The organism is Beijerinckia sp. L45 (assembly GCF_009765775.1).
In the GTDB taxonomy this organism is placed as follows: Bacteria; Pseudomonadota; Alphaproteobacteria; order Rhizobiales; family Beijerinckiaceae; genus RH-AL1.
The window spans coordinates 1-55,704 of record NZ_LMUU01000158.1; the positions used below are offsets into that span (position 1 = coordinate 1).

Consider the following 55,704-nt stretch of genomic DNA (forward strand, 5'->3'; position numbering starts at 1 on the left):
CTGGGGCTGGCAGCGTCCCTGGAAACGCGCTCGGAGCATCCGGTTGCAACAGCCATCATCAAGGCCGCTCAAGCCGAAGGCCTTGCGTTGCAGGCGGCGGAAGCCGTTGAAGCACGGCCCGGCCTCGGCCTCGCGGGGCGCGTCGCCGGACGCGCCGTTCTGATCGGCACGGGCCGCCTGATGCGCGACGCTGGCGTGAATTGCGCGGGGCTCGACGAGACGACCGGCCCCGACGCGCCGGTCTTTGTCGCGGTCGATGGCCGTCTGGCGGCCGTGATGACGATCGCCGACGGGATCAAGTCAGATGCTGCTGCGCTGGTCGCCACGCTGCGCGACAAAGGCATCGCTGCTGTCATGATAACGGGGGACGTGCAGGCGACCGCCGATGCGGTCGCAAACCTGTTGGGGATCGAGTCGATCGCCGCCGAGGTGCTGCCGCAGGACAAGGTCGCGGCGCTCCAGGTTTTGGCCGATGATCGGCGCGTCGCCTTCGTCGGCGACGGCATCAATGACGCACCGGTGCTGGCAGCAGCGGACGTCGGCATCGCTGTAGGCACGGGCACGGACGTCGCGATCGAGGCGGCGGACGTGGTGCTGATGGCGGATCGACTCGATGCGGTCGCCGTGGCTATCGATCTCAGCCGGGCGACGATGCGCAACATTCGTCAGAATCTGTTCTGGGCCTTCGCCTACAACATCGTTCTGATTCCGGTGGCGGCCGGTGCGCTCTACGCGCCCTTGGGGCTGCTGCTGTCGCCGATGCTCGGCGCCGGCGCGATGGCGCTGTCCTCGGTCTTCGTGGTGACCAACGCGCTGCGCCTTCGCAGCTTCGGTCGCAGCGCCGTCACGGGTTAGGCGCTCGGCGTTAGATCGCCGGCCGCTGCCGTGTCGCAGAACACGATAAGCCGCCCGGACGTCTCCACGTGAGAGGCCGGCAACGTGGGATCCTTGTCCAGCACGCGCGTCAGCATCGCGTGCTTCGCCGCGCCGGCGACGAGGAAAGCGACATTATGGCTCGAGTCGAGGCACGGGTATGTGAGCGAGATGCGGGGCTCCGGCTTGGCGCCGATCACCGCGGTGACCCAGGCGTCGCGCTCGTGCAGGGCCTGGGTACCGGGAAACAGCGACGCCGTATGGCCGTCATCGCCGAGACCGAGCAACGTTACGGCGAACAGTGGACGTCCGGAATCGAGCGCCGTTTTGCCGTAGAACGCCTGTAGCGTGCGTTGGTAGGCCGCCGCGGCCTCTTCCGGCGTGCCGCTCTCCGTTTCGACGGGATGCACGTTGTCCGCCGGGATCGGGACGTGCGAAATCATCGCCTCGTTGGCCATGCGGAAATTGCTGTCGGGGTGATCTTTCGGCACGAAGCGCTCGTCGCCGAAGAAGAGGTGCACGCGCGGCCAGTCGATTGCGGCCCGATATTTGTCGGTGGCGAGAAGCGTATAGAGCGCCTTCGGCGTCGAACCGCCCGATAGATTGAGGGCAAACGGTCCTGTGCTGCCGGTGATCTCGTCGACCAGCCAGTCGGCGATGCGCGCGGCGAGCGCGGCGGAGTCCGCGCTGACGTCTAAATCCGCTCTCGGCATCAGCGCGCTCCCTGATTGAGGATGAACTTCTCGACCGCTTCGGCGAAGCCCTCGTGGTCGCAATCCGCGGTGACCGCGTCGGCCTCGTCCTTCACGTCGTGCGACGCGTTGCCCATCGCGATGGCGAAACCGCTTTTCTTGAACATGTCGACGTCGTTCGGCATGTCGCCGATCGTGGCGATCTCGGAGGTCGGAATGTTCAAGTGCTTGGACAGGTATTCGACGACGCCGCCCTTATTGGCTTGCGGGTGCGTGACGTCGAGATAATAGGGCTGTGACAACGCGGCCGAGACCTTGGTGCCGAACCGCTCCCGTACCTTGCGCGCACATTCTTCGATGCGGTCGTGATCGTCGCTGACACCGACGATCTTGACGGCCTTGTCGATCTTGGCGCCGAAATCCTTCACCACGATCGGCTCGAACTGAACCGTCTTCTGTTCGCGGGCGACGTGGGGGGCGTCGCGCCAATGCACCAGCCACTCGTTGCCGGCGTAGAGCCAGGCGTCGAGCTTGTGATCGAGAATCATCGTCACGACATCGCGGGCAACGTCGCCGGGCAGCACACGCTCCTCGATCGGCGAGAGATCGGGATTGACGAAGAGACCGCCGTTGAAGCCGGCGATCGGCGTCGCGATGTGGAGCGGGTCGATGAGCATCGCCATGCCCTTCGGCGGCCTGCCGCTGGTCACGGCGAAGCGGACGCCGGCCTTTTCCATCGCGGCGACGGCGGCGACGGCGCGATCGGTGAGCACCTTCTCGTGGGTGACCAGCGTGCCGTCGACATCGGCGAGGAGCAGAGAAATCTTACCGGGTTTGCGTTTCATCGGGACTCACGCTCGTGTGGCGCGCGGCAGAACATAGCGCTCCATGGCAACGGCAAAGCCGTCATGTTCGTTCGACTCGGTGGTGAAATTGGCGATGCGTTTGAGATCGTCGATCGCATTGCCCATCGCGATCGTCATGCCGGCGACGGCAAACATCGGCATGTCGTTGGCGGCATCGCCGATCACCGCGACCTGGGTCAGCGGAATGTCGAGGAAGCTTGCGATACGTTTGACCGCGTAGCCCTTGGTGGCGATCTGCGGGGTCACATCGAGGTAATAGGCCTGCGAGCGCCTGGCGCTGGCGAGGGTGCCGAGGCGCTGCTGCAGCACGCTTTCGCAACGCGCCAGCAGCTCGGGATCCTTGGTCGAGCCGACGAGCTTGCCGACCTTGCCGAGGTACGGCTCGAACGTCTTTGCGACGACCGGCTCGGCCTGGATCGTGTGGCGTTCCTTGGGGACATAGGCCCCATCGGGATTGCTGACGTACCAGACGTCGTTGGTGAACAACCAGGCATCGACGCCAAGTTCGGCGAAAGTCGCGAGCGCGATGCGCGCGGCTTCGGCGGGCACCAGGATCTCTTCGATGATGCTGAGATCGGGCTTGAGCAGCGCGCCGCCGTTGAACGCACCGAACGCGCTGGCGATCTTGAGCGGTTCCCGCATCATCGCGAAGCCGGCAGGCGGCCGGCTCGACACCAGGGACAAGGCGATGCCGGCCTCCGCCAGAAGCCCGGCGGCGTGGATCACGCCATCGGTGAGGCGCTTGTCCGGCGTGACAAGCGTGCCATCGATGTCGGAGACGACGAGCCTGATCCGGTGCGCCGGTGCCGTCATAGGGCGAGCCACTTCCGGCCGTCGGCGGCGAGCATGTCGTCGGCTTCCTTCGGCCCGGCGCTGCCGGCCTCGTACCAATGGACGGCGTCGTTGCCGGCGGCCCAGGCGTCCAGCAGGGGCTGCACGACGGCCCAGCCGCCTTCGACGTTGTCGGCACGCTGGAACAGCGTGGCGTCGCCGATCAGGCAATCATAGATCAGCGTCTCATAGCCGGTCGACGGCGACGACTTGAAGTAGTCGGAGTAGCGGAAGTTCATGTTGACGTCGGACAGCCGCACCTTGCGGCCCGGCTCCTTCGCGGAAAACCGCATCTGGATGCCTTCGTCCGGCTGAATGCGGAAGATCATCCGCGAGGCCGAGAGCTGTCCGTCGTCGATGTCGCGGAATAGCACCCCCGGCGCCTTCTTGAACTGGATCGCGATTTCGGTCTTGCGCGCGGTCATGCCCTTGCCGGTGCGGATGTAGAATGGCACGTCGGCCCAGCGCCAATTGTCGATCCACAATTTAAGCGCGATGTAGGTTTCCGTCCGGCTCTTCGGATCGACATCCGGCGACTGGCGGTAGGCCTGCATCGGCTTGCCCTTGACCTCGCCGAACACGTACTGGCCGCGAACCGCGTTCTTCAGCGCCTCTTCCGGCGAGACGCGGCGGATCGCTTCGATTACCTTGGCTTTTTCCGCGCGGACGGCATCGGCATCGAACGAGTTCGGCGCCTCCATCGTCATCATCGCGAGCAGCTGGAACATGTGGTTCGGCATCATGTCGCGCAGTGCACCGGTCTTGTCGTAGAAGCCGCCGCGCGATTCGACGCCGACCGTTTCGGCAGCGGTGATCTGCACGTGATCAATGTGATCACGGTTCCAGATCGGCTCGAACATGAAGTTGGCGAAGCGCAGAACCATGATGTTCTGCACCGTCTCCTTGCCGAGGAAATGGTCGATACGAAAGATCTGATCCTCGTCGACGATGTTGAGGATCTTCTTGTCGAGCGCCCGCGCCGATTCCAGATCGGTGCCGAACGGCTTCTCGATGATGACGCGGCGAAAGCCGTTCTCTTCCTTTTTCAGCAGTCCGGCGTTGCCGAGGCCCTCGACGACGGGGCCGAAAAACTGCGGTGCGGTGGCGAGATAGAAGACGACGTTGCGGTGGCTTTTACCCTCGAGAAGTTCGTCGACCTTGCCCTTCAGGCCGTCGTACATCCCACCGTCGGTGATGTCGCCGCTGAAGTGATAGACGCGCTCCTGCAGCCAGGCGGTCGCCTGCGCGTCCATCTTCACCTGGCCGGCCTCGCCACTGCCGCCCTCGACGATCTCGCGCACCGACTGGATCAGCTCGACGCGGAACTTCTCCTCGTCCGGATCGCCGCGGTTGATGCCGACGATGGCGAAGTCCTGATTGAGCAGGCCCTCGTTCACCAGGTTGTAGATTGCCGGCATCAGCAGCCGCTTGGTCAGATCGCCCGAGGCGCCGAACACCACGAACACGCAGGGCGGGGCGACGGCTGTCCCTTTTTTCGAGTCCGGCTTGTTGAACGGCATCTCATTCATCGGTCAGCCCCTATTTGCGTTCGACGTGGCCGCCGAATTGGAAACGCATCGCCGAAAGAAGTTTTTCGCCGAACGTATGTTGCTGCCGCGAGCGGAAGCGCGCGAACAGCGAGGCGGAGAGGACTTCCGCCGGAACCGCCTCCTCGATCGCCGCCTCGATGGTCCAGCGGCCTTCGCCGGAATCTTCGACGGAGCCGGAGAACCCTGCCAAGGTCTCGTCTTTCGCCAGGGCGATCGAGGTCAAGTCCAGCAACCATGATGCCACGACACTGCCGCGACGCCAGACTTCGGCGATATCGGGCAGGTTGAGGGTGAAGCGCTGGTCTTCCGGCAGGCTTTCCGACGCCTTGTTCTTCAGGATGTCGAAGCCTTCCGCATAGGCCTGCATCATCCCGTATTCGATGCCGTTGTGGATCATCTTGACGAAGTGGCCGGCACCGGCGGGACCGGCATGGATGTAGCCGTGCTCGGCACGCTGATCATGCGCCTCGCGGCCGGGCGTCAATTCGATGCTGCCAATGCCGGGCGCCAGCGCCTTGAAGATCGGGTCGAGGTGGTCGACCGCCTCTTTGGTCCCGCCGATCATCATGCAGTAGCCGCGCTCGAGGCCCCAGACGCCGCCGGACGTACCGACGTCGACATAGGTGATCTTCTTTTCGCGAAGTTCCGCGGCACGGCGGATGTCGTCCTTGTAGAAGCTGTTGCCACCGTCGATGATGATGTCGCCGGGTTCGAGCGCGGCGGCGACGGTCTTGATCGTTTCCTCGGTGATCTTGCCGGCCGGCAGCATGATCCACAGCGCGCGCGGCGCTTTCAGTTTCTTGATGACGTCTTCGAGCCCCGTGGCGCCGGTCATCCCTTCGCCAGCGAGCTTGTCGACCGCCTTGGCGTCGACGTCGAAAACGACGATCTCGTGACCTGCATTCTTGAGACGTCGGGCGATGTTGCCCCCCATGCGTCCCAAACCGACAACACCAAGCTGCATGAACGATCTCCGTGTGGGCGGCGAGAGCCGCGAGAAAGCTCCTCTCCGCCTTGCGGGAAGAGGCTGGGAGTGGGGGTCGTCGTGTCCTTCACCAGCGGCGAAGAACACCAGGACCTCCATCCCTGACCCTTCCCCGCAGAGGGGAAGGGGACAGACGGCGGTTTGACTTTAGGACTGATGCAACGCGATCTGATGACGGGCAGCTTCCAGCACCTTCTCCGGCGTAAAGCCGAATTTCGTCAGCAGGTCCTTCAGCGGCGCGGACGAGCCGAACGTGTGCATACCGATGATCGAGCCCGAGGCGCCGGCATAGCGGTCCCAGCCCATCACGGCCGCCTGTTCGACGGTGACGCGGGCCTTGAGCTCTGGCGGCAGAACGGAGTCGCGATAGGCCTGATCCTGCTTCTCGAACAGTTCCCAGCACGGCATGCTGACGACGCGGGCGCCAATGCCCTCGGCCTTCAGCGTCTCGTAGGTCTGGACGCAGAGCCCGACCTCGCTGCCGGTGCCGATCAGGATCACCTGCGGCTTGCCATCCGCCGCGTCGGCCAGGACGTAAGCGCCTTTGGCGACGCCCTTGGCGGAGGCATAGACGGAACGGTCGACCGTCGGTAGCGCCTGCCGGCTGAACACCAGCGCCGCCGGATTGTGGGTGAGATTCATCACCACGCGGTAGGTTTCGGTGACCTCGTTGGCATCGGCGGGGCGGAAGGTGAAGAGGCCCGGGATCGAGCGCAGGCCGACGAGATGCTCGACCGGCTGATGCGTTGGGCCGTCCTCGCCGACGCCGATGGAATCGTGGGTGAAGACGTTGAAGTTGTGCAGCTCCATCAGCGCCGACAGCCGGATCGGCGGGCGCATGTAGTCGGAGAAGACGAGGAAGGTCGAGCCGAAGGCGCGCAGGCCGCCGAGCGCGAGGCCGTTCACCGCGGCGCCCATGCCGTGCTCGCGGATGCCGAAATGCATGTTGCGGCCGCCGGGCGTCTTGCCCTCGAGCGACAGGGCATCCTTGATCGTCGTCTTGGTCGAGGGCGCGAGATCGGCAGAGCCGCCGATGAACCAGGGGCAAGCCTTGGCGATGGCGTTGATCACCGTGCCGGAGGCGTCGCGCGACGCGACGCCTTTCGGGTCGGCCGGGAACACCGGCAGGTCCTTGTCCCAGCCTTCAGGCATCGTCCGGGCGATGATGTGGTCGATCTCGGTCGCCAAGTCCGCATGCGTCGTGCGGAAGTCGGCAAACGTCTTCTTCCACTCGGCGTTAAGCTTGGCGCCGCGGACGCCGATGCCCTCGTTAAAGTGCTGGTAGACGCCTTCCGGCACCAGGAACGAGGAGTCCTCCGGCCAGCCGTAAAATTTCTTCGCGCCCTTGATCTCGTCGACGCCGAGGGCGTCGCTGTGCGCCTTCTGCGTGCCCTGCTTGGTCGGCGCGCCGTAGCCGATGATGCTGTTGACGACGATCATCGTCGGTCTGTCGGTCGTCGCCTTGAAGGTCTCGAGCGCCGCGAGGAGCGCTGCCGTATCATTGGCGTCACGAACGTGCAGCACGTTCCACTGGTAGGCCTCGAAACGCTTGGCGACGTCTTCGCTGAAGGCGAGGTCGGTGTGGCCTTCGATGCTGATCGTGTTGGAATCATAGATCCAGCAGAGGTTCGACAGGCCGAGGTGACCGGCGAGCGAGGCGGCCTCGCTGGCGACGCCTTCCATCATGTCGCCGTCGCTGCAGATCGTATAGACGTTGTAATCGAAAAGGGTCGCGCCGTCCTTGTTGTAGCGGTCGGCCAGCCAGCGCGGGGCCATGGCCATGCCGACGCTGTTGCCGCAGCCGGCACCGAGCGGCCCGGTCGTGGTCTCGACGCCCACGGTGAAGCCGTATTCCGGATGGCCCGGCGTCTTGCTCGACAGCTGACGAAAGTTCTTGATGTCCTCGAGCGTCAGCGCCGGTTCGTTCTTGCCAGCCGCCACTTTGATGCCGGTGAGATGGATAAGTGTATAAAGCAGCAGCGAGGCATGGCCGCAGGACAGCACGAAGCGGTCGCGGTTCGGCCATTCCGGATCGGCGGGATCGTAGCGCAGCACGTCCTGCCAGAGCGTGTAGGCGACCGGCGCCATGGCCATCGGCGTCCCGGGATGGCCCGAGTTCGCCTTCTGCACGGCATCCATGGTCAGCGTACGGATCGTGTTGATCGCCAGCTGGTCCAGCGCGCCGCTATCGGACGTCGTATCGATCACGGATTGTGCTGCTGCATTCGACATACGTCATCTCCAACGCGGTTTGGCAAATCTGACGCCGACGAAAGGGCTCGAGTTCCGGGCGTCGACGACTGCGTTTCTATACCTAGCAAACGGCGACGTGTTAACGCCCTAGGCCATTTTCGGTCCCGCAATTCGCGAATTTGATGGCACCTTCGCGGAGAACGAGGATCAGACCCGTTCGATATCCAACGGAATTTCGGCAACCAGCGCAAATCCTTCCGCGGAATATTGCGCATCGACCTTGGCGCCGATCTGCTGCGCCAGGACACGGGTTAGGATCATCGAGCCGAACCCATGGCGCACCGGCGGCGAGACGATGGGGCCGCCGCTCTCCGTCCAGCGGCAGATCAGAATGCGCTTCTCCTTGGCGGGCAGAATCGTCCAGGTCACGGTGACGCGTCCCTCGCTCGTGCTCAAGGCACCGTGGCGAAAGGCGTTGGTCGTCAGCTCATGGATGGTCATGCCGAGCGGCACCGCCAACTGCGACGGCAGTTCGACATCCGGGCCCTCCAGCACGACCCGGCTGGTATCTCCTTCGGAATAGATGCCGACCTCCTGTTTGAGGAGGTTGGGGAAGGAGACAAACTGCTGGATTTCCTCGGTCAGCAGCGAGTGGGTCCGAGCCAACGACGAAATGCGGCCGCTGAACGCCCACTGGTAGTCTTCGATCGTCTCGGCGGTGCGAGCTGTCGAGTTCATCACGCCTTGCACCGTCGCCAGCGTGTTGCGCACGCGGTGGTGCAGCTCCCGCATCAGGAGCGCCTGAGACTTTTCGGCTTTCACATGGTCGGTGACGTCGTTGCCGTCGACGAAGATGCCGACCACGCGGCCGTCCGAGCCAAAAATCGGTTGATAGACGAAATTGAGGTAGGTTTCCTCAAGGCCCGCTCCGGGGACGCGCTCGAACTCGGCTTTCATCTGCTTGCCGACGAAGGGCTCGCCCGACTGATAGACGGTGTCGAGGAGGTCTATGTAGGCTTGGCCGACGCCCTCGGGAATCGCTTCGCGGATCGGCCGGCCGACGATGTCGCGCATTCCGACAAGGGCCATGAACGCGGAGTTCGCGAGTTCGAACTGGTAGTTCGGGCCTCGCAGCACGCACATGAAGCTCGGCGCCTGCATGAAGAGATTGTGGAGATGGGCGCTTTCCTGGAGGAGCGAGGCATTAAGTGCTTGAACCCGCTCTGCTCGCTGCAGCACGACGGTTCCCAACACGCTGCTGCGCGGTGTTTCTGCGCCACCTTCAGCCGCTTTCATCCGATGAAGCCGGGTAACGTCCAGCGAGTTCTGCAAGATGAAGCTTATGGCTCCATCGCCGTCGCGAACCGGGAGGTGCGTGCAGCTCCAGTACCGATCCTCGACTACGTCCCCGACAGGGATCGGGTAGTGCAGAAGTGCCAGGGCATCCGGCTCACCTGTGGCCCGCACGCGATCGAGCGAGTCCCCGAGCATACGCCGACCTTCGCCCTCGGACGGAAAGGCCTCGAACAGTTTCAGCCCGACAATCGCTTCCCGGCTGCGTCCGATGGCTTCGGCAAAAGCCTGGTTCATCTCGACGATTACGAGATCGACCGTCATCAGCATGAGTGGAGTCGGCGTGCTGTCGAAAACGGCTTGAAAATCAATGGTCCCCTTCGCCGCCACGCAACCGCTCCTAAGAGACCCGGGGGGAAATACCCCACACGTCGACTATGTAATTTTACATCTACCGCTATGCCATGCGAAAACAAGACGCATCGGGTGCCTAACATCGGCTGCCTGTCTGGGTTCATATGCAGGGCAAAATCGCTTGCTTGCCTGCGATACCTGTCGCATGGCTCAGACATCTCGCCGCGCGCGGCAACACGGGAACGTCGGTTTTGAACTTCTCTTCCAATCTTCTGCGATCGAGTATCGGGCTCGTCCTCCTGATCGCGGCGACGCCAAGTTTCGGCCAAGCGCCCGGCGGCGCGCCGTCGGTCGGCGTTGAGAAGGTGGAAAAGAAGCCCATTACCGAATCGACGGAATTCATCGGACGCATCGAGGCGATCAACCGCGTGGCCGTGGTCGCGCGCGTGACGGCCTTCGTCGACAAGGTGAACTTCGTCGACGGTACCGAGGTGAAAAAGGGCGATCTTCTCTATCAGCTGGAACGCGGGCCGTTTCAGGCCGATCTCGACGCCAAGAAGGCCGTCGCCGATCAATTTGAGGCGCAACTGGTCAATGCCAACGTTGCGCTCGAACGCTCGCAGGCTTTGCTGAAAAGCAACGCGGGTGCACAGGCCACGGTCGATGCCGCGCTGGCGACGCAGAAGGCTTTGGCCGCGCAGGTGCTCGGCGCCAAGGCAAGCGTGGCCCAGTCGCAGATCAACCTGGACTACACGACGATCGCGTCGCCGATCGACGGCAAGATCGGGCGTACCGCGATCACCCTCGGCAACGTCGTTTCGCCGAGCAGCGGCACACTGGTGACGATCATCGGGCAGGATCCGATGTACGTCACCTTCCCGGTCTCGGTCCGGACGCAGATGGATCTGCGCAAGCAATACGCCGCGAAGGGCGGTTTCGATGCGGTGAAGATCCGGGTCAAATTGCCGAATGGCGAGCTTTATGGATCTCCTGGCAAGCTCGATTTCATCGACAATACGGTGCAGGCCTCGACCGACACGATCATCCTGCGCGGCACGATCCCGAACCCGCTGCTCAAGATCCAGACATCGCGCGGCAATCTCCGCGAACTATCCGACAACGAGTTCGTCACCGTCTCGCTGGAAGGCGTGACGCCGGTCGAGATGCTGGTTGTCGCCCGCTCGGCGATCCTGATGGATCAGCAGAGCGACTACGTTTACGTCGTCGACGCCCAGAACAAGGCGCAGCGGCGTTCCGTCAAGCTTGGTCAATCGACCCCTGCGGTCGCTGCGGTCCTCAGCGGTCTGCAGCCGGGGGAAATGGTCGTCACGGAGGGCGTGCAGCGGGTTAAAGCTGGGGCGCCGGTCTCGCCATCGCCGGCAACACCGACTCCGGCAACGACCGCACCCGGTCAATAACGGGCGACGGCTTCGAGCGAAGCCGTCTCTCCTTCAATTCAGTCGTAGCGCGTGCCGATGAGGGCCTTGCTCGAAAAAACCTGACGAGGCGCCATTGTTCTCCGCGATATTCGTCGACCGCCCGCGCCTAGCTATCGTTATCGCGATCATCATCACGATTGCCGGCGCCCTCGCGCTGACCGCAATTCCGCTCTCCCAGTTCCCCGACATCGTGCCGCCGCAGGTGCAGGTCACCGCGAACTACCCCGGCGCGTCCGCCGCCGTCGTCGAGCAGTCCGTCGCGCAGCCCATTGAGGCGCAGATGGTCGGTGTCGACAAGATGCTTTACATGAAGTCGACGTCCGGGAACGACGGCAGCTACACGCTGACGGTCAGCTTCGCGCTCGGCACCAACCCCGACATCGACACCGTCAACGTCAACAACCGGGTACAAACCGCACAGTCGCAATTGCCGGCGCAGGTGACGCTGCAGGGTCTGACGATCCGCAAGCGCTCCTCGGCCGTGCTGCAGTTCATGATGCTCTATTCGGACAACGGGAAGCAGGACCCGCTGTTCATCACCAATTACGCCGTCATCAACGTGCTCGACGAAATCTCGCGCACGCCCGGCGTCGGACAGGCCATCCTGTTCGGCAAGCTCAACTATTCCATGAACATCTGGTTCGACACTCAGCGTCTGACCAGCCTCAATCTCGCGCCGTCCGACATCGTCAAGGCGATCCAGGCGCAGAACAATCAGGCGGCGATCGGGCGTATCGGGGCCCGGCCGATTTCCAGCGACCAGCAGTTCCAGCTCAACCTGCAGACGCAGGGACGCCTGACGACGTCGGCGGAGTTCGGCGACATCGTCTTACGCGCCAATCCCGATGGTTCGCTGCTGAAGATCAAAGACGTCGCACGCGTCGACATGGGTGCCCAAAACGAGGACACGGAAAGCTCGCTTTCCGGCAAGCCGGCGGTTGCCATCGGCATCTATCTCGCGCCCGGCGCCAACGCGGTGCAGACGGCGACTGCCGTCAACGCGACGCTGGACAAGGTCAGGAAGCGCTTTCCCGAGGGGCTCAAGACGACCGTCGTCTATGACACGACGACCTTCGTGAAGGACACGATCAGCGAGGTCATTCGTACCCTGGTCGAGGCCTTCGTCCTCGTGATCCTCGTGGTTTTCCTGTTCCTCGGTTCGATCCGCGCGACGATCATCCCGGCCATTGCGGTTCCGGTCAGCCTCATCGGCACCTTCGCCGTGCTGCTGTCGATCGGCTATTCCGCCAATACCGTCTCGCTGCTCGCGCTCGTGCTCGCCATCGGTATCGTCGTCGACGATGCCATCGTCGTGGTCGAGAACGTCGAGCGCGTGATGGAGGAAGAGCCGGACCTTACGCCGCAGGAGGCGACCAAGAAGGCGATGGGCGAGATCACCGCGCCAATCGTCGCGATCACGCTCGTTCTGCTGTCGGTCTTCGTGCCGATCGCGTTCATTCCCGGCGTCTCGGGTCAGCTGTTCCGGCAGTTCGCCGTGACGATCAGCGCCGCCGTTTTGATTTCGGCCTTGAACGCACTGACGTTGTCGCCTGCTCTTTGCAGCATCTTCCTGCGGCACACCGGACCGAGACGCGGCATCATGGGCCGCGTCATGCGCGCCATCGACTGGACGCGCGACGGCTTCGCCAACATCGTGACCCGCCTGGTGCAGTGGTCCTTCGTGTCCCTGCTCGTCGTTGCGCTCTTCGGAGTCGGGATCTATTTCCTTTCGGCGAAGACCCCGACCGGCTTCCTACCCGAAGAAGATCAGGGCGCCTTCTTCATGGCAATCCAGTTGCCGGACGGCGCGTCGGTCCCCCGCACGAAGGCGACAGTCAAGCAGGTCGAAAAGCTGCTGCTCGGCATGCCGCAGGTGGCCGACACCTTCGCCGTCATTGGCTTCTCGCTGCTCGACGGCGGCAACGAGTCGAACAATGCCTTCATGGTGGTAAAGCTGAAGCCCTTCGCCGACCGAACTGCTGCAGCGGATTCGGCGCAAGCCTTGATCCGCCAGGTCTTTGTGCAGGGCCAGCAGATCCGTTCGGCCGCGGTCATCGCCTTCAACCTTCCACCGATCATCGGACTTTCGACGTCGGGGGGCTTCGAATATCAGATGGAAGCGCTCGAGGGGCAGGACCCGGTGCAGAACGCCAGCGTCATGCAGGGTCTGATCGCGGCGGGCAACAAGAGCCCGCTGCTGACCCGTGTCTTCTCGACCTACACCGCGACGACGCCGTCGGTCTTCCTCGACATCGATCGCGTCAAGGCGCAGGCGCTCGGTGTTCCGATCTCCTCGATCTTCGACACGCTCGGAGCGACGCTCGGCGGAACCTACATCAACAACTTCAACCTGTTCGGCCGTGTCTGGCAGGTCAACATCGAAGGCGAGAACTTCAACCGACGCGAAATATCCGATATCTGGCAGATCTACGTTCGCAACGCTGCCAACCAGATGGTGCCGATGCAGTCGCTGGCGTCGAGCCGCATCATTCTGGGCCCGCAGGTGATCACCCGCTACAACAACTATCGATCGGTTTCGGTAAACGGGTCGCCGGGAGCAGGGGTGTCGTCGGGCACGTCGCTGGCGACGATGGCAGACATTTCCGATCAGACGCTGCCGTCGGGCTATAGCTACGAATGGACCGGGACCGCCTATCAGGAGCATGAAGCAGGATCGCAGACCGGCGTGATTTTGGCGTTGGCCCTTCTCTTCGCCTTCCTGTTCCTCGTGGCACTCTACGAGAGCTGGATGATCCCGATCCCGGTGCTGCTCTCCGTCTCCGTCGGCGTGTTCGGTTCCTTTGGCGCCATCCTGCTGGGCGGCCTGTCGCTCGACCTCTACGCTCAGATCGGCCTGGTGGTGCTCATCGCGCTGGCCGCGAAGAACGCTATTTTGATCGTCGAATTCGCCAAGGAAGAGCGTGAGAAGGGCACCAGCATCATCGAGGCCGCCATCCTCGGCTCGAAGATGCGGTTCCGCGCGGTGATGATGACATCGATCGCCTTCATCGCCGGCCTGTTCCCGCTGGTGACGGCGCATGGCGCAGCACAGATCAGCCGTCGCGGCGTCGGCACGCCGGTGTTCGGCGGGATGATCGCAGCGAGTACGCTCGGCATCTTCCTGATCCCGATGCTGTACGTCGCGTTCCAGCGCATCCGTGAGGGGCGCGGCCCGAAAAAGGTGGTGGCGCACGGGCACGGCGAGACGCCGCCGCATGGCGACGCGGTGCCGTGATGCAGCGGCTCGACCGGCGGACCGCTTGCTTTCTGATGGCAGTCGGCTGTGCGGGCCTCATCTCGTGCGGGGCGGAGCCGGCGCAGGCCGCCTCCGATGCGTCGTTCGCCGGTTTTCTGCAGACCCTCTGGCCTCTCGCCGAAGCCAGGGGCGTGCACCGCGCCACGTTCGACTCCGTGATCGCCGGTCTGACGCTCGACCCGAGCTTGCCCAAGACCTCCGGCGGCCAGGCCGAGTTCGACAAGCCGCTCCAGTCCTATTTCAAAGAAGCGGTGTCGGCGGGCCGGATCGCTCAGGGCCGGCAGGCCGCCGCGACCTATGCCGACATCCTCCGCTCGCTCGAAAGCCGGTTCGGCGTGCCCGGCGAGATCCTGCTCGCCGCCTGGGCGATGGAAAGCGATTTCGGCCGGTCGCGCGGCAACCGCGACATCGTCCGCTCGCTCGCCACCCAGGCCTACACCCGACCGGACCGCCCCCTGTTTCGCGACGAATTCGTCGAAGCTCTGCTTTTGCTCGACCAGGGCCAGGTCGATCGAACCCGGATGACGGGATCCTGGGCGGGTGCGATGGGCGATCCGCAGTTCATGCCGTCGGCCTTTCGCAAATATGCGGTGAGTGCCTCCGGCGCGGCGCCCGACATCTGGACGAGCCCTGCCGACATCCTCGCTTCGATCGCGAATTTTTTGAAAAGTGAAGGCTGGCGGCCGGATCGACCCTGGATCAAGGAAGTCGTGCTGCCGCAAGGGTTTGCCATTCCGACCCTGCATGCGAGCGCCGGGGCGTGGGCCGGTTTTGGGGTGCGGGCAGCCAGCGGCGCGCTTCCGAGCGACGGCGACGCCGCGCTGTTCCTGCCGTCAGGGGCGACCGGTCCGGCGTTCCTGCTGTTCGAGAATTATTGGATTATAAAACAATATAATAATTCGGACTCGTATGCCCTGTCGTTCGGGGCGCTTGCGCAGCGCATCGCCGGCGCGCCGCCGCTGTCCACGGCTTGGCCGCAGATGCCTGTGAACCTGTCGCGCACCGACAAGAGTTTCGTCCAGGCCCGGCTTGCCGCTCAAGGCCTGTATCAGGGCGCTGCCGATGGCAAGTTCGGCCCGACTTCGCGCGACGCGATCCACGCTTATCAAAAACAGGTCGGCATCAGCCCCGCCGACGGCTTCGCGACGCCGGCGCTGGTGAAGCGGTTGCGGGCGGACTGACGCCTTGGGTTGAACTTGGCAGGCCGCGCACCATAGTCGGGCTTGAGAAGTGCGACGATGCCCGATCCGGCTCCTCGCCGTGACGATGCCTTTGCACTGCTTGATGCGATGACCGAAATGCAGAAGCGATCCGTCGTTTCGATGGAACCGATCGAGCAGCTCGCGCGCAAAACCTAAAAGGTGGTTTAGCTTTATTTTTAAGTCTTCGGTGCGGCCGGGGTGCTCGGGTTGGCAAGGCCGGGCGCAGAGGGGCCACCGATCTGTGGGCTGTGCCCGCGACCACCGGTATTCATGCTGTCGGTGTCCATCTCCAGGCAGGTCAGAACCTCGACGTAGCTGGGGCTAGGCGCGCGCGCCTGCTCGACACAGCTGGTCTTGTCTGCAGCCTTGAAGCTCGACCAGCGCTTGGCCAGTTCGTTCTTGGCGTTGGTTTCGTCCTGCATGCAGCCCTTGTAAGCGACGCCCTTGTCGTCGCCCTGCGAGCTGAACTTTTGCGCGTCGCTACACGAGCCTTTGACGTCGAGCTCGGGCACGCCGTTGTAGGAGCGCGGCGCCGCCTGGGCGAAAGACGCGGTCAGAGCCGCCATGAGGATGAGGCCACGGACGGCTGTCGATTGAATCGTCATGCAAGTTTCCTCAACGGCGCGATGCTTGGTTGACACGACAATGCCGAGATCATGGCAGAGGTTCAAGCTAAGCTTCGCATCCGTCCTTCAAAAGCGCGTTTCGCCAGCGCTATGAGGCATCAATTCAGGCGGCCGCGGGTGCTTTCGCGCTCTTGCCGTCGACGCGATGCCCTGAGCGCTGCTCGGCCGGTGCGTTCGAGCGAGACAAATTGTAGGCCGAGTTGATCAGCGCAATATGCGAAAACGCCTGCGGAAAATTGCCGACGAGGCGCCTGGCCCGCGTGTCGTACTCCTCCGAGAGGAGGCCGAGATCAGTGCTGAGCGCGATCAGGCCTTCGAACATCGCCTCCGCCTCCGCGCGGCGGCCGAGGAGCACGAGATTGTCGACGAACCAGAAGCTGCAGGCGAGGAAGACGCCTTCTGTGCCGGCAAGCCCGTCGGCATGGCTGTCGGTGTCGTAGCGCCGGACGAAGCCGTCGATCATCAACCGCCGCTCGATCGCCTCCACCGTGCGGCGGACTCGATCGTCGTCCGGCGGCAGGAAGCCGACCAGCGCGATCAGCAGAATGCTGGCGTCCAGAGCCGAGGACCCATAGGCCTGGGTGAACGAGCCGGCCTCTTCGCTCCAGCCCTTGGCGCAGACGTCGTCGTGGATCGTCTGGCGCAGCGCCTTCCACGTCTCCAGCGGGCCCTGCAGGCCGAATTCCTCGATCGTCTTCACCGCGCGGTCGAACGCCACCCAGGCCATGATCTTCGAGTAGACGAAGTGCTGCGGCGGCCCGCGGACCTCCCAGATGCCCTCGTCCGGTTCGAGCCAGAGCGTTTCCAGGTGCTTGAGTAACTCGCACTGCACCATCCAGTCGGCGTCGTCTGCTACGAGCCCGCGCTTGCGCGCCTGATAAAACGCGTCGAGCAACTCGCCGTAAATGTCGATCTGCAGCTGCGCAGCCGCGGCGTTGCCGACGCGTACCGGCTTCGACCCTTCGTAGCCGGCAAGCTGATCGAGCGTGAACTCCGGCAGCCGCTGCTCGCCGCCAATGCCGTACATGATTTGCATCGTCGCCGGATCGCCACCGACGGCACGGAGCAGCCAGAGACGCCAGCGCTTCGCCTCTTCGACGAAGCCGCCATTCATCAGCGCGAACAAGGTAAAGGTGGCGTCGCGCAGCCAGCAATAGCGGTAGTCCCAGTTGCGCTCGCCACCCAGCGCTTCGGGGAGCGACGTCGTCGGTGCCGCGACGATGCCGCCGCTCGGCTCGAAGATCAGGCCGCGCAACGTGATCAGTGAGCGGATCACCGCCGCCGAGTAGGGGCCCTCATAACGGTAAGGCTCAACCCATCGCGCCCAACTTGCTTCGATATGCGCCAACGCCTTGGCCGCGCTGATCGCCGGCGCCACGGCCTGATAGGACAGATGGTAGCCGAGCACGAAATCCTGCGTCTCGCCCGCGGCCACCGAGAAGATCGCGGCGTGCTTGCGGCCGTCTTCCGGCTCTAGATTGATGAGGGAGCGCAACACCAGGGCGTCGGGTCCGGAGACCGCGCGCAGGCTGTTATCCTCATGCCGGCGGATCCACGGAATGGCCATGCCGTAGTTCATGCGCACGACGAGCTCGGTGCGAAAGCTTACCGAGCCGCGCAGGCCCTGGACAATGCGCACGAGGTGGCCTTCGGGCAGGTAGTCCGGCAGGAAATCGATGACCAGGGCGCTGCCGGTGTCGGTCTCGTAGCGGCTTTCAAGAATGAGGCTGTCGCCGCGATAGTTGCGGGTGACCTTGGCGTTGGGATCGGTGGGGGCGAGCAGCCAGCGGCCGTTGTCCTCGTCGCCGAGCAGTCGGGCAAAGCAGGCGCCGGAATCGAAGCGCGGCCAGCACAGCCAGTCGATGGAGCCGTCGCGGCCGATGAGGGCAGCCGTCTGACAGTCGCCGATCATCGCATAATCTTCGATCTTCAATCCCATCAACGGATCCTTCGACAGCCTCGTTTTACGGCAAAGTAACCAAACCGGAACGGCGAGGAGACCTAAAGCGTTGCCTTGTGTCACCCAAGTTTGGTTGATCTGCGTTCCAGGAGGGCCCCATGCGCTTTATTTTCGGTCTGCTCGTCGGCATCGTCCTCACCGTCGGCTGCGCCTATGTCGTCGACACGATGCACAGCGCGCCGGGACCTGACCAGAAAGAGGCGGCGCGCATGGTCAACTGGGAGGTCGTGAACGACAACCTGAAGGGGCTCTCGACGTCGATTCAGGATGGCTGGAGTCGTCTGACCGGTCACAAGGCGTGAGGCTCGACCCGACCCTTAAATCTGGACTCGGCCGGGCCCCTTCCCCCGCTTCGCGGGTAAGGATCCTCCCCTGCGAAGCGGGCCATGCGGAGCATGGTGGAGGGGGTGCCGTTTGAGACTGCGCCCCAACTCTCAATACACGTCGGCTTGGTAGCGTCCGCTCTTCTTTAGACCCGCAACGAAGGCCTTGGCGCTCGCTTCGTCCTGGCCGCCCTGCTTCATCGCGACTTCGACCATCGTCTTCTCGACGTCGCTCGCCATCCGCTTGGCGTCGCCGCAGATGTAGAAATGGGCTCCACGCTCGAGCCAGGCCCACAGCTCGCTGGCGTCTTCGCGCATCTTGTCCTGGACGTAGGTTTTGGTCTCGCCATCGCGCGACCAGGCGAGCGACAGTTTCGACAGCACGCCGCGCCCGAGAAAATCCTCCATCTCTTCTTCGTAGAAAAAGTCCGCCGCGCGGCGCTGGTGGCCGAAGAACAGCCAGGCCCCGCCCTTGGCGTCGGCGGCGGCGCGGTCGTGGAGGAAGGCGCGGAATGGCGCGACGCCGGTGCCGGGACCGACCATGATGATCGGCGTGTCGGTGTTTTCGGGCAGCGCGAAATTATGCGCCTTCTGGATATAGCCCTTGAGCTTGCTGCCCGGCTCGAGGCGCTCCGACAGCCACGACGAGGCGACGCCGCGGCGCGTGCGTTCGCCCATGAGATAGCGAACGTGGTCGACGGTCAGCGACACCCGGCCCGGCTGCGCGTTGTGCGACGACGAGATAGAATAGAGCCGCGGCTGCAGCGGATCGAGACATTCCACAAACGCTTCGGGATCCGGCCGCAGGTTGGGGAATTTCTCCAGCACCGCCAGCACGTCGAGTGTGTGGATGTCGCCGTCGGGATCCTCGCCCTTGGCCAGGAGCCGCGCCTTCTGCCGCCGCTCGCCGCCGGTTATGTAGGAGACCAGCTCGAACAAGGTATCCGGCGCCATGCCGAGCGAGGTCTCGGTCAGCAGCGTCTCGTAAAGATTTTTGTCGCCCATCGGGAAGTCATGCGGCGCGCCTATGGCGGCGAGCACCTTTTCCACCAGCGCGGGATCGTTCTGTGGGAACAGGCCGAAGCTGTCGCCGACGACGTAGTCGATGCCGGCCTGACTGAGGTCGATCTCGATATGATAGGTCGACTTTTCAGAATCCTGCTTGTTCAGCCGGCGCTTGAAATCGAACACCACGTCGACCGGGGTGCTGCGGGAATAGCCCGGCTTGGCGTCGTCTTTTACCGGTCTCGCGGCCTCGGCGCTCGGCGCGTCGTTGGCCGGCGCGGGCGCATCGCCCATCTCGGCGGCCAGCGCCTTGACCATGCGCAGCGTTTCCTTGGCGCCGGGCACGCAGAGGTTCAGCCGCGCCTCGTCGCCGTCGACGATCGCCTTGGAATAGTTGTGGCAGTCGTAGCCGCACTGGCCGCAATCCTGCTGCGCCATCGCCGCCATCATCCGGCGCTGCAGCGGCTTGCCGTTGGCCATCTTCATCCGCTCATCGATCGGGATCGAGGGATCGTGCCACGGCGCGTCCTCGTCTTCGGCCAGAGCCACGGAGGTGCCGTCGACCGGCTGGGCATCGCCCGGCTGAGGCGCGATGAAGCCGGCGAAAAACCCGTTGAGCCAGGCACGCTGGTCCGGCGAAAACGGCGCGTTTTCAGGTATGATGGGCGTCATATGAGGAGTCGGGCCTTGAAAGCTCATGGCGTCACCGCGTCGGCAAGGGCTTTGAGGCTGTCGATGTCGCGCCCGTTGCTGAATCCGTGGAACGTCTCCTCCGGACCGGTGCGATGCGCGAGGTAGGATTTGAGCAGCCGTTCCACCACTTGTGGCGCCTCGGTCGCCGCCACGGCGGGATAGATCTGGCGGCCGATCGCCGCCGTCGTGCTGAAACCGCCGCCGACGTAGATGTCGTAGCCATCCACCGTGTCGCCGTCGTCGTTGATAGGCACGCGCGCGCCGATCAGGCCGATGTCGCCGATATAGTGCTGGGCGCAGGAATTGTGGCAGCCGGTGAGGTGGATGTTGACCGGCGTATCCAGCGAAACCTTGGGCTCTAGGTAGGCCGCGATTTCTTCGGCCTGCGCTTTGGTCGCGGCGGCGGCGAACTTGCAGCCTTGCGATCCCGTGCAGGCGACGAGGCCGGCGCGGATGCTCGAGGCCCGCCATTCGAGCCCGGTCGCCTCGATGCGCGCCTTGGCTTCGTCCAGCTTGTCGGCGGGAACGCCAGAGATCAGCAGGTTCTGCCAGACGGTGAGGCGGATGTCGCCGTCGCCAAGCTCATACGAGATCGCGGCGAGCTCGTGCATTTGCGCGACCAGCATTTTGCCGACCGGCAGCACGACGCCGATGTAGGACAGCCCTTCTTGCTTCTGCGGGTGGACGCCGACATGGGCGAGGCGATCCTGCGCCGGGCGCGGCGCGACGTGCGCAGGATCGACGCGATCCAGCTTGTGGCCGAGCTTCGCTTCGACGGCATCGAGGAATTTCGCAAAGCCCCAGTCGTCGAGCACGTATTTGAGACGCGCCTTGGTCCGGTTGGTGCGGTCGCCGGTGTCGACGAAGACCTTGACGATGGCCGCCGCCACCTTGGTGGCGTCCGCCGGCTTGAGGACGACGCCGGTGTCGCGGGCGAGATCCTTGTGGCCGCTGATGCCCCCGAGCACGAGGCGGAAATAGACGCCGGGCTCGATGCCCGCGCCGTCCAGCACTTGCACCGCCTGGAAGCCGATGTCGTTGGTGTCTTCCAGCGTCGGGATCGGACCGCCGCCGTCGAAGGCGACGTTGAACTTGCGCGGCAGGCCGTACATCGCCCGGTCGTTGAGGATCGCGTAATGCCACTCGCGAGCGTAGGGCCGCGTGTCGAGGAGTTCGTGCGGCGCGATGCCGGCGGTGGCGTCGCCGGTGACGTTGCGGATGTTGTCGGCGCCCGAGCCTTTCGAGCACAGGCCGAGGTCGATAATGCGCTCGATGACCTCGATGCCGTTGCGCGCCGGGATTTCACGCAGCTGCAGATTGGCGCGCGTCGTCGCATGCGAGAAGGGCGCGGCGAAGTCTTCGGCAATGTCGGCGAGCCCGGCGAACTGCCAGTGCTTGAGCACCCCGTTATGGATGCGCAGCCGGCACATGTAGGAATCTTGCGCCGGCGCGACGTAGAACAGGCCGTAATAACGCCAGCGGAAATTGTCGGCGGGCTTAGGGAACTCGTCTTTCGCGGCTTGGTCCTTCAGGCGCGGATAGGCGTCGAAGGGGTGCTCGTCGCGCTTCCATTTTTCCTGGTCGCACAGCTTCTTGCCCGCGGCTTCCGTCTTGGCCTGCGCGATGAGCCCGGGGGCATCGGGGCCGCCTGGCGCGGCGGGGGCTGCCGCCCCGCCACCGGCCGGCTTGAGTCGCCCTACCTGAATGCCAGAGGTGAACCCTTCGAGATAGCGCTTCTGCTCGGAGGTGAAATCGCCGTCCATTTCCAAGACCCTGTCCGCCGCTGACTATTTGTTGTCGCGCAATACTATTGTGCTGCAAGAGGTGTGCCCGACGCCTGCCACGCCTTTTCGACCTCGGCGCCGATCGTATCGCGCCTCACGTTGCCTCTTTTGTAGTCATGCATCGCCGCAGGATTGCTTGTCTCGCTGTGATGCTGGGCGCTCCACGCAAGCGGCATGCCGGTGAAATGCCTTGCGGCCGCGGCATAGAGACCGGCGGGCCTCCACGTCTTTGTAGCGCCACGGAACTTTCCACTTGATCCGAGGCCGCCGATGCCGCATATCACGCGCTCAATTTGCGCTGGCTCACTGCCGGTGTGTTTCCGGTTTAAGGTCGAAGCCATGAAAGTCCGCAATTCCCTGAAGTCGCTCCGCGGACGTCACCGCGACAACCAGCTCGTGCGCCGCAAGGGCCGGGTCTACATCATCAACAAGACCCAGAAGCGCTTCAAAGCCCGCCAGGGTTGATTCGCCGCGCGCGGGCGCTTTGACGTTTCGATTCCGCCGTCCTAGCTTGAACGGCATGGCATCGTTTCAACGTTATTCGAAGCTCTTTGTTATGACACTGGCGATCGCGTTGCCGCTCAGCGCTGCGCGATCCGATACGTTGCCGGACCCCAATGGTCCCGGCGACGGGTTTCTACACTTTCCCGGCATGCCGCCCATCCCGATGCGGCCGCAGGACAGGGCTTTCGACCCGTCGGGCGCCTTGACGCCCGAGCCGGGCGATCCCGCCCGCCGCGCGCGGGTCGAGCAAGCAAAGCCAGCTACCCCGCAGACCCCTGCCGAAAAAGCCGACGCGATCACCAAGGCGCTGGCGCCGCGGCCGCCACTGGCGGTGGTCCGTAAGCGCTCGCTGGACGAGCTCTATACGAAGCTCGCCGCCGCGCGCGACGAGGACGAGGCCAAGGGCCTCGCGGAGCTCATCGGCAGCATCTGGATGCGCTCCGATTCGGATACGGCTAATCTGTTGATGCAGCGAGCCGTCACCGCCATCGAAGCCAAGAACTATCCGCTGGCTCTGCAGGTGCTCGACCGCTTGGTCGATCTTCAGCCGAACTGGCCGGAATCCTGGAACAAGCGCGCGTCGGTTCGATTTTTCGCCGGCGATATCGATGGCTCGATGGCGGATGTCGACCATGTGCTGAAACTTGAGCCGCGGCATTTCGGGGCACTCGACGGCATGGCGACGATTCTTCAAAGCGCCGGCCTCAACAAGCGGGCGCTCGAAGTCTATCGGCGATCCTTGGCCGTGTACCCGCATCAGGCCGCGGTCGAGAAGATTGTCGAAAAACTCACCTTAGAGGTCGAGGGGCAGGGGATTTAGCAGCTCGCAACGCATGTTTCGGTGGGCAATCCAATGGCATGCCGGCGCAGCGCGGGCGGCTGGTTGCCGATGCCAAAGCAGCGGGTAACGATGCGCCTCGATGCCGATGTCGTTGCCTTTTACCGGGCTACGGGCGCGGGGTGGCAGAGCCGGATCAATGGCCTGTTGCGAAACGCCGCGAAGCTGAAAGTCTAGATCCCGAACTTGCTCGTCCCGTTAATGAAGCGCGGCTGATCGGGTGCGGCGACGCCTTCGCTTTGGCTGCGCCGGGTCAACGGATGGCGGCACGTCTGCCGTTTCGCCGGCGCCCGCGGTCTCGGTATCTTGAAACACCGGTGGCTTGAACGGCTCGCGCACCTTCAGACCCACTTTATGCGCAGGCGCGTCGTACAGCACGTCATAGAGAAAATACGGGTAGACGCCGGCATTGATGTAGGGCGTCTCTTTCTTGAACCGCATCGTGTACGGCAGGACCAAGACATTGGTGGCGGGCCCTTGCTCACCGACGCGAAACCGGAGCGGCGGTTCGCCCTGAACTTTGAGACTGGCGTCCGTCCCGGGCGGCCAGGCGGCAGGCGGGTCGTCGCCTTCGGTCACGGCCAGCAAGGTAGGGCCGCCCGAGTCGAAACCTACGGTGCCACAGATCTCCTTTTCCAGGTCTTTCGCCCGCAGGCAGCCGAACACGTCGCCCGATTCGAATTTGTTATGGAGTTTAAACTGGGCCTGCGTCGTCGCATCCGGGTTGAGGATAATCCGGCCGGGCTTCGCTTCGTCGGGACGCGGCAGATCCACGATCCATTGTTTGGCGCCGAAAAGTTCAAGCGGATTCGGTAGGTCGCGGTCCGGCGCCGTGAAGCCAATGCCGAGAATCGCGGAAAACCCGTGGGCGGTGGCGCCGTCGCCTCCGATTAGAGAGTCGGTATTCTGCTGCGCGGCGCTGCACGCCGGATGATCGGGGCGACAGCCCATGCCGTCGATGACTTCGATTGGCGTTGTGCCCGAAAGGCTGCCGATCTCGACCTGTTTCGCGATGGCCAGGCCGCGCATCGTGTTGCCCATGGCGAACGTCGCTTCCAAAGGCATGCCCATGAGATCGCCGGGAACCACTGCCGGAAGCACGCGAAGCCCCGTCGAGCCGGTATCGAGCAAAGCCTCGATCGAGCGATCGCCAACCTTGACCCAGACGCTGTAGCGCAGTGCGCCGCTCCGCATGACGGTCTGGTAGATGGGAATCTCAGCCGCTTCAGACTTTGCCGGGTCGGCAGCGACCGCCTGACTGCAAAGCGTCGCGCCAGCCACCGCCATCGCCACGCTTGGCGAGATCCTTCGTATCGACGCCATGAACCGCTCCTCGGCAGAGCCTATGCGAAGATGGTTAACCATCGCTGAAAGCCGGGCCGAGCCTTGCTACAAAGAGAAAACGGCAGCTTTTTCGGTCGTTCGTCGTTGCTCGCGAGATATTGCGCGGCAGCCTGTCGACATTGCCCGCGCAAGATCCGAGAAACGCTGGCGCCCTGGTGGGGCCGCAGCCCCAAGGAGTTCCTGATGAAACACCTGATCGCTCCAGCCTTGCTCGTCCTGGTAATCGGGGCGCCGTCGGCGCGCGCCTCCGACGTGACGGAGGCCGATGTCATGCAGGCCGCAACCGACCTCGGCCATCGCTACGATTCCAACTACGCCGCGAAAGACCCGGATGCGATGGCCGCGCTCTATACGACGGACGGGGTGCTGGTATCGCCGTCCGGTCCGATCGTGCGCGGGCGAGACGCGTTGAAAGCCTATTACGTCAAGCGCTTCGCGTCCGGCGCCAAAGGCCATGCGATCAAGATCGTGGAAGCCCATGTCCAGGGCAATGGCGGTTACGGCCTGGCCTCGTTCTCGGTCACGGTTCCGGAAGCCAATGGCGCGTTTCGCGAGGAGCGCGGCAACATCGTCGCGGTGTATAGCCGCGACGCCGACGGCTGGCACATGCGCCTTGTCGAGCCGAGCGTGCCGCCGACAAAATAAACGCCCGCGGCTCGCGCTTAGAGCGCTTTCCGCTCTGATGGAATCACCAAAGCGATAAGAAATCGCTCTCTTTTTGAGAAGTTGGAGCATTTCCTTGACCACAAAAGTCTGCAACTTTTGTGGAAAATGCCCTAGTCGAGGAGCGGCGTGTCAGGGAGCGGGGCCGAGGAGATCACGTCGTCCTCCCGCTTGAGCAGCGCGATGCGCATCATGTTGGTGCCGCCGCGCTCGCCGAACGGCACGCCGCCAATGATGATGATACGGTCGCCAGCTTCGGCAAAGCCTTCGCTGTCGGCGGTGACGCAGGCGCGGTCCACCATGTCGTCGACGTCCTCGGCATCCTTGGTGACAAGCGGATGCACGCCCCAGACGATCGCCAGCCGCCGCGCCGTCTCGATGTGCGGGGTCAGCGCCAGGATCGGCGGCCCGACGCGCTCGCGGGCGATGCGGAAGGCGGTCGATCCGCTGGAGGTCCAGGCCACCACGGCTTTCAGTTCCAGCGTCTCCGCCATGTCGCGCGCCGCCACCGCGATGGCGTCGGCCGCCGTTGGCTCGGGCTGGGCGCGCTGCGCGTTGATGATGGAGCGGTAGAGCGGGTCGGTCTCGACCTCGCTGGCGATGCGATCCATGAAGGACACCGCCTCGATCGGGTACTTGCCCACCGCGCTTTCGGCCGAGAGCATGATCGCGTCGGCGCCCTCGAACACCGCCTGCGCGACGTCGGAGACCTCGGCGCGGGTCGGCATCGCCGCGTTGATCATCGATTCCAGCATCTGCGTCGCGATGACAACGGGCTTGCCCTGGCGCCGGGCGCGCCGGGTGATCCGCTTCTGGATGCCCGGCACCTTTTCCAGCGGCAGCTCGACCCCGAGATCGCCGCGCGCCACCATCAGGCCGTCGGAGAGCGAGATGATCTCGTCGAGCCGGGTCAGCGCCTGCGGCTTCTCGATCTTCGACATGACGAGGGCGCGGCCGTCGACGATCGCCTTGATCTCGGCGACGTCTTCCGGTCGCTGGACGAAGGAGGCGGCGATCCAGTCGACGCCGATTTCCAGCGCCGCCTCGAGGTCGGAGTGGTCCTTCGGCGTCATCGCGGAGACTGCGATCTCGGTATCCGGTAGGCTGACGCCCTTGCGGTTGGAGATCGAGCCGCCGATGTCGACCACCGCGACGGCGTGCTGCGAATCGGCTTCGACGACGTGGAGGCGGACCTTGCCGTCGTCGATCAGCACGGTGTGGCCCGGCCGCAAGGCGCTGAGGATTTCAGGATGCGGGAGGAACACCCGGTTCTCGTCGCCGGGTTCCGGATTGCTGTCGAGGGTGAAGCGGGCGCCAGGCAGCAGGTCGACAAAGGTCGTGACGAAGGTGCCGATCCGCAGTTTTGGGCCCTGCAGGTCGACGAGCACGCAGGCAGGGCGGTTGAATTGGTCGCCGACCGCGCGGATGGCGGCGACGTGCTTGCGCAGATTGTCGTGGCTGGTGTGGCTCATGTTGACGCGAAACACGTCGACGCCAGCTTGGAACAGTTTTGCGAGCATCCCTTCGGCGGTGGAGGCCGGGCCGAGCGTCGCGACGATCTTGCAGCGGCGGAGGCGTCTCATAGCGTCACACGGGAGAGCGTCAGGGGGTAGGCTGCGGCTGCGCCGGATCTGTCAGCTGAACGGTCCAATTCCGCGAATCCTTCCCTGTGTCGATTTCGAAGAACCCGGTGCGGTCGAAGCCTCTGACGAAGCAATCGTTGCGTCCGTTGATCTTGAACTCCCTGTCGCGCGTGCACATGAAGGCTTTGCCCTTCCATTCGCCGCCGCGTTCGTCCATGGCGTAAGCATAATAGAACTCCGCCGCAAGCGGTCCGCGGACCAGGGTCTCGCAGCCGCTGGCCTTGACGTTCCACCAGCCCTCGCTGACCCAGCCGTCGGCATCGGTGTAGGCGATGGCGATCGACACGCGGTTGCTGGTGTTGTTGCAGAGCCGGAAATCCGCGCGCGCTGTACCCGTCGCAGCCCAGGTTGAGGCGAAGACCACGGCGGCTGCCGCGAGATACGAGGTCTTTGACACGGGTTGATCACTTTCCAACGACAGAGGGCCGCGTTCTCAAAACAAAATGGGCCGCCAGCATGGCAAGCTAGGACTCGAATCGGCACGGGGCCGGCCCGGGTCTTCTAGCGCACGCCCTGGCAGCGAACATGCTTAGCGCAGGCGACCGCAGCAGAACAATGGAGTGGGCAAAGGTATGGCGTCTTCAGCCAAGCAGGACGAGGTTTTGGGCATAGGTCCCGTCGAGCAGATCGCGGGATCGGTGGCGGCGGGCGTGCTGTTTCTCTGCGACCACGCCTCGAACGCGCTGCCGCCGGCCTACGGCACCCTTGGGCTGCCGCGAAGTCAGCTCGAACGCCACATCGGTTACGACATCGGCGCCGCCGCGATGACCCGCCGTCTCGCCGCCCGCTTCGGCGCGCCGGCCGTGCTCACCACCTTCTCGCGGCTGCTCATCGATCCCAATCGCGGGGCCGACGACCCCACGCTGGTGATGCGGCTCTCCGACGGGGCCATCGTGCCGGGCAACGCCCGCATCGACGAGACCGAAATCGATCATCGCCGCCGCACGTTCTGGCAGCCTTATCGCGATGCTGTCCGCGCCACCATCGATGCGATGAGCGCCGCGGGACCGATCCCCGCCATCGTCGCGGTGCATAGTTTCACCCCGAGCTGGAAAGGTGTGCCACGCCCCTGGGCCTTCGGCATCCTCTGGGACAGCGATCCGCGTTTCGCCCTGCCGTTGATCGCGGGGCTCGAGGCGGCCGGCTTCGTCGTCGGTGACAACGAGCCTTACGACGGGGCCCTGGAGGGCGACACGCTCGACTCCGAAGTCACGGCGCGAGGCCTGGCCGGGCTGCTGATCGAGGCGCGGCAGGATCTGGTGGCGACCGCGGAGACCGCCGAAGCGATGGCGGATCGCGTTGCCGACGTGTTGGGACCGATCCTGCTACGGCCGGAGCTGCACGAGCCGGCGTTCCTGCGGTCGCGGACGGGGCGACACTGAGGGGTCGCTATGGTATTTTCGGCGATAGCTGAGAGGCGGCAATGGTCGAACCGAAAGCGATAGAGCGAACCGACGTCACGTGTGACGCGGCGATCCTCGGCGGTACGCCGGTGGTTTCCGGCACGCGGATACCCGCAGCAACGATCGTCGCCTACTTGCAAGACGGATACTCCGCGTCCGAAATTTTCGACGACTTCCCGTCGCTGCCTGTCGATGGCATCGAGGCGGTTGAATCCTGGGCTCATCGAGAATTAGGCCCGATGTGGAGAGCGGCACCGCCAACCAAAAAAGCCTGAGTGTGATCAAGCTTTTGATCGACGAATGTCTGTCGGTCGCGCTCACGCATCTCGCTCGCGATCGAGGTTTTTTTGCCGAACACGTGACGTATATTGGCCTTGGCGGTTACAGCGACTGGACTCTGATGCCGATCATACAGCGCTACGATTTTCTATTCGTCACGAACAACCGTCTCGATTTTCTGAAGCTGCACGGGGCGTTGGATGTCCACAACGGTTTGATCATCATCGTGCCCAACGTTTCGCGGCGCCAGCAAATCGCGCTGTTCGACCGGGCGCTCGACCGTCTCGAGACCTTGCCGGATCTTATCAACAAGGTTCTCGAGATCGAGGGCGATGGGACGATCCGGGTGGCTTTTCTGCCGGCGCCCCCGACGGCCTAAGCGCCTTAGTGTCACTTCTCCGCACACATCCCTTGACGCACGGCGCCGCGCATAGCATGCCCCGACGTTTTCCGGCGCCGGGCGCCTGAGGGGCAGAACCACATGGTCGAAGATATTGCCGACAGCGGCGTTGCCGCCGAGGAGCTGAAGCAGTTCATCGAGCGCATCGAGCGCCTCGAAGAAGAAAAGAAGGCGCTGTCCGACGACATCAAGGAGGTTTTTGGCGAGCTGAAGGGCCGCGGCTTCGACGTCAAGGCAATCCGCCAGATCATCCGCATCCGCAAGCAGGATCATTCCGAGCGGATGGAGTTGGAAGCGATTCTCGAACTCTACATGAATGCGCTGGGCATGACCTGATCGACACCGGGCGCATGTTGCAGCAGAAATGTGACTCTCATCGCGTCGCTCTGCGAACGGCGCCACGACGCGTTACAAATGAAATATCGGCTCCCTATTTAGCTCATGACGACCGCCGCGCCTTACCGCGGGATCGGTCATTTGCAAGGAGCCCGCATGTCGTCTGACGCTCAAAAGCTTTTCACACCGTTTCGCCTCGGGGATCTGGAACTTCCGAATCGGATCGTTATGGCGCCGCTGACGCGGAGCCGCGCGACCCACGGCACCGATGCGCCCAACGCCCTGGTGGCAGACTATTACCGCCAGCGTGCGACTGCGGGGCTGCTGATCAGCGAAGCGACCCAGATCAGCCAGCAGGGCCAGGGCTATATCTGGACGCCGGGCATCTACACGGACGCCCAGATCGCAGGCTGGAGCGACGTCACCAAGGCGGTTCACGACGCCAACGGCCGCATCTTCATTCAGCTCTGGCATGTCGGGCGCATCTCGCACACTTCGCTGCAGCCGAACGGTGGCCAGCCCGTCGGTCCCTCGGCCATTCGCGCAAACGGCAAGACATTTACCGAGTCCGGTCCGGCGGACCTTTCCGAGCCCCGGGCGCTCGAACTGAGCGAAATCCCCGGCATCGTCGGCGACTACGTGAAGGCTGCGGAAAACGCCAAGACGGCCGGTTTCGATGGCGTCGAAATCCATGCAGCCAACGGCTATCTCCTCGAGCAGTTCATCAAGGACGGCACCAACAAGCGGACCGATGCCTATGGCGGCTCGATCGAGAACCGCGTGCGCCTGGTGCTCGAAGTGACGGATGCGATCCTCACGGTGCTGCCGAAAGGCAAGGTCGGCATCCGGCTTTCGCCGGTCAGCCCGTTCAACGACATCAGCGATAGCGCGCCGGAAAAAGTGTATTTCCACCTCGTCGAAGAACTCAGCCGTCGTGGCCTCGCCTATATCCACGTGATCGAGGGCTCGACCGGCGGTCAGCGCGATTTCGCGCCGTTCGACTATGCCGGCCTGCGCAAGGCCTTCGGCGGCGCCTACATGGCAAACAACGGGTATACGCGCGAGCTGGCAGCGGAAACGCTCGACGCGGACAAGGCTGATCTGATCGCCTTCGGCGTGCCCTTCCTGGCTAACCCGGATCTCGTCGAGCGTCTTCGCCGCAATGCGCCGCTGAACAAGCCCGATCAGGCTACGTTCTACGGCGGCGATGCCAAGGGCTACACCGACTATCCCACGCTCGATCAGGCGCAGGCCGCGGAATAGCGATCTCGGCGTTTAAGACGTGCCGTTTCGGCACGCCTGCTAACCGGGAGTTAACCACGATCATCTAGGCTTCTCGATGCGCGAGCGTCCCGCGCGTCGAGGGTCAGGTGCCGTTTCGTTCATCCCGCAGCTTCGCGCTTTGTCTGGCAGCGACCCTCGCGGTCGCCTGCGCCGCTCCGGTGCAAGCTCAGACCGTCGATCTGCGCGGCGGTGACGACGCGACGGGCTCGTCGTTTGCCACCGCGACGTCGCCGGATACGGTGACGCCACAACCCGTCCCACCGTTACCGACCGACGCCGATGCGGCCGCGGCGCCAATAACGCCGGCTGTTCCCGATCCGAATGCGACGAACTACGGCAAGCCCCGGCCGAAGAAGGCCAAGCTTTATCGACCCAATGCCAAGACATCCCCGCCGCTTCCCGCGCTTGTGCCGTATCGCGGTGCGCCGGGTCTGCCCAAAGGCCAGCTGAATCCGCCCGCCGTGGCGAAAGATGCTGTCGACCCCGCACAGCCCGCCCCCACGACCGCCGCGATTCCGCGGCCGGAGCAGCCGCGCAAGCCTGTCGTCGAGGATGATCCGTTCGCGCCGACCGGCGTCGCCGCCGGGCCGCTGCGGTTGTTCCCCTTCGTCGAGACGAGCGGCGGCTACGAAACCAACCCCAACCAGACCACGACATCCGTCAAGGCGTCCTCGGTGCTTCGCGGCGAAGCCGGACTCGACGTCAAATCAGACTTTTCGGCGCACAGCCTCACGGCTTCGCTGCGAGGAGGCTACACCGATTATCCCAGCAATACCGACGCCAGCCGGCCGGACGCCAGCGGCGTCGTCGACGGTCGGATCGATGTGACACGCGACGACAAGATCGATCTGGAAGGACGCTTCAGTCTCGCCACGCAGACGCCGGGCTCACCGCTTCTGGCGGTACCAGGAAGCGTCTTCATCACCAATCGCCCGACCATCGTCTCCGAGGGTGCGACGGTCGGCGCGACGCATACATTCAACCGGCTGTCGCTCGGCCTGCGCAGCACGTTCGATCGCACGGAATACGGCGACGCGACGCAGTCCGATGGCTCGCAGTTTCTCTTCTCGCAGGACAACTACAACGACTACGGCATCATCGGCCGCGCCGCCTACGAACTGACGCCGGCGCTAATTCCCTTTACAGAAGTCGGCTTCGACGCCCGCGTGCGCGACCACACGCTCGATCTCAGCGGCTTCGCCAGAAGCTCCAAAGGCATTACGGCCCGGGTCGGCTCGACCTTCGAATTCAGCCGCCTTCTGACGGGCACCGTAAGCGGCGGCTATGCCGACCGACACTATGACGATCCGCGTTTGGCGGATCTCCGCGGACCGACGTTCGACGCTGCCCTGGTCTATGCCTACTCGCCGATCACCACGGTGACCCTGCGCGGCAGCACGATTCTAGCGGAGACGACGCTGGCGGGCTCGTCGGGCGCCATCACCCGCAGCGTCAGCCTGGAACTCAGTCACGTCTTCTTCCGCAACTTCACGCTCGGGGGCATCGGCACCTATCAGGTCAACCAGTACCAGGGGCTTCCGGTCAACGAGGTTTACACCCAGGGGACGATCAAGGCAGCCTACAGCCTGACCCGTGACGTGCAGATCATCGCCAGCGCGACGCGCCAGCGTCTCGACAGTTCGCTGCAGAACTCGAGCTACAACGACAACATTTTCCTGCTCGGCATGCGGCTGCAGCGTTGACCTCGGACGGCGTGCCTGCGGTCAGGCACGCCGCAGGGATCAGGCGTCCTGCAGGAGCTTCTTGAGCTCACGCTTGAATTCCGTCGCGATTTCCTTGTTGGCCAACGCGAAGGCGACGTTGGCGCTGAGGAAGCCGAGCTTCGAGCCGCAGTCGTAGGTCGTGCCGTCGAAACGGACGCCATGGAAGGACTGGCTGTCGCTCAGCGCCTTCATGCCGTCGGTCAGCTGGATCTCGCCGCCGGCACCCTTTTCGATGCTGCCGAGGATGTCGAAGATTTCCGGGCTGAGCACGTAGCGGCCGGAGATGATGAGGTTCGACGGCGCGGTGCCCTGCGGCGGCTTTTCCACCATGCCGGTGATTTCGAAGGTCGCGCCGTGGTCGGCCCCCACGGAGACGATTCCGTATTTGTGGGTCTCGTCCACCGGCACTTCCTCGACGGCGATGACGTTGCCGCCATGCGTCTCGTAGGCATGGATGCACTGGCTGAGGCAGCGGGTCTTCTGCTTGCCGGAGCCCATCGTAACCATGTCGGGCAGCAACACGGCAAACGGCTCATCGCCGATCAGGTCGCGGGCGCACCAGATCGCGTGGCCGAGCCCGAGGGGCGCCTGCTGGCGGGTGAAGCTGGTCGCGCCGGCTTCCGGAAGCTGCTCAATGAGCGCTTCGAGCTCTTTCGTCTTGCCGCGCTTCTTCAGCGTGTCCTCGAGCTCGTAGGCGATGTCGAAATAATCCTCGATCACCGCCTTGTTGCGCCCGGTCACGAAGATGAAATGCTCGATGCCGGCTTCCCGGGCCTCATCTACCACGTGCTGCAGCACCGGCGCGTCGACGACGGTCAGCATCTCCTTGGGAATGCATTTCGTCGCGGGAAGGAAACGCGTGCCGAGACCGGCGACGGGAAAGATGGCCTTGCGGATCTTGTTGGTCATGTCCTGCCTTGCATCAGACGTTTGAAGCGCCATCGCAGATTATGTCATGCATTGTCCAGCCATGGCGCCAAAAGGCGGTGCTATTTCGCTTCGTAGTTTATCAACGCTTCATCGGGCATTGTCCCTTGGCGCAAAGCGGAAAGAAGGTCGGCATGAGCGTTTTGGTCACAGGCGGCGCCGGCTACATCGGCGGCCACATGGTTCTCGCCCTTCTCGACGCTGGCGAGCAGGTCGTCGTGCTGGACAACCTGTCGACGGGCTTCCGTTGGGCGGTGCCGGCCGAAGCGACCTTCGTCGAAGGCGATTTCGGCGACGAGGCGCTGGTCGCCAAGGTGCTGGCCGAGCATGGCATCGACGCCATCGCGCATTTTGCCGCCAAGATCGTGGTGCCGGAGTCGGTGACCGACCCGCTCGGCTACTATCTGAACAACACCGCCAAGGCGCGGAGCCTGATCGCCTGCGCCGTCGCGGCCAAGATCAGACACTTCATCTTCTCCTCGACCGCAGCCGTCTATGGTGAGCCGTCGCAGAATCCCGTGACCGAGGACGTGCTGCTCGCCCCGATCAATCCCTACGGCCGCTCGAAGCTGATGGTCGAGTGGATGCTGCAGGACACGGTCAAAGCCCACGATCTGTCCGTCGTCGTGCTGCGCTACTTCAACGTCGCCGGTGCCGATCCTCAGGGGCGACTCGGGCAGTCGACGCCCAACGCCACCCATCTGATCAAGATCGCGGTCCAGGCGGCGCTCGGCCATCGCAACGGCATGGACGTGTTCGGCACGGATTACCCGACGCCCGACGGGTCCTGCGTGCGCGACTATATCCAGATCACGGATCTTGTCGCTGCCCACATGCACGCGCTGGCCTACCTCCGCAACGGCGGCGAAAGCCTGACCTGCAACTGCGGCTACGGCCGCGGCCTGAGCGTGCTGGAGATCATCGAGGTGGTGAAAGCGGTGTCAGGGGTGGATTTTCCGGTGCGCCTCGCCGGGCGCCGGGCGGGCGATCCGGCGTCGCTGATCGCCGGCGCCGATCGGGTGCGCGAGGTGTTGGGGTGGCAGCCGAAGTACCAGGATGTCCGGGGAATCGTGACGCAGGCGCTGGATTGGGAGCGGCGGCTGCACAACCGGGGCGCCGCATCTTGAGTTCGGAGGTCCGAATAAATAACATCCCCTGCACCGGGTAGGCCCGGTTCTCGAACAAAGAGGAAGGTCCATGTCGATCCCGATCGATGGTGCCTCTCATCAGGCCGATACCGCACCCGAAACTTCGGAGCAGAAATCGACGCGAATCGCGAGGGAGCGCGTGTTGATCGAAGAAGGTCTGGAGGACGTGCGCCAGGGCCGTATCATCCGTTGGGAAGATTTGGAACCATGGCTCGAGGTCTTGGACAAGGACAGCGAAGCTCCGATCCCATTAAGAGCGGGAATCTCATCGGGCAATCCGTAGGCCCAAATCGGGGCGGGCGGTGTGGCTTGGCGCCTTTCGATTACCCGGAAAGCAGTCCTGGATCTGGCCCAGGTCCGTCGATGGCTTCGGCAGCCGGGAGCTGGAGCAAAAGCCCGCCGGCGTCTGTCGCAAATCCGAGGTGCCATTGCAGATCTTCGTATCCAGCCGATGCTTTGGCCGGTGGGTGATGTCGAAAGCGTTCGCGAACGGCCGTCACTGGATATCGAATCCTTTACACGGTGAAGCCCGACTCCAGCGAGACCACGACGTCTGGTGACATCACTGTCGTGCGCATCTTCGGCCCCGGCCAGGACCGGGGCGAGCTTTAGCGCCGTCCCCTACTGCCAGCCCTGTAACTCACGCTCGACGACGGTGCGGATCACCTTCATGCCCTCTTCCTCGGCGTTGAGACACGGCAGATAAGCATACTGTTCGCCGCCGGCATGGATGAAATACTCGCGGTTCTCGACGTTGAGCTCTTCCAGCGTCTCCAGGCAATCCGCGGAAAAGCCTGGCGCCAGGATCGCCATGCGCTTCACGCCCTTCGCGGCAAGGGCTTTGATCGTCTCGTCGGTATAGGGCTTCAGCCATTCCGCCGCGCCGAAGCGGGACTGAAAGCTCATCTGGAATTTCTCCGCCGACCAGCCGAGTTTTTCGCGCATCAGCCGATAGGTCTTCACGCAATGGCAGTGATAGGGGTCGCCCTTGATCAGATAGGCCTTCGGCACGCCGTGGAACGAGGCGAGGACGACCTCGGGCTCGAAGTCGAGTTTGGCGAGGTCGGCGAGCATCTTGGCGCAGAGCGCGTCGATATAGGCGGGGTCGTCGTGGTAGGGCGGCGACACGCGGATGCTCGGCTGCCAGCGCATCTTCATCAAAGCGCGAAAGGCCTGGTCGCAGGCCGTCGCCGAGGTGGCGCCGGCATATTGCGGATAGAGCGGCACCAGCAGGATGCGGTCGCAGCCCTGGGCGACCAGCGCCTTGAGCCGGTCTTCCACAGCGGGCTTGCCGTAGCGCATCGCCCAGTCGACGCAGATGCGCGGATCCTCGACCAGAGCCGCAAGAGCATCCGATTGCGCGCGCGTGATCGTCTTCAGCGGGCTCTCGTCGCGCTCTCTGTTCCAGATCGACGCGTAATCCTTGCCCTTGCGGCCCGGGCGCGTCGTCAGGATGACGAGGTTCAGGATCGGCCACCACAGCAGGCGGTTGATCTCGATGACGCGGCGGTCCGACAGGAATTCCTTGAGATAGCGCCGCATCGACCAATAGTCGGTTCCCTCGGGGGTGCCGAGGTTCATCAGCAGCACGCCGATGCGGCCGATCCTGACCGGAGGATGGTCCCCGGGAAGCGGCCCGACCGGCACCGATCCGGCCTTGGCGGCCAGCGTCGCGGACGCCGTGGAGGACACGGGAGGCATGGCGTTCATCGAAAGATCCTGTTGCATCGCGAAGTCGGCCGGCGCCGGATGGCCGGGCCTCGTTCCATGCCGGGAAGCGCAGATTGGAATGATTGTAGTGCGTGATCGTAATCGTGTCACGGAGGCGGCGTAACACCCGAGCTCCCAGGAGAGCCGATCTTGACCGCGTTTACACGGCGCCAGACTCTAGCAAGCCTTCTCGCCGGAGGCGCCGCGACGTTTGCGCGCGAGGCTCGCGCCGCGTTCGATGCGCAGCCCGCCGATGCCGTGGCCCGCATGACCTTCGTTCTCGTCAACGACGTCTATGAGATCGATCAGGGTGCCAAAGGACGCGGCGGCTTTCCTCGTCTGGCGGTGATCAAGGCAGAGCGCGCGCAGGCTTCTGCTGCGGGGCGGCGTCTGATCTTCGTCCATGCCGGCGACACGCTGTCGCCGAGCCTGCTGTCGAGCCTCGACCAGGGCGCGCATATGGTCACGCTGTTCGATCAACTCGGGGTCGATGTGTTCGTGCCGGGAAACCACGAGTTCGATTTCGGAGCTGACATCTATCGCACGCGCATGGGCGAAGGTCGGTTCCAGGTGCTCGCCGCCAACATGCGGGATGGCGAGAACCAGCCTTTGCCAGGCCATCATGACGACTGGCGGTTCGCCGTCGGCGGCGTCAGCATCGCGATGATCGGCGCGGCGTTCGACGCCACGGCGAGCCTGTCGCATTCCGACGGCATCCTGTTCGCGCCGACGCCGCAGACCATCCGCGACAAGGCTGGCGCGGCGCGCAAGGACGGGGCAGACTTCGTCGTCGCCGTCGTGCACGCCGACAAGGCGGCAGGCGCCGCGATCATGAACGCCCATGTCGTGGATCTCATCCTTGGCGGCCACAACCACGATCTTCACATCGACTTCGACGGACGCACCGCCTTTGCGGAATCCTCGCAGGACGCGAATTACGTCACCGCGATCGACCTCGACATTGCGGTCACGCTGAAAGACGGCGCCCGGACGGTATCCTGGTGGCCGGAGTTTCGCGTCACCGACACCGCGACGGTGGCGCCGGACCCGGCGATGCTGACTACTGTCCGCGGCTATCAGGCGACGCTCGCCAAGACGCTCGACGTCGACCTCGCCACGCTTGCCGCGCCGCTCGACAGCCGGTCGGAGGCGGTGCGAAGCGGCGAAACCGCGATCGGCGACTTCTTCGCCGATGCCTTGTGCAGCGGCACGGGTGCCGACATCGCGCTGCTGAACGGCGGTGGCATCCGCGGCAACACCACCTATGATGTCGGCACGGTGATCACCCGGCGCACGATCCTGACCGAGCTGCCGTTCGGCAACAAGACGCTGGTCACATCGGTGACCGGCCGAGCGGTGCTCGACGCTCTGGAAAACGGGCTGGCGTTCGCCGAGGGCCCGAGCGGCCGCTTTCCGCAGATCGCCGGCATGCGCATCGTGGCGAGCGCCGCCGCGCCGCGTGGTTCGCGCGTGCGAAGCGTCATGATCGCCGGTGTCCCGCTCGATCCCGCCAGGAGCTACAAAGTGGCGAGCAACGACTTCATGACCCGCGGTGGCGACGGCTACGCGATGTTGGCGGGGTCGACGAAGGTCACCGTGGACAGCGGCGACGCGCTCGTCGCGCAGACGGTGATGGACTATGCGCAGGCGACGAAGACGATCGACGTCAAGGTGGATGGGCGCATGCTTCTGCAGTGACGTCGCGCGCCGCTGCGGTCGGCAGCGATGTCAGGATGTCCGACAGGCGAAAAAATGATCCACCGGGCCAGGACCGGTGCCGACATTGAGCGCGTCGGCGCCCGCCAAGGCCGCGGTCAGATAGGCCTTGGCCTCCCGCACCGCCTCGACGAGCGGCAGGCCTTTGGCGAGGTATGCCGCGATGGCGGACGACAGCGTGCAGCCGGTGCCATGGGTGTTGCGCGTGTCGATCCGTTTGGCCGAAAACCAGGTGAACGCCTCGCCGTCGAACAGGACATCGTCCGATCGATCGGTCGCGCCGTGGCCGCCCTTGATCAGCCAGGCGGCGGCGCCGCCGGCCCGCAAGGTCGCCGCGACCGATTCCATGGCGGCGCGGCTCGGCGTGACCGTGATGTCGCCAAGCCGCGCGGCCTCGGCGAGGTTCGGCGTGACAAGGATCGCGAGCGGAAACAGATGCTGGCGCATCGCCGCGATCACCGCATCGCTTCCGAGCACCGCGCCGGATGTGGCGACGAGGACGGGATCGAGCACGATCGGAACGCCTGGATGCGACGCCAGCACGGCGGCCACGGCTTCGACGATCTCGGGTGACCCGAGCATGCCGATCTTGACCGCGGCAACCTCGATATCGGCGAAGATCATCGCGATCTGCTCACCGACGAAGTCCGGCGGCACCATATGGACGGCGCTGACTCCCAGGGTGTTCTGCGCGGTCAATGCCGTCAGGGCTGCCATGCCGTGGCAGCCGAGTGCGGCGAAGGTTTTGAGGTCGGCCTGGATGCCGGCGCAGCCGCCGGGGTCGGAGCCAGCGATCGACAGAACGTTTGGAATCGGAGGACCGCCGCTCAATTGAGCGGGCGCTCGTCGACGATCACGCCCTCGTCGTCCGGCAGCGACCCCGGCGTCACGAATTCGATCGTTCCGCGTATCTGGGTGATCTTATGCAGGGTTTCGGTCAGGCTCTCGCTCATGCTGGCTTCGTCGCCGCGATGCTCGGCGCGAAGGATCAGCACATCCTGCTCCTTGGCGCGGCGGACGACCAGGCGCAGGCGGCCGAGGTTCGGGTGCCGTCGCGCGATCTCGACGATATGCTCGGAATGAAGGCGCATGCCGCAAAACTCCGCACCCTCGGCGGCATGTTCGACAGGCGCGCGAATGCGGGTATTCGTGCGGCCGCATGCCGACGGATGCGGCAGAATCGCCGAAATCGCGCCGGTGCCGAAGCGAAGCAGGGGATAGTCCGCGTTGAGACGCGTGACGACCATCTCGCCTGCCTCTCCCGGCTCGACGAGCGCGGCGCCGCCCGGGACGACGAGCTCGAGGATCAGGCCTTCGTTTAGGGTAAAACCATCCGGTGTGCCGCTTTCGTAGGCGACGAGCCCGAGCTCGGCCGTCGCGAACGCTCGCGTGACGGCAACGCCGCGCAAATGAAACTCGTTGCGAAGCCCGGCGCCGAGCGGCCCCATCACAAGAGCGTGCTTGATGGACGACACGTCGACCTCGTGTTCTCCGGCATAGTCGAGAAGCGATTTGAGATGCTCGGCCGTGCCGCTGAAGAACCGCGGCTTGATGCGGGCGATCGCCCGGACCTTGACGCTCATCGGCGCGCCGGCGAGCGGCATCACGGGACAACCGAGGGCATAGGCCCCGGATGCCACGATATGGCCTTGCGCACCCCAATCGTAGGAGAAGGCGTTGACGACAACGCTTCCTTTGCGCAGCCCGGCCGCGTAGAGCGCTCGTGCGGCGCCCCACCAGTCTTTTGCCTGGCCTTCGGGCGCGGCCATCAGGCCGTCCCCGACGATGATCTGCTTCATCGCGCCGGGGCGCGTCGCGCAGGTCCCGCCGAATGGTGGCGCGTCGACCTGCAAAGCTTCCAAGTCCCGGCGCCGGACAATCGGAATGCGCGCCAGGTCGGCGCGTGTCGCGAGCATCGCGACGTCGAAACCCTTCAACTGCGCGCGCAGAGCCGGGACGCGCGACTTGGCGACCGTGAGAATATGCCGCAAGTCGCGAAAAAGAATGGATTCACGGGTCTGCGGGACGCGAGTTTCGAGACGGTCGAAAAGATCGGGCATAGCGATCATCGGTAGCGCAGACAACGTTAACAAAGGGCTTCCTACTAAACGACATGTCCGGGCGCGGCGCGAGTCGCCATTTGGATCGAAGGCCGCCCTTCGATCATTTGGTTCGTGCTGTGGCAGGTTGGTATCGCTCGACGAAGGTTTGAGAGAGCGAAGGATGTCGCCGGCATTTTACCGATCGTCTTTAGCAAAGAGCAAAAACCGGTGCCGCTGTGAGCGGGCTGCCGGTGAATTGAAGACCTAGACCGCGCGATGTGAAATGGCGCGCGGGCGCTTTCCTTGCTTTCTGCGGAATGGTCGGCCAGCGAGGTGGATCAGACCGCCGCCGAAAACGAAGCCGATGACGCCGAGCACGATCGCTTCGATAGAAACGGGCAAGGCAGGCTCGAAGCTTTGCAGCGCACGGCTTGCGACCATCTCGTCGTAGTGCGTCGCGAGCGTTGCGAGGCGACCGACGGGACCGTCGGATTGCATCTGCTTCTGCGTTTCGCTCAGCCGTTGGAGTCGCGCAATCAACTCCTGCATCTGGGTGCCGCGCTGCTGCACGAACGAGTCGCTGTTGGCGTGCAACCGATCGAGGCCGCCCTGTTCGGTCAGGCCCTGCTGCTGGCTGTCGCTATCGAAGCGCGCAACGATGGCCGAGAGTTCGTCAATGGCGCCGCCGAGACGCTGGCGATACTGCTCGGCGTATTCAGGCAACTGGGTCATTGCCATGCCGACTATCAAAGCAAAAAATAAAGCAATGCGGCGAAAGACCATTGGTAATGCCCCCGTGGACAAACGAGCAGCACCTGCGCTTCGTTCCGCCGCGCGTTCCGACTCCTTACAAAAGACGTGCCCTTTTAAGGCAATGTCAGCAGACCGGCTTCGCCAGCTTCCGTGCCGAAGAGGAGGCGCGTGCCATCGTTACTCCAGACAAGAGCCGTGATCGGCGACCGATCGCCGTCGGGCCGACGCACCAGCATCTCGCTGCCGTCGTTCAACCGCACCAGCAGGATCCAGCCGTCCTCGAAACCGATGGCGAGGAGCAGCGCCTTAGAATTGCACGCCACGCGCGCAACCTTTGCCTTGCGGGCCGCGAGTTCGCGCGGCTGTTTATTCATCGGCCCGTCTTTGTCTTTGAACGGCCAGATCACGCAGGAATCGGCGCCGGACGTGGCGAGCCAGAATCCGTCCGCCGACCAGGACATGGAGCGCACCTTGGCGGGGTAGCCGCTCATCCGCATGTGCGCCTTGTCGGCAATACGCCAGCCGTGCAACGCGTTTTCCTGCATCGACGTCACGAGAAAGCGCCCGTCCGGCGACACGGTCACGTCGAGATGCGAACCCTTCCATTCAAAAGCTTCGGGCGGTGATTCCGTGTTGGGGAACCACAGCGCAGCGCCGCCGTAGTACGCCATAGCGACGCGGTAGCCCTTCGGCGTGAAAACAAGCCCCCGCGCCGTCGTCGGCGCGCTCACCCGTTTCGTTGCGCCTTTGGCATCACGACAAAACACGTCCTTGCCGCAGGCCCACGCTATCGCGCCGTCGTCGCGCGCGGTCAGCGCGTCGATCCACCTGCCTTTGGTCGCGGAAATCTCTTCGCAGGCGCCGGTCGCATCGGTGCGCACGACGCGCCCGTCGTCGCCGCCCGTGACGACGGCTTTGCCGGCCTGTGCCGTCACGAGGATCGCGCCGTCGGGATGTGCCGCGACGCGCGTCTGCGCGCCGTGCTCGCCGAGCAGGATCTCGCCGCCATCGAGCACGATAGCCGGCGTCTTGCCAAGAAATGCGACCGCCGATACGGGCGCGCCGGCTTCGAGCATCACGACATGGTCGCGAAGCGATTGTGTCTTTTCATCGACCATTTGCAGTTATGCCGCACAGGCCAGAAAGCCCTGCCGGATCTCGTCTTCCTTGAGGTGACGACCGATGAAGACCATGCGGCTGATCCGCGCCTCGTCGGGCTTCCATTCGCGCTGCAGATCGCCGTCGAGAATCATGTGGACGCCCTGATAGACGAAGCGCCGCGGCTCGTTCTTGAACGCGAGAATACCCTTGGAGCGCAGGATGGCGGCGCCTTCGCGCTGAATGTAATCCTGGATCCACGGCAGGAATTTTTCCGGATCGACATCGCCGTCGATGCGCACTGAGAGCGACTGCATGTCTTCGTCGTGGTAATGCTTGGCGCCGCCGTGACCGTGGGCTTTGTGCCCATGACTGTCGTGTTCATGACCGTCGTTGCCATGCTTGTGATCGTCATGCTTGTGACCGTGGTCATGATGATCATGCCCATGATGGTCGTGCCCGTGGTCGTGGTGATCTTCGACCTCGAGGAACGTCGGCTCGATATCGAGGATACGGTCGAGATCGAAGGCGTTGCGGCCGAGCACCGCGTCGAGCGGCACGGCGCAGCGCTCCGTCTTGTGCAGCGTGGCATAGGGATTGATGCCGCGGATGCGCGCCTCGACCTCGCGCAGCTCTTCCGCGCTGACGAGATCTGTCTTGTTGAGAATGATGACGTCGGCGAAGGCGATCTGGTTCTTGGCTTCCGGCGCATCGCGCAGGCGGTCGCTCAGCCATTTCGCGTCGGCGATGGTGACGACGGCATCGAGGCGCGACTTCGCCTGCACGTCCTGGTCGACGAAGAAGGTCTGCGCCACGGGCGCCGGATCGGCGAGACCGGTCGTCTCGATGATGATCGCGTCGAACTTGCCCTTGCGCTTCATCAGACCTTCGATGATGCGGATGAGATCGCCGCGCACGGTGCAGCAGATGCAGCCGTTGTTCATCTCGAAGACTTCCTCGTCGGCGCCGACGACGAGATCGTTGTCGATGCCGATCTCGCCGAACTCGTTGACGATGACGGCGTACTTCTGGCCGTGCTGCTCGGTGAGAATGCGGTTGAGGAGCGTCGTCTTGCCGGCGCCGAGATAGCCGGTCAGCACCGTGACGGGGATTTTTTCGTTACCAGCCGTTCCGCTCATCACATGTCTCCGGGCGACGCCCCGGACGAAGCCGGAGCCGAAAGGAGGCATCGATATAGGGATATATTATAGCAGCGGGAAGGCTTTTCGCGCAGGACGCGGCGCCCGCCTCCCGATGCCGCCGCAATTTGGGACTAGCCGGGCGTCGATGAAGCTGATGAAACGAGCGCCATGAAACGCCTCCTGCCCCTTCTCGCTTTCGTCGTCGGCTTCCTCGCCCTCGGCTTCGCCGTGGTCACCATCGTGCTCCCGCACAATCGCGCGACGACCGTATCGATCGGCGGCCCTTTCGCACTGACGGCGCCGGACGGGCGCACCGTGACGGACAAGGACGTGGCCGGACGTCCTTACCTCGTGTTCTTCGGTTACACGCATTGTCCGGACGTCTGCCCGGCGTCGCTGGCCGAAATCTCCGCCGTGTTCAAGGAACTGGGCGACGACACCAAGGCCACCGCCCTGTTCATCTCCGTCGATCCCGAGCGCGACACGCCGGCCGCGATGAAGGAATACATGTCGAGCTTCGATCCGCGGATCATCGGCCTCTCCGGCACGCCCGAGGCGACCGCCGCCGTGGAAAAGGAATTCAAGGCCTATTCGAAGAAGGTGCCCGACAAGGACGGCACCTACACGATGGACCACGTCGCCCTGACCTACCTGATGGACAAGAACGGCCAGTTCGCCGGCGCCTTCAATCTCGACCAGCCGGCGAAAGACGCCGCCGCGGAGTTGAAGCGGTATTTCTGACGTCTGGGCTGAGTGCCGAAGGTCAGTAGAAGCCGATCGGGAAATATTTCAGGTAGAGGTCCGTGTAGGTCCCGTCCTTGGCGAGCTTGTCCAACTCGTAATCGAGCGCCTCGCGGAGCGGGATATTGCCCTTGGCCACGGCGACCGACACGCCGTTGCCGAAGAAAAAACTCTCCGTGAACGGACCGCCGCGGAAGGTGCAGCATCCGTTGGCATCCGTGCCGTTGAGCCAGAGGCTCAGCGCGATGCCGTCGCCGAAAATGGCGTCGATCTTTCCCTCGCGGAGGGCGGCTCGTAGCGCCGCCTGATCGGGAAAGGTTTTGAGCGCCGCCTTTGCAAAGAACGTCTGGAGATAGGCGAGATGCGCCGTGCCGGCCTGCACGCCGACCGTATGGCCGGCGAGCGCTTCCGGCGTGACATCCGACAGAGGCGCCTTCGTGGCGGTCACGAAGCGCGCCGGTGTCGTGTAATACGGCGCCGTGAAGGTCAAGTCGGCGCGCGATGCCGCGGTATTGGCCAGCGCCGCGATCAGCGCATCGCCCTGGCCGGTCTTGACGGCACCGACCAGCGTGTCGAACCGGCGGGCCTGGATGGTGCAGGCAATCTTCAGGTCGTCGCAAATGGCGCGGGCGAGATCGATGTCGAAGCCCGCCAGCGACCCGTCCGGCAGGGCGAAGTGGAACGGCGGAAAATCATCGGTCGTCAGGAAGCGGATGGTCTTGATCGCGCCGAGTTCGGGCTTGGGCAGGTAGTGCGCCGGATCGAAGAGGCTCGGAATGAACGTCTTCGGCGGGGCATCGGCCGCGAACGCCGGGACGGCGAGGAGCGACACGCCGCACAGAAGCAGGCGGAGCGACCGCAGCCCTGTGCGGGGGAAGGTCGAAGCCGGCGTCCTCAAAGCTCGTCGCTGGCTCACGAAACCCTCAGTGTCCGGCGAATTCCATCAGGGTACGCACCGGCGTGCCGAGATCGCGGATTTTTTTGGCGCCGCCGAGATCCGGCAGATCGATGACGAAGCAGGCGGCGATCACATCGGCGCCGAGCTGCTGCAGCAGCTTCACCGCGCCTTCGGCGGTGCCGCCGGTTGCGATGAGATCGTCGACCAGGATCACCTTCTCGCCGGGCTTGACGGCGTCTTCGTGGATTTCCATCTCGTCGAGGCCGTATTCCAGGGAATAGGCGATCGTTACCTTGGTGTGCGGCAGCTTGCCCTTCTTGCGGATCGGGATGAACCCGGCCGACAGCTGGTGGGCGATCGCGCCGCCGAGGATGAAGCCGCGGGCCTCCATCCCGGCGACCTTGTCGATCTTGGTCCCGGCCCAGGGCTGCACCATCTCGTCGACCGCGCGGCGGAACGCGCGGGCATCGCCGAGCAGGGTGGTGATGTCGCGAAACAGGATCCCCGGCTTGGGATAATCCGGGATCGTCCGGATGCTCTGGGCGAGGTCGTAAGGCGCGTTCATCGGTTGATCCGTCCCATGATTGTATTGAGTTTCTGCATCAGCGCGGGATCGCGCGCCTCGGGCGCGGTGATCATCGCATTGGTCAAAGCGGTGTCCGAGCCGTCGGGGCAGGGCTCGTGATCGGCGGGAAAGTCGCGGAGCAGGCGGGCGACGAGCCGCGCGGCGTTGCCGGCATTCGCTTGGACGACCTTGATCACCGCGGCCACGTCGACGTGCTGGTGATCGGGGTGCCAGCAGTCGAAATCGGTGACCATCGCGACGGTGGCGTAAGACAGCTCGGCTTCCCGCGCGAGCTTGGCTTCCGGCATCGCTGTCATGCCGATGACGTCATAGCCTGCGGCCTTGTAGCCGAGCGATTCCGCCAGCGAAGAGAACTGCGGGCCTTCCATGCAGACATAGGTGCCGCCGCTCTTGTAGCGGATGCCTTCCGCCTCGGCGGCCTTGGCGAGGCGCGCGGCGAGCAGTGGCGCCACCGGATGGGCCATCGAGACATGCGCGACGCAGCCGTTGCCGAAGAACGAAGCGTCGCGGCCGACCGTGCGGTCGACGAACTGGTCGATGATGACGAAGAGGCCGGGATCGAGTTCCTGCTTGAACGAGCCGCAGGCCGAAACGGAGACGAGGTCGGTCACGCCGACCTGTTTCAAGGCGTCGATATTGGCCCGGTAGTTGATGCCCGATGGCGAGAGCCGGTGCCCGCGGCCATGGCGCGGCAGAAACACGGCTTCGGTCCCGCCGATGCGGCCGAAGCGCAGGGAATCCGACGGCTCGCCCCACGGCGTGGAGACATGCTCCTCCCGCTCGTCCTCGAGCCCAGGCAAATGGTAAACGCCGGAGCCGCCGATGATCCCGACGATGGCTTTTGTCATGGGTCGTTCCTGAAGTGGCCTCGATCGTCACGAGGCGGAGGTCTACGGGCAGGGCTCTGTGGACGATTTTGCGACGCAAGGCAAAGCCTGGGCAAACACAACAGCGTTTTCCTGACGAGCCGATGTGACGAAGGGGCGGCTCAGCGGGGAATTTAAGAACGCTGGACGCAGGCGACTTTGGTCGCCGCCGGCAATGGCATTTATGGCTAATGGATTGTGCGCAATTCCAAGGTAGAAAATGTCGCTACTTGATTCGCTGATCTGATTCGTCACCCGCAACGCCGGTCCGATCCGTCTCGAAAGACCGCGCCCGTGACCCTATTTTCGGCTTTCGTGTTTCTCGCTCTCGGGAGTCTGGTCCTCACCCTGCTTCTGGTGCTGCTCCGGCGCCGGATCCTGGCGTCGCGCTTCAACGCCGGTCTCTCCGCCGCGGCGATGCTGATGGCGATCGCCGGTCTTCTGTTGCTTCATCTCGAGCAGACGGCCTTCGAACAGCGCACCTTGATCGGGCGGTCCCTGGAGACGACGCTGAGCGCGTTGCGTGTCATGTCCATGGTCATCGACGCCGAAGCCGGCCAGCGCGGATTCGTCCTTACCGCCAATCCACGATATCGCGCGCCGTTCACCAAGGCCGACGGCGAGATCGAGCGAGAGCTCGAACGCCTTCGAATTAAGGTCGCCGACGATCCGATCCGCGTCGCGCTGGTGGCTCGTTTCACCGACAAGATCAAAGCCAAGTTCGCGGAAATGCGATCGACCTTGCGGGAGGCGGATGCCGGACGCCACGAGGCGAGCCTGGCGATCATCCACACCGATGCGGGACTGGCGCTCACCAACGACATCAAGTCGATCTACGAAGAGATCAGCCGGCACGAAGACGCCGTCACCGAGCCGCTTCGCAACCAACGCGAGGCGAACAAGCGCCTCCTCGGATTCGGGATCCAGGGTCTTCTGCTCGTCGCTCTCGCGACGATCCTCGCGTCGGCGCTTTTTTCGTCACGAAGCGAGGCGGCCAGGCAACGCGCGCAAAAGCGCCTGGCCGCCGCCCTCGAGGCAGCGGGGCTCGCGCAGCGACAGGCCGAAGCGGCGAATGACGCGAAATCGGAATTCCTGGCGGCCATGAGCCACGAGATCCGGACCCCGCTGAACAGCGTCATCGGCTTTACCGGTCTGATGCTCGACGACCGCAATTTGGTCGGCCACCTGCGGCATCAGGCCGAACTGATCCAGTCGTCGGGCGCGGCCCTGCTGACGGTCATCAACGACATCCTGGATTTCGCCAAGATCGAGGCCGGCGCGATCGAGATCGAGAGCGCGGCCTTTGCGCCGCGCGCCCTGATCTTCAACGCCTTGTCCATCGTCCGGGGCATTGCCGAGGCCAAGCAGCTCGATCTCGCCTGCTCGATCGATCCACGGCTATGTTCCGCGGTGGTCAGCGATCAAGCCCGTATCCAGCAGATCCTGCTGAACCTTTTGAACAACGCGATCAAGTTCACGCCGACCGGTTCGGTGGCCCTGGTGGTCGAAGTCGAAAGCTTCGAACATGGTCTGCAACGGGTCCGTTTCTCGGTGTCGGACACGGGCGTCGGCATCGCCGTGGATAAGCAGAGCCGATTGTTTCAACGTTTCAGCCAGGCCGATACCTCGATCAATCGAGAGTTCGGCGGGAGCGGCCTCGGGCTGGCGATCTGCAAGCGGCTCGTCGAGCTCTTGGGCGGGACGATCGGGGTCACCAGCGCAGCCGGGGCCGGGGCGACGTTCTGGTTCGTCCTGCCGCTACGGGAAGGCGCACTCGACCGCCCCAAGGGGCGTAAACCTGTCGGGACGTCGCACGTTCAGGGCCGCATCCTGCTCGTCGAGGATATTGCGATCAATCAGCTGCTCGCCAAATCCATGCTCGAAGCCGAAGGCCATCACGTCGATGTGGTGCCAAGCGGCGAGGCTGCCGTCGCAGCGGTGCAGGTCAGGCCCTACGACATCGTGCTGATGGATGTGCAAATGCCAGGCATGGGAGGCATCGCCGCGACCAGGGCGATCCGGGCGCTCGCCGGCCCCGTCGCGCATGTCCCGATCATCGCATTGAGCGCCAATGTCCTCGCCGGCCAGGTCAGGGACTTCAAGAACGCCGGCATGGATGACCATATCGGAAAACCGATCGATCGGACGGTTCTTCAGACCAAGTTGCACACCTGGCTGACGGTGGCGGATCGTTCGCAACAAGATGGTCTCGACGAGACCGTGGACCAGGCGGCACGGATGCTGTTTGAGAAACGCGTGACGTCCTACGAGCCGGGCGCCCCCGTCCGAGCGGCAAACCAGCAAAAGCCCGACGCGGCGACGGAAGCGGGACGCTTCGATGCCGACACCTATGCCAACATCGTCGCGCTGCTCGGTCCCGCGAAAACACACGAGACGCTTCGTCGCCTTCAGCTGGAACTCGAGGCCCGGTTCAGGGAAGGCCAATCCCGCCTCGCGATCGCCAAGACGCAGGACGACGCCCATGCCCTCGTCGGCGCCGCGGGCCTTGTCGGCTTTTCCGGGCTTGCGGCGCGCTGCAGCGACATCCTGAGGCTGCCGCACGAAGACACGGCGACCTTTGCCACTTTGTCAAAGGCGATCCTCGTCGAGAAGGATTGGGCGAGCGGCAAGATCGCTTTTCTCATCACCGCCATGGAGACCGGCAAGAGGACCGCTTCGGCCTGATCGGCGTCGTCGATCGCAATCCAGCTGCCCAGGACGAATCGTCAGAGAAAAGGCGCTACTGGCGCCACTTCTTCGCGGCGTCGACGAGAAAATCGCGAAACACCTGGACGCGCGCGACGTTCTTCATTTCTTCCGCATAGACGAAGAAGACTTCGAGCTCCGGCGTCACCGTCTGCGGCATGAGCTGCATCAGGTTGCTCTCGGGTCCCACGAGGTAGTCGGGCAAGGTGGCGATGCCCAGGCCGCACGACACCGCGCTATGCAGCGCCGGAATATTGTTGACCGAAAACGACGGGACGCGGGCATTCTTGACGCCGCGGCCGAGATAGAGATGCGCGTTCAGGTGATCGAGGTAGTTCGCGCCGACCACGCCGAGGCTCAGGAGGCGATGCTTCGACAGGTCGTCGAGGGTCTGCGGCTGCCCATGTTCCTTAACGTACTCCGGCGAGGCGTAGAGGTGATAGTAGATGGTGAACAGCCGGCGGCGGATGAGATCGGGCTGCTCGGGCTCGCGCAGGCGGAGCGCCACGTCGGCTTCACGCATGCCCAAGTCGAGGTCGTCGTCGGTCAGCAGCATCCGGACCCGGACGTCGGGATAGAGATCGAGGAATTCGCGGAGCCGCGGTATCAGCCAGCCCTGCCCGAAACCGAGGTTGGTGGTGATGCGAAGCTCGCCGTGCGGCCGCTCCCGACTGTCGGTGAGACGCGACCGGGTGGCTTCGAGTTTGCCGATCACCTCCTGGACCGTCCGGAACAGCAGCTCGCCTTGCTCGGTCAGCATCAAGCCCCGGGCATGGCGGTGGAACAGCGGCGTCTGCAGATCTTTTTCCAGAGCGCTGACCTGCCGGCTCACCGCCGACTGGCTGAGCTTCAGCGCGTCGCCGGCATGGGTGAACGACCCCGCTTCAGCGGCCGCGTGAAAGATGCGCAGCTTGTCCCAGTCCACGATGTGCTCCCAGCCTTCGATTCCGTCCTTCGGACACAACAGACTACTGCAAAAAACGCAATGCTAATAAGGTCCTATTGGATGGTCGGTTTGACCTCACACCTATCGGCATAGGCCCGGATGCCTATTCCGAGGTGGCCATCGTATTGATTTTCAGGGCCAACCAGCGATCGGCTTCGAGCGCAGCCATGCAGCCCATGCCGGCCGCGGTGACGGCCTGACGCCAGATGTCGTCCGTTACGTCACCCGCGGCGAAGACGCCGGGAATGTTGGTCTGGGTCGAATTCGCAGCGGTGTGGATGTAGCCGTTCTCCTTCAACGTCACCTGTCCGTGGAACAGCTCTGTCGCCGGATGATGGCCGATGGCGACGAAGACGCCGTGCGTGGCGAGATCCCGGATCGTGCCGGTACGGGTGTCCTTCAGCCGGACATGGGTCACGCCGAGGGGCTCCTGCGTGCCGCAGATCTCCTCGACCGCATGATTCCAGATGACTTCGACGTTCGGCATGGCGAACAGACGGTCCTGGAGGATCCGCTCGGCCTTGAAGCAGTCGCGGCGATGGACCAGCGTGACCCGGCTGGCGAGCTGGCTCAGGTACAGCGCCTCTTCCACCGCCGAATTGCCGCCGCCCACCACGACGACCTCTTTGCCGCGATAGAAGAACCCGTCGCAGGTGGCGCAGGCGGAGACGCCGTAGCCTTTGAAGGTTTCTTCCGAGGGAATGCCGAGCCATTTCGCCTTGGCGCCGGTCGCGATCACCAGCGTGTCGCAGGTATAGACACGCTCGCTGTCGCCGGTAAGGACGAAGGGATGGCGGCCAAGGTCGACGTCGACGATATGGTCCGAGACCATGACGGTGCCGACGTGCTCGGCCTGCAGGCGCATCTGCTCCATCAGCCAGGGGCCTTGGATCGGATTGGCGAAGCCCGGATAGTTTTCGACGTCGGTGGTGATCATCAGCTGGCCGCCGGGCTCGAAGCCGGCGATGAGCATCGGCTTCAGCATCGCACGGGCGGCGTAGACCGCCGCCGTGTAGCCGGCCGGACCCGAGCCGATGATGATCATCGGCGCATGGGTTGTCGACGTTGCCGATGCCGTTTCGACGGGACGATTCTCGACCATGATGGGCCCTATGCTTGAATCCGAGGCTGACACCCCGTGCAATGCCCTGTCGCGGGCCATGCGGAAATCAAATAGGCGCGGGCGAGGCAATGGGGAAGAGCATGCAAAAACGGAGACGCGGCCGCTGGCCTGCGTCTCCGTCGAGCAAAACGCCGGTTCTGAAACCGGCGTCAGGTCTTAGCCGTGATAGTGATGATGATGGCGACGATGATGACGGATCGGCTGTTCGACGCCGGCGGCGACGAGCTGCAGGTTGCCGATACCGGCGTTGAGGCCGAGGCCGGTCGACGTCGAAACGGCGATCGGCTGCAGCTGGATCTGGTTGCCGTTGCCGCCGACGAGGGCGTCGACGCCGAGGCCGTTGCCGAGGGTCAGGCCGACACCCGGACCAGCGTAGTTGCCGGCGAGGGAGAAGGGAGCGAGCGCGTCAGCAGCGGAGACGACGTTGTAGGTCAGTACGCCGGCGTTGGTCGCGCTGATGTCGAGACCGACGCGGGTGAACGAACCGGTGTAGAATTCGACCGGCGCGTGGACCGACGGCTTGAAGGTGCAGGAAACGGCCTTCTGCGACGCGACGATGGCGCCGACGCCGCCGGCGACGTTGCAGGTCAGGACGCCAGCCTGGATCGCGGCGCTCGCGGGGGTCGCAGCGAAGGTACCGACGACGGCGGTTCCGGCGAGAAGGGCGGCAACGCGGCCGTAGGCAAGCAGGTTGGACTTCATGTGATGTTCTCCTAAAAGACTCGATGCAATTCGCGACAAAGGCTCGTTCCAGCCCGTCCGAAACGGATTGCTGGCATTTCGGTGTCAAACCTTTGACGATTTCGCAAGCACTCTTTCGCATGCTAAAGCGGCAGCCGTGATCAGACAGCTCTCATCTTTCATCGGTGTCGGGGTCATTGCGTCTCTGATTCACTATGCGTTGCTGGTCGCGCTCGTAGAGGTGGGAGGCCTGGCGCCCGTCCCCTCCGCCCTCTGTGGATTCACGGCCGGCGGCATCGTTTCCTACGGCTTGAACAGGCGTCACACCTTCGTGAGTGATCGTCCGCACGACCAGGCGGCCTGGCGTTTCGCCCTCGTCGCCAGCGTCGCCTTCGTCCTCACTTATTTTTTCATGCGCGTGCTGAACGAGACCGGACATATGCCTTATTTGGCGGCACAGGTCATCACCACGGGCGTCGTGATGATATGGACGTTTGGCGCCAACAAGCTCTGGACCTTTCCGACGGCTAAGCTTTAGTCGGGGTCGATCGCGCGCTGCCGCCGACGCGACTGCGGCCGCTGGCCGAGCTGATCGAGCGCCGCGGCGTTGGTCCGGCCCCAGGCGTAGAGCATCTCGATCGGTTCGATGAAGATGCGGCCCAGCGGCGTCAGCGAATATTCCACCTTGGGCGGCACCACATCGTAGACACGGCGTGTGACCAGCCCGTCGCGCTCCATCTCACGAAGCGACTGTGTGAGCATCTTCTTGCTGATGCCGGGCAGGCTGCGCTGCAACTCGCCGGTGCGGCAGGTTCCGCCGTGGAGGGCATGGAGCGCGTGCAACACCATGCTCGTCCACTTGACGCTGAACAGCTCGAGGACGCGGCGCGGCGCGCAATTCTCGGTGTGAATGGTCTCGACGGCGTCCGTCATCGCTGGGCACCTTTTGGTGGCTATGTCCCTGAACGGTGCCTTCTAGCCCAGACGTCTCGCCGCGCCTACCTGTGTCTCGAACAGGAGATCGAGACATGACGAAAACGGCGCTCATCGTCGGAGCAAGCGGCATCGTGGGCAACAATCTGGCCCGCCACCTCGTCGATCAGGGCTGGCAGGTCCACGGCCTGGCCCGGCGGCCAACGACCGATCTCACCGGCGTGACCCCCGTGGCGGCCGATCTTCGCGATCCCGCCGCCTTGAAGGCGGCCCTTGCCGGTCTGAAGCCGACCCATGTCTTTCTGACCAACTGGCTGCGGCAGGCGACGGAAGCGGAAAACATCAAGGTCAACGGCGCGATGGTGCGCAACCTGCTCGATGCGGTGTCAGGGGCGGGTTCGGTCGAGCATGTGGCGCTTGTGACCGGCCTCAAGCACTACCTCGGACCCTTCGAGGCCTATGGCAAAGGCGTGTTGCCGGCGACGCCGTTCCGCGAAGAGCAGCCGCGGCTGCCCGTCGAAAATTTCTACTATGCGCAGGAGGACGAGGTGTTCGCCGCGGCGAAACGTGACGGCTTCGGCTGGAGCGTGCATCGCCCGCACACGATCATCGGCTATGCCCTCGGCAACGCCATGAACATGGGCGTGACGCTGGCCGTCTATGCCACGCTCTGCAAGGAGACCGGTCGACCCTTCATCTTTCCGGGATCGGCGATGCAGTGGAACGGTCTCACCGACATGACCGATGCGCGCGTTCTCGCGCGACAGCTCGAATGGGCGTCGATCACCCCCGCGGCGCGCGATCAGGCGTTCAACATCGTCAACGGCGACGTGTTTCGCTGGAGCTGGATGTGGGCGCGCCTGGCGGCCTGGTTCGGGCTGGAACCCGCGCCGTTCCCGTCCGAGGTCACGCCTCTCGAGGGGCAGCTTGCCGATGCCGGGCCGATCTGGACCGAACTCGCGCGCAAGCACGGCCTCGCCGAGACCGATCTCGGCAAGCTTGCCTCGGCCTGGCACACCGATGCCGATCTCGGCCGGCCGATCGAGGTCGTGACGGACATGAGCAAGAGCCGCAAGCTCGGGTTCCTGGATTACCAGGCGACGGACGAGAGCTTCTATGACCTGTTCGCAAAGCTTCGGGTGGCGCGCGTCATTCCGTAGGCGGAGGATCGGACCTGCCGGAGACGCGCCAACGTCCGTTTGCGAAGACGATGCTTGGTGGCGCGTCTTGATCGAGTACGGCGGGGCGCGCATCGTGCCTCGATGCGACGGGATGGCGTCACAGCCGGCGGGCCGTGACGCAGAGTGACGCGAAAATGGTGTTGATGCGCTCGCGGTTATGTGGCGGCCGGGACACACCAAGAAGGAGGCAAACGCGCCACTTCTCTTTTGAAGGCGTGCGATGGCTTACCGCTCGAATGAGGCCAGTTTCTAGAGCATTTTCCACAAAAGGTGCAGACTTTTGTGATCGAGAAAATGCTCTAACTTTTTGAGAAGAGAGCGATTTCTTATCGCTTTGGTGATTCCACCAAAGCGGAAAGCGCTTTAAGGCCACCGCACCTCAGGCGGCAGCGACGACAGGATCGAGTCGACATTGCCGCCGGTCTTGAGGCCAAAGATCGTGCCGCGATCGTAGATCAGGTTGAACTCGACGTAGCGCCCGCGCCGCACGAGCTGCTCCTCGCGATCCGCCGGTGTCCACGCCGTCGCAACATTGCGGCGGACGAGATCCGCGTAGATCGTGTTGAAAGCCTTGCCGACCGCCTGGGTGAACGCGAGCAGGGGTGGAAACCCGTGGCCGGAGGACTCCGGCTCGAGATAGTCGTAAAAAATACCGCCGACGCCGCGCGGCTCGTTGCGGTGTTTGAGGAAGAAATATTCTTCGCACCAGGCCTTGTAACGGGTGTAGTCGGCCACCGCAGGATGGGCGCCGCAGGCGGCCTTCATCGCCGCGTGGAACAGCAGGGTGTCGGGATCATCCTGGGTCCGCCGCCGGTCGAGCACGGGCGTGAGATCGGCGCCGCCGCCGAACCACGTCTTGCTGGTGGAGACGAACCGGGTGTTCATGTGGACGGCCGGGACGTTGGGGTTCCAGGGGTGGGCGATCACCGAGATGCCCGAGGCCCAGAAACGCGGGTCCGCCGCGGCGCCGGGGATCTGCTTGGCGAATTCGGGGGCGAAGGTCCCGTAAACCGTCGAACTGTGCACACCGGCCTTCTCGAAGACCCGGCCCTTGAGCATGCCCATGCGGCCGCCGCCGCCATCCTCGCCGTCATGGTTCGCGCGCTTCCAGGGCTTGACGCTGGCCTTGCCCGGCGCGAGATCGTCCCGCGTGAAAGGGCCGGTCGCCTCGGCCTCGAGGGCCTCGAAGCTCGCCAGAATATTCGTCTGCAGTGTCTCGAACCAGGCGCGCGCCTGGGCCTTGTGGTCTGCGAGCTGGTCCTTGTCCTCGACGACGTCGGATGCGGTCATGCCGTTGCTCCGTTCCCTGTTGCATCCGCCAGAGCGATCTGGCGCAGCGCTTCACCCGTGACCATCGCAGCCGCGACCGCGACGTTGAGCGAGCGCAGCGGCGGCTGGATCGGGATCAGCACACGATGGTCCGCCGCGGCATGCACCGCATCCGGCACACCGGCCGACTCGCGCCCGACCAGCAGAATGTCGCCGGGACGAAAGGCGAATTGCGTATAGGCGACGGCGGCCTTTGTGGAAAGCAGGACGAGCCGCCGGCATGTGGTGGAATCAACGATCTGCGCGGCGCGCCACGCCTCGAACGCGGCGAAGGACACGTGGCGGGCGATCGCCAGAGCGTCGAGATAGTCCATGCCGGCCCGGCGAAAATGCCGATCGCTGACGGGAAACCCTGCGGGCTCGATGATTGCCGCGTCGACGCCGAGACAGGCGCACATCCGCAGCATCGTGCCGCAGTTCTGCGGGATGTCGGGCTGGTAGAGGGCGAGGGTGAGCGGGCGTTGCTGCGACTGCGGTTCGCTCACTGGAGGGCGCCGATGCCCGATCGGCGGATAATGTTGAGGAGCACGAGGGCCGGACCGCTCGGCCGTTTGGTCCCGCGCTCGAGCTGCGAGACATAACCGACCGTCAAGTTGAGGTAGCGGGCGAACACCGCCTGACTCATGTTGGCGGTCTCCCGCAAGCTGCGGATATCCTCGCCGGACAGCGGTGCGACCAGCGGCTCGGCCGTCGTCGCCGATTGGCGCAACGTTATCTTAGCGAAGGCCTCGTCGTCCATGACTCCACTGGCGTGCATATCCTTTGCGGTCTCGATCAATTCGGATCTCAGCCGCGACGAATGTGTCGCTTTGTCATTCATGACTCACCCCGCATG

The 55,704-nt window shown here is 64.1% G+C and carries 55 protein-coding genes (1 of these 55 only partly in view); 22 read left to right on the top strand and 33 right to left on the bottom strand.

Annotated features, from left to right (window positions below; all coding sequences use genetic code 11):
* A partial coding sequence (locus GSQ79_RS16360; RefSeq protein ID WP_158809749.1) for an HAD-IC family P-type ATPase occupies positions 1–855 on the top strand: 855 nt, incomplete at its 5' end.
* Here GSQ79_RS16360 and pgl read toward each other — a convergent pair.
* The 7 genes from pgl to GSQ79_RS16395 all read right to left on the bottom strand — a co-directional run bounded on the left by pgl (position 852) and on the right by GSQ79_RS16395 (position 9,673).
* The gene (gene pgl, locus GSQ79_RS16365; RefSeq protein ID WP_158809750.1) at positions 852–1,586 is read right to left on the bottom strand and encodes a 6-phosphogluconolactonase; all 735 of its coding nucleotides are present in this window, start codon (positions 1,584–1,586) and stop codon (positions 852–854) included. The genes GSQ79_RS16360 and pgl overlap by 4 nt on opposite strands.
* Positions 1,586–2,410, bottom strand: a complete 825-nt coding sequence (locus GSQ79_RS16370; RefSeq protein WP_158809751.1) for a Cof-type HAD-IIB family hydrolase — start codon at positions 2,408–2,410, stop codon at positions 1,586–1,588. The genes pgl and GSQ79_RS16370 overlap by 1 nt, the downstream gene beginning before the upstream one ends.
* 6 nt (positions 2,411–2,416) lie before the next feature.
* Entirely contained in the window at positions 2,417–3,244 is an 828-nt protein-coding gene (locus GSQ79_RS16375; protein ID WP_158809752.1) for an HAD family hydrolase, read from the bottom strand.
* Entirely contained in the window at positions 3,241–4,782 is a 1,542-nt protein-coding gene (gene zwf, locus GSQ79_RS16380) for a glucose-6-phosphate dehydrogenase (RefSeq protein ID WP_174243234.1), read from the bottom strand. Before zwf ends, GSQ79_RS16375 begins: the two co-directional genes overlap by 4 nt.
* A gap of 19 nt (positions 4,783–4,801) precedes the next feature.
* Positions 4,802–5,776: a phosphogluconate dehydrogenase (NAD(+)-dependent, decarboxylating) gene (gene gnd / locus GSQ79_RS16385; RefSeq protein ID WP_158809754.1), complete on the bottom strand. Its 975-nt coding sequence runs from the start codon at positions 5,774–5,776 to the stop codon at positions 4,802–4,804.
* A 168-nt stretch (positions 5,777–5,944) separates the two neighbouring features.
* Positions 5,945–8,029, bottom strand: a complete 2,085-nt coding sequence (gene tkt / locus GSQ79_RS16390; RefSeq protein WP_158809755.1) for a transketolase — start codon at positions 8,027–8,029, stop codon at positions 5,945–5,947.
* A 168-nt stretch (positions 8,030–8,197) separates the two neighbouring features.
* Entirely contained in the window at positions 8,198–9,673 is a 1,476-nt protein-coding gene (locus GSQ79_RS16395) for a sensor histidine kinase (RefSeq protein ID WP_158809756.1), read from the bottom strand.
* A 215-nt stretch (positions 9,674–9,888) separates the two neighbouring features.
* On the opposite strand from GSQ79_RS16395, the gene GSQ79_RS16400 reads away from it, so the two are divergent.
* From GSQ79_RS16400 to GSQ79_RS16410, 3 genes are all read left to right on the top strand, one after another.
* Entirely contained in the window at positions 9,889–11,055 is a 1,167-nt protein-coding gene (locus GSQ79_RS16400; RefSeq protein ID WP_246725385.1) for an efflux RND transporter periplasmic adaptor subunit, read from the top strand.
* Positions 11,056–11,149: 94 nt separating this feature from the next.
* Entirely contained in the window at positions 11,150–14,311 is a 3,162-nt protein-coding gene (locus GSQ79_RS16405) for an efflux RND transporter permease subunit (protein ID WP_158809758.1), read from the top strand.
* Entirely contained in the window at positions 14,311–15,513 is a 1,203-nt protein-coding gene (locus GSQ79_RS16410) for a lytic murein transglycosylase (protein WP_158809759.1), read from the top strand. The genes GSQ79_RS16405 and GSQ79_RS16410 overlap by 1 nt, the downstream gene beginning before the upstream one ends.
* A gap of 197 nt (positions 15,514–15,710) precedes the next feature.
* Here the strand turns inward: GSQ79_RS16410 and GSQ79_RS16415 are convergent, their stop codons facing one another.
* Together GSQ79_RS16415 and GSQ79_RS16420 are read right to left on the bottom strand one after the other, a co-directional pair.
* Positions 15,711–16,139, bottom strand: coding sequence for a hypothetical protein (locus GSQ79_RS16415; protein WP_158809760.1), 429 nt, complete (start codon positions 16,137–16,139; stop codon positions 15,711–15,713).
* A 124-nt stretch (positions 16,140–16,263) separates the two neighbouring features.
* A complete protein-coding gene (locus GSQ79_RS16420; RefSeq protein WP_158809761.1) occupies positions 16,264–18,099 on the bottom strand; it encodes a glycoside hydrolase family 15 protein in 1,836 nt (611 codons plus the stop codon).
* A gap of 119 nt (positions 18,100–18,218) precedes the next feature.
* On the opposite strand from GSQ79_RS16420, the gene GSQ79_RS16425 reads away from it, so the two are divergent.
* The gene (locus GSQ79_RS16425) at positions 18,219–18,422 is read left to right on the top strand and encodes a hypothetical protein (RefSeq protein ID WP_158809762.1); all 204 of its coding nucleotides are present in this window, start codon (positions 18,219–18,221) and stop codon (positions 18,420–18,422) included.
* A 132-nt stretch (positions 18,423–18,554) separates the two neighbouring features.
* Here GSQ79_RS16425 and GSQ79_RS16430 read toward each other — a convergent pair whose 3' ends face one another.
* The 3 genes from GSQ79_RS16430 to GSQ79_RS16440 are packed head-to-tail and all read right to left on the bottom strand — an operon-like array spanning position 18,555 to position 22,266.
* A complete protein-coding gene (locus tag GSQ79_RS16430; protein WP_158809763.1) occupies positions 18,555–20,147 on the bottom strand; it encodes a sulfite reductase subunit alpha in 1,593 nt (530 codons plus the stop codon).
* The gene (locus GSQ79_RS16435) at positions 20,144–21,904 is read right to left on the bottom strand and encodes a NirA family protein (RefSeq protein WP_158809764.1); all 1,761 of its coding nucleotides are present in this window, start codon (positions 21,902–21,904) and stop codon (positions 20,144–20,146) included. The genes GSQ79_RS16430 and GSQ79_RS16435 overlap by 4 nt, the downstream gene beginning before the upstream one ends.
* A gap of 44 nt (positions 21,905–21,948) precedes the next feature.
* Complete coding sequence (locus GSQ79_RS16440) at positions 21,949–22,266, bottom strand: hypothetical protein (RefSeq protein ID WP_158809765.1); 318 nt, start codon at positions 22,264–22,266, stop codon at positions 21,949–21,951.
* Between GSQ79_RS16440 and ykgO the strand changes: the two genes are divergently transcribed.
* The 3 genes from ykgO (at position 22,265) to GSQ79_RS30095 (ending at position 23,444) form a co-directional block, all read left to right on the top strand.
* Positions 22,265–22,390 carry a type B 50S ribosomal protein L36 gene (ykgO, locus tag GSQ79_RS16445; RefSeq protein WP_158809766.1) on the top strand — a complete coding sequence of 42 codons (126 nt, stop codon included), beginning with the start codon at positions 22,265–22,267 and terminating at the stop codon, positions 22,388–22,390. The genes GSQ79_RS16440 and ykgO overlap by 2 nt on opposite strands.
* A gap of 91 nt (positions 22,391–22,481) precedes the next feature.
* Positions 22,482–23,249, top strand: a complete 768-nt coding sequence (locus GSQ79_RS16450) for a M48 family metallopeptidase (RefSeq protein WP_158809767.1) — start codon at positions 22,482–22,484, stop codon at positions 23,247–23,249.
* A 33-nt stretch (positions 23,250–23,282) separates the two neighbouring features.
* Positions 23,283–23,444, top strand: coding sequence for a BrnA antitoxin family protein (locus GSQ79_RS30095; protein ID WP_158809899.1), 162 nt, complete (start codon positions 23,283–23,285; stop codon positions 23,442–23,444).
* A gap of 21 nt (positions 23,445–23,465) precedes the next feature.
* On the opposite strand, the gene GSQ79_RS16460 is transcribed toward GSQ79_RS30095, so the two are convergent.
* Positions 23,466–24,560, bottom strand: coding sequence for a hypothetical protein (locus GSQ79_RS16460; protein WP_158809768.1), 1,095 nt, complete (start codon positions 24,558–24,560; stop codon positions 23,466–23,468).
* 234 nt (positions 24,561–24,794) lie between these two features.
* On the opposite strand from GSQ79_RS16460, the gene GSQ79_RS16465 reads away from it, so the two are divergent.
* Entirely contained in the window at positions 24,795–25,256 is a 462-nt protein-coding gene (locus GSQ79_RS16465; protein WP_158809769.1) for an SgcJ/EcaC family oxidoreductase, read from the top strand.
* Positions 25,257–25,387: 131 nt separating this feature from the next.
* Here the strand turns inward: GSQ79_RS16465 and pyk are convergent, their stop codons facing one another.
* Complete coding sequence (pyk, locus tag GSQ79_RS16470; protein WP_158809770.1) at positions 25,388–26,857, bottom strand: pyruvate kinase; 1,470 nt, start codon at positions 26,855–26,857, stop codon at positions 25,388–25,390.
* A 19-nt stretch (positions 26,858–26,876) separates the two neighbouring features.
* Entirely contained in the window at positions 26,877–27,314 is a 438-nt protein-coding gene (locus GSQ79_RS16475) for a DUF1036 domain-containing protein (RefSeq protein WP_158809771.1), read from the bottom strand.
* A 175-nt stretch (positions 27,315–27,489) separates the two neighbouring features.
* On the opposite strand from GSQ79_RS16475, the gene GSQ79_RS16480 reads away from it, so the two are divergent.
* The 6 genes from GSQ79_RS16480 (at position 27,490) to GSQ79_RS16505 (ending at position 32,322) form a co-directional block, all read left to right on the top strand.
* A complete protein-coding gene (locus GSQ79_RS16480; RefSeq protein WP_158809772.1) occupies positions 27,490–28,299 on the top strand; it encodes an N-formylglutamate amidohydrolase in 810 nt (269 codons plus the stop codon).
* A gap of 41 nt (positions 28,300–28,340) precedes the next feature.
* A complete protein-coding gene (locus GSQ79_RS16485) occupies positions 28,341–28,595 on the top strand; it encodes a DUF433 domain-containing protein (protein WP_158809773.1) in 255 nt (84 codons plus the stop codon).
* A gap of 2 nt (positions 28,596–28,597) precedes the next feature.
* Complete coding sequence (locus tag GSQ79_RS16490) at positions 28,598–28,978, top strand: DUF5615 family PIN-like protein (RefSeq protein ID WP_246725386.1); 381 nt, start codon at positions 28,598–28,600, stop codon at positions 28,976–28,978.
* Positions 28,979–29,080: 102 nt separating this feature from the next.
* Positions 29,081–29,335 carry a DUF2312 domain-containing protein gene (locus tag GSQ79_RS16495; RefSeq protein WP_158809774.1) on the top strand — a complete coding sequence of 85 codons (255 nt, stop codon included), beginning with the start codon at positions 29,081–29,083 and terminating at the stop codon, positions 29,333–29,335.
* 156 nt (positions 29,336–29,491) lie between these two features.
* Positions 29,492–30,598: an alkene reductase gene (locus tag GSQ79_RS16500; protein WP_158809775.1), complete on the top strand. Its 1,107-nt coding sequence runs from the start codon at positions 29,492–29,494 to the stop codon at positions 30,596–30,598.
* Between the two features lie 107 nt (positions 30,599–30,705).
* Positions 30,706–32,322 carry an outer membrane beta-barrel protein gene (locus GSQ79_RS16505; RefSeq protein ID WP_158809776.1) on the top strand — a complete coding sequence of 539 codons (1,617 nt, stop codon included), beginning with the start codon at positions 30,706–30,708 and terminating at the stop codon, positions 32,320–32,322.
* 39 nt (positions 32,323–32,361) lie between these two features.
* Here the strand turns inward: GSQ79_RS16505 and galU are convergent, their stop codons facing one another.
* Positions 32,362–33,252 carry a UTP--glucose-1-phosphate uridylyltransferase GalU gene (gene galU / locus GSQ79_RS16510; protein ID WP_158809777.1) on the bottom strand — a complete coding sequence of 297 codons (891 nt, stop codon included), beginning with the start codon at positions 33,250–33,252 and terminating at the stop codon, positions 32,362–32,364.
* 152 nt (positions 33,253–33,404) lie between these two features.
* On the opposite strand from galU, the gene galE reads away from it, so the two are divergent.
* Positions 33,405–34,397 carry a UDP-glucose 4-epimerase GalE gene (gene galE / locus GSQ79_RS16515; protein WP_158809778.1) on the top strand — a complete coding sequence of 331 codons (993 nt, stop codon included), beginning with the start codon at positions 33,405–33,407 and terminating at the stop codon, positions 34,395–34,397.
* 70 nt (positions 34,398–34,467) lie between these two features.
* Positions 34,468–34,701, top strand: a complete 234-nt coding sequence (locus tag GSQ79_RS16520) for a hypothetical protein (protein WP_158809779.1) — start codon at positions 34,468–34,470, stop codon at positions 34,699–34,701.
* A 338-nt stretch (positions 34,702–35,039) separates the two neighbouring features.
* On the opposite strand, the gene hemH is transcribed toward GSQ79_RS16520, so the two are convergent.
* The gene (gene hemH, locus GSQ79_RS16525; RefSeq protein WP_158809901.1) at positions 35,040–36,119 is read right to left on the bottom strand and encodes a ferrochelatase; all 1,080 of its coding nucleotides are present in this window, start codon (positions 36,117–36,119) and stop codon (positions 35,040–35,042) included.
* Between the two features lie 159 nt (positions 36,120–36,278).
* Here hemH and GSQ79_RS16530 point away from each other — a divergent pair, with 159 nt between their 5' ends.
* Positions 36,279–37,826: a bifunctional UDP-sugar hydrolase/5'-nucleotidase gene (locus GSQ79_RS16530; RefSeq protein WP_158809780.1), complete on the top strand. Its 1,548-nt coding sequence runs from the start codon at positions 36,279–36,281 to the stop codon at positions 37,824–37,826.
* A gap of 30 nt (positions 37,827–37,856) precedes the next feature.
* Here GSQ79_RS16530 and thiD read toward each other — a convergent pair whose 3' ends face one another.
* The 5 genes from thiD to GSQ79_RS16555 form a co-directional block, all read right to left on the bottom strand.
* On the bottom strand, positions 37,857–38,675 hold the full coding sequence (gene thiD, locus GSQ79_RS16535) for a bifunctional hydroxymethylpyrimidine kinase/phosphomethylpyrimidine kinase (protein ID WP_246725387.1): 819 nt from the start codon (positions 38,673–38,675) through the stop codon (positions 37,857–37,859).
* Positions 38,672–39,904, bottom strand: a complete 1,233-nt coding sequence (locus GSQ79_RS16540; protein WP_158809781.1) for a phenylacetate--CoA ligase family protein — start codon at positions 39,902–39,904, stop codon at positions 38,672–38,674. Before GSQ79_RS16540 ends, thiD begins: the two co-directional genes overlap by 4 nt.
* Positions 39,905–40,150: 246 nt before the next feature.
* On the bottom strand, positions 40,151–40,669 hold the full coding sequence (locus GSQ79_RS16545; RefSeq protein WP_158809782.1) for a DUF2937 family protein: 519 nt from the start codon (positions 40,667–40,669) through the stop codon (positions 40,151–40,153).
* Between the two features lie 83 nt (positions 40,670–40,752).
* The gene (locus tag GSQ79_RS16550; protein ID WP_158809783.1) at positions 40,753–41,757 is read right to left on the bottom strand and encodes a WD40 repeat domain-containing protein; all 1,005 of its coding nucleotides are present in this window, start codon (positions 41,755–41,757) and stop codon (positions 40,753–40,755) included.
* Between the two features lie 6 nt (positions 41,758–41,763).
* Positions 41,764–42,876, bottom strand: a complete 1,113-nt coding sequence (locus tag GSQ79_RS16555; protein ID WP_158809784.1) for a GTP-binding protein — start codon at positions 42,874–42,876, stop codon at positions 41,764–41,766.
* 171 nt (positions 42,877–43,047) lie between these two features.
* Here GSQ79_RS16555 and GSQ79_RS16560 point away from each other — a divergent pair, with 171 nt between their 5' ends.
* A complete protein-coding gene (locus GSQ79_RS16560; protein ID WP_158809785.1) occupies positions 43,048–43,620 on the top strand; it encodes an SCO family protein in 573 nt (190 codons plus the stop codon).
* Positions 43,621–43,642: 22 nt separating this feature from the next.
* Here the strand turns inward: GSQ79_RS16560 and GSQ79_RS16565 are convergent, their stop codons facing one another.
* The 3 genes from GSQ79_RS16565 to GSQ79_RS16575 are packed head-to-tail and all read right to left on the bottom strand — an operon-like array spanning position 43,643 to position 45,952.
* Positions 43,643–44,536 (bottom strand): transporter substrate-binding domain-containing protein, encoded by an 894-nt coding sequence (locus tag GSQ79_RS16565; RefSeq protein WP_246725388.1) that lies wholly within the window; start codon positions 44,534–44,536, stop codon positions 43,643–43,645.
* A gap of 7 nt (positions 44,537–44,543) precedes the next feature.
* Positions 44,544–45,083: an adenine phosphoribosyltransferase gene (locus GSQ79_RS16570; RefSeq protein ID WP_158809786.1), complete on the bottom strand. Its 540-nt coding sequence runs from the start codon at positions 45,081–45,083 to the stop codon at positions 44,544–44,546.
* Complete coding sequence (locus tag GSQ79_RS16575) at positions 45,080–45,952, bottom strand: S-methyl-5'-thioadenosine phosphorylase (protein WP_158809787.1); 873 nt, start codon at positions 45,950–45,952, stop codon at positions 45,080–45,082. The genes GSQ79_RS16570 and GSQ79_RS16575 overlap by 4 nt, the downstream gene beginning before the upstream one ends.
* A 312-nt stretch (positions 45,953–46,264) precedes the next feature.
* On the opposite strand from GSQ79_RS16575, the gene GSQ79_RS16580 reads away from it, so the two are divergent.
* Complete coding sequence (locus tag GSQ79_RS16580; RefSeq protein ID WP_158809788.1) at positions 46,265–48,655, top strand: ATP-binding protein; 2,391 nt, start codon at positions 46,265–46,267, stop codon at positions 48,653–48,655.
* 55 nt (positions 48,656–48,710) lie between these two features.
* Here GSQ79_RS16580 and GSQ79_RS16585 read toward each other — a convergent pair whose 3' ends face one another.
* The 3 genes from GSQ79_RS16585 to GSQ79_RS16595 all read right to left on the bottom strand — a co-directional run bounded on the left by GSQ79_RS16585 (position 48,711) and on the right by GSQ79_RS16595 (position 51,447).
* Entirely contained in the window at positions 48,711–49,601 is an 891-nt protein-coding gene (locus GSQ79_RS16585) for a LysR family transcriptional regulator (protein WP_158809789.1), read from the bottom strand.
* A gap of 124 nt (positions 49,602–49,725) precedes the next feature.
* Positions 49,726–50,724 (bottom strand): thioredoxin-disulfide reductase, encoded by a 999-nt coding sequence (trxB, locus tag GSQ79_RS16590; protein ID WP_158809790.1) that lies wholly within the window; start codon positions 50,722–50,724, stop codon positions 49,726–49,728.
* A 177-nt stretch (positions 50,725–50,901) separates the two neighbouring features.
* Positions 50,902–51,447: a DUF992 domain-containing protein gene (locus GSQ79_RS16595; RefSeq protein ID WP_158809791.1), complete on the bottom strand. Its 546-nt coding sequence runs from the start codon at positions 51,445–51,447 to the stop codon at positions 50,902–50,904.
* 136 nt (positions 51,448–51,583) lie between these two features.
* Here GSQ79_RS16595 and GSQ79_RS16600 point away from each other — a divergent pair, with 136 nt between their 5' ends.
* Positions 51,584–51,964, top strand: a complete 381-nt coding sequence (locus tag GSQ79_RS16600; RefSeq protein WP_158809792.1) for a GtrA family protein — start codon at positions 51,584–51,586, stop codon at positions 51,962–51,964.
* Here GSQ79_RS16600 and GSQ79_RS16605 read toward each other — a convergent pair.
* The gene (locus GSQ79_RS16605; RefSeq protein ID WP_158809793.1) at positions 51,961–52,359 is read right to left on the bottom strand and encodes a helix-turn-helix domain-containing protein; all 399 of its coding nucleotides are present in this window, start codon (positions 52,357–52,359) and stop codon (positions 51,961–51,963) included. The genes GSQ79_RS16600 and GSQ79_RS16605 overlap by 4 nt on opposite strands.
* A gap of 95 nt (positions 52,360–52,454) precedes the next feature.
* Here GSQ79_RS16605 and GSQ79_RS16610 point away from each other — a divergent pair, with 95 nt between their 5' ends.
* Positions 52,455–53,519 (top strand): SDR family oxidoreductase, encoded by a 1,065-nt coding sequence (locus tag GSQ79_RS16610; RefSeq protein ID WP_158809794.1) that lies wholly within the window; start codon positions 52,455–52,457, stop codon positions 53,517–53,519.
* 384 nt (positions 53,520–53,903) lie between these two features.
* Here the strand turns inward: GSQ79_RS16610 and hemF are convergent, their stop codons facing one another.
* The 4 genes in view from hemF to GSQ79_RS16630 are tightly spaced (at most 45 nt apart) and all read right to left on the bottom strand, a layout consistent with a single transcriptional unit that may run on beyond the window.
* Positions 53,904–54,830, bottom strand: a complete 927-nt coding sequence (gene hemF / locus GSQ79_RS16615; RefSeq protein WP_158809795.1) for an oxygen-dependent coproporphyrinogen oxidase — start codon at positions 54,828–54,830, stop codon at positions 53,904–53,906.
* Positions 54,827–55,354: a tRNA (cytidine(34)-2'-O)-methyltransferase gene (locus GSQ79_RS16620; protein WP_158809796.1), complete on the bottom strand. Its 528-nt coding sequence runs from the start codon at positions 55,352–55,354 to the stop codon at positions 54,827–54,829. Before GSQ79_RS16620 ends, hemF begins: the two co-directional genes overlap by 4 nt.
* Positions 55,351–55,647: a DNA-binding transcriptional regulator gene (locus tag GSQ79_RS16625; protein WP_246725389.1), complete on the bottom strand. Its 297-nt coding sequence runs from the start codon at positions 55,645–55,647 to the stop codon at positions 55,351–55,353. Before GSQ79_RS16625 ends, GSQ79_RS16620 begins: the two co-directional genes overlap by 4 nt.
* A gap of 45 nt (positions 55,648–55,692) precedes the next feature.
* Positions 55,693–55,704 carry the final stretch of a type II toxin-antitoxin system RelE/ParE family toxin gene (locus GSQ79_RS16630; RefSeq protein WP_158809798.1) on the bottom strand. Its footprint extends 363 nt past the window's final position, so only the last 12 of its 375 coding nucleotides appear in the window; the start codon falls outside the window, past its right edge; it ends in the stop codon at positions 55,693–55,695.

Bases quoted from the DNA above. Each gene is read 5' to 3' on its own strand.
- galE (WP_158809778.1), top strand. From the start codon at position 33,405: ATGAGCGTTTTGGTCACAGGCGGCGCCGGCTACATCGGCGGCCACATG.
- galU (WP_158809777.1), bottom strand. From the start codon at position 33,252: ATGACCAACAAGATCCGCAAGGCCATCTTTCCCGTCGCCGGTCTCGGC.
- GSQ79_RS16495 (WP_158809774.1), top strand. From the start codon at position 29,081: ATGGTCGAAGATATTGCCGACAGCGGCGTTGCCGCCGAGGAGCTGAAG.
- GSQ79_RS16540 (WP_158809781.1), bottom strand. From the start codon at position 39,904: ATGCCCGATCTTTTCGACCGTCTCGAAACTCGCGTCCCGCAGACCCGT.
- ykgO (WP_158809766.1), top strand. From the start codon at position 22,265: ATGAAAGTCCGCAATTCCCTGAAGTCGCTCCGCGGACGTCACCGCGAC.
- zwf (WP_174243234.1), bottom strand. From the start codon at position 4,782: ATGCCGTTCAACAAGCCGGACTCGAAAAAAGGGACAGCCGTCGCCCCG.
- GSQ79_RS16440 (WP_158809765.1), bottom strand. From the start codon at position 22,266: ATGGCTTCGACCTTAAACCGGAAACACACCGGCAGTGAGCCAGCGCAA.
- pgl (WP_158809750.1), bottom strand. From the start codon at position 1,586: ATGCCGAGAGCGGATTTAGACGTCAGCGCGGACTCCGCCGCGCTCGCC.
- GSQ79_RS16520 (WP_158809779.1), top strand. From the start codon at position 34,468: ATGTCGATCCCGATCGATGGTGCCTCTCATCAGGCCGATACCGCACCC.
- GSQ79_RS16560 (WP_158809785.1), top strand. From the start codon at position 43,048: ATGAAACGCCTCCTGCCCCTTCTCGCTTTCGTCGTCGGCTTCCTCGCC.
- GSQ79_RS16450 (WP_158809767.1), top strand. From the start codon at position 22,482: ATGACACTGGCGATCGCGTTGCCGCTCAGCGCTGCGCGATCCGATACG.
- GSQ79_RS30095 (WP_158809899.1), top strand. From the start codon at position 23,283: ATGGCATGCCGGCGCAGCGCGGGCGGCTGGTTGCCGATGCCAAAGCAG.
- trxB (WP_158809790.1), bottom strand. From the start codon at position 50,724: ATGGTCGAGAATCGTCCCGTCGAAACGGCATCGGCAACGTCGACAACC.
- GSQ79_RS16485 (WP_158809773.1), top strand. From the start codon at position 28,341: ATGGTCGAACCGAAAGCGATAGAGCGAACCGACGTCACGTGTGACGCG.
- GSQ79_RS16595 (WP_158809791.1), bottom strand. From the start codon at position 51,447: ATGAAGTCCAACCTGCTTGCCTACGGCCGCGTTGCCGCCCTTCTCGCC.
- GSQ79_RS16435 (WP_158809764.1), bottom strand. From the start codon at position 21,904: ATGGACGGCGATTTCACCTCCGAGCAGAAGCGCTATCTCGAAGGGTTC.
- GSQ79_RS16610 (WP_158809794.1), top strand. From the start codon at position 52,455: ATGACGAAAACGGCGCTCATCGTCGGAGCAAGCGGCATCGTGGGCAAC.
- GSQ79_RS16425 (WP_158809762.1), top strand. From the start codon at position 18,219: ATGCGCTTTATTTTCGGTCTGCTCGTCGGCATCGTCCTCACCGTCGGC.
- GSQ79_RS16550 (WP_158809783.1), bottom strand. From the start codon at position 41,757: ATGGTCGATGAAAAGACACAATCGCTTCGCGACCATGTCGTGATGCTC.
- hemF (WP_158809795.1), bottom strand. From the start codon at position 54,830: ATGACCGCATCCGACGTCGTCGAGGACAAGGACCAGCTCGCAGACCAC.
- tkt (WP_158809755.1), bottom strand. From the start codon at position 8,029: ATGTCGAATGCAGCAGCACAATCCGTGATCGATACGACGTCCGATAGC.
- GSQ79_RS16605 (WP_158809793.1), bottom strand. From the start codon at position 52,359: ATGACGGACGCCGTCGAGACCATTCACACCGAGAATTGCGCGCCGCGC.
- GSQ79_RS16375 (WP_158809752.1), bottom strand. From the start codon at position 3,244: ATGACGGCACCGGCGCACCGGATCAGGCTCGTCGTCTCCGACATCGAT.
- hemH (WP_158809901.1), bottom strand. From the start codon at position 36,119: ATGCCTCCCGTGTCCTCCACGGCGTCCGCGACGCTGGCCGCCAAGGCC.
- GSQ79_RS16480 (WP_158809772.1), top strand. From the start codon at position 27,490: ATGGCGTCTTCAGCCAAGCAGGACGAGGTTTTGGGCATAGGTCCCGTC.
- GSQ79_RS16370 (WP_158809751.1), bottom strand. From the start codon at position 2,410: ATGAAACGCAAACCCGGTAAGATTTCTCTGCTCCTCGCCGATGTCGAC.
- GSQ79_RS16465 (WP_158809769.1), top strand. From the start codon at position 24,795: ATGAAACACCTGATCGCTCCAGCCTTGCTCGTCCTGGTAATCGGGGCG.
- GSQ79_RS16575 (WP_158809787.1), bottom strand. From the start codon at position 45,952: ATGACAAAAGCCATCGTCGGGATCATCGGCGGCTCCGGCGTTTACCAT.
- GSQ79_RS16555 (WP_158809784.1), bottom strand. From the start codon at position 42,876: ATGAGCGGAACGGCTGGTAACGAAAAAATCCCCGTCACGGTGCTGACC.
- GSQ79_RS16415 (WP_158809760.1), bottom strand. From the start codon at position 16,139: ATGACGATTCAATCGACAGCCGTCCGTGGCCTCATCCTCATGGCGGCT.
- gnd (WP_158809754.1), bottom strand. From the start codon at position 5,776: ATGCAGCTTGGTGTTGTCGGTTTGGGACGCATGGGGGGCAACATCGCC.
- GSQ79_RS16545 (WP_158809782.1), bottom strand. From the start codon at position 40,669: ATGGTCTTTCGCCGCATTGCTTTATTTTTTGCTTTGATAGTCGGCATG.
- GSQ79_RS16500 (WP_158809775.1), top strand. From the start codon at position 29,492: ATGTCGTCTGACGCTCAAAAGCTTTTCACACCGTTTCGCCTCGGGGAT.
- GSQ79_RS16570 (WP_158809786.1), bottom strand. From the start codon at position 45,083: ATGAACGCGCCTTACGACCTCGCCCAGAGCATCCGGACGATCCCGGAT.
- GSQ79_RS16430 (WP_158809763.1), bottom strand. From the start codon at position 20,147: ATGAGCTTTCAAGGCCCGACTCCTCATATGACGCCCATCATACCTGAA.
- pyk (WP_158809770.1), bottom strand. From the start codon at position 26,857: ATGAGACGCCTCCGCCGCTGCAAGATCGTCGCGACGCTCGGCCCGGCC.
- GSQ79_RS16420 (WP_158809761.1), bottom strand. From the start codon at position 18,099: ATGGGATTGAAGATCGAAGATTATGCGATGATCGGCGACTGTCAGACG.
- GSQ79_RS16410 (WP_158809759.1), top strand. From the start codon at position 14,311: ATGCAGCGGCTCGACCGGCGGACCGCTTGCTTTCTGATGGCAGTCGGC.